55 protein-coding genes and 3 pseudogenes (2 of these 58 cut by a window edge) are annotated in these 57,671 nt (G+C 42.8%); 21 read left to right on the top strand and 37 right to left on the bottom strand.

Going from position 1 to position 57,671, the window contains the following annotated elements; genetic code table 11:
* The 8 genes from alr to AC4HAN_RS08010 all read right to left on the bottom strand — a co-directional run.
* Positions 1-1,014 carry the 5' portion of an alanine racemase gene (gene alr / locus AC4HAN_RS08045; protein WP_491092055.1) on the bottom strand. The gene continues 102 nt to the left of window position 1, outside the view, so 1,014 of the gene's 1,116 nt are visible here — the first part of the coding sequence; the start codon lies at positions 1,012-1,014; its stop codon lies off the left edge, out of view.
* Positions 1,011-1,367, bottom strand: coding sequence for a holo-ACP synthase (acpS, locus tag AC4HAN_RS08040; RefSeq protein ID WP_491092054.1), 357 nt, complete (start codon positions 1,365-1,367; stop codon positions 1,011-1,013). Before acpS ends, alr begins: the two co-directional genes overlap by 4 nt.
* Before the next feature lie 137 nt (positions 1,368-1,504).
* Positions 1,505-2,539, bottom strand: a complete 1,035-nt coding sequence (locus tag AC4HAN_RS08035; protein WP_491092053.1) for a 3-deoxy-7-phosphoheptulonate synthase — start codon at positions 2,537-2,539, stop codon at positions 1,505-1,507.
* Position 2,540: 1 nt separating this feature from the next.
* Positions 2,541-3,572: a 3-deoxy-7-phosphoheptulonate synthase gene (locus tag AC4HAN_RS08030; protein WP_491092052.1), complete on the bottom strand. Its 1,032-nt coding sequence runs from the start codon at positions 3,570-3,572 to the stop codon at positions 2,541-2,543.
* A 20-nt stretch (positions 3,573-3,592) separates the two neighbouring features.
* Complete coding sequence (secA, locus tag AC4HAN_RS08025) at positions 3,593-6,124, bottom strand: preprotein translocase subunit SecA (protein WP_491092051.1); 2,532 nt, start codon at positions 6,122-6,124, stop codon at positions 3,593-3,595.
* A 284-nt stretch (positions 6,125-6,408) separates the two neighbouring features.
* Positions 6,409-7,359 (bottom strand): mannose-6-phosphate isomerase, class I, encoded by a 951-nt coding sequence (gene manA, locus AC4HAN_RS08020; protein ID WP_491092050.1) that lies wholly within the window; start codon positions 7,357-7,359, stop codon positions 6,409-6,411.
* A 162-nt stretch (positions 7,360-7,521) separates the two neighbouring features.
* Positions 7,522-8,403: a fructokinase ScrK gene (scrK, locus tag AC4HAN_RS08015; protein WP_491092049.1), complete on the bottom strand. Its 882-nt coding sequence runs from the start codon at positions 8,401-8,403 to the stop codon at positions 7,522-7,524.
* Between the two features lie 192 nt (positions 8,404-8,595).
* Positions 8,596-10,503: a sucrose-specific PTS transporter subunit IIBC gene (locus AC4HAN_RS08010; RefSeq protein WP_491092048.1), complete on the bottom strand. Its 1,908-nt coding sequence runs from the start codon at positions 10,501-10,503 to the stop codon at positions 8,596-8,598.
* A gap of 190 nt (positions 10,504-10,693) precedes the next feature.
* Here AC4HAN_RS08010 and AC4HAN_RS08005 point away from each other — a divergent pair, with 190 nt between their 5' ends.
* The gene (locus AC4HAN_RS08005) at positions 10,694-12,133 is read left to right on the top strand and encodes a sucrose-6-phosphate hydrolase (protein ID WP_491092047.1); all 1,440 of its coding nucleotides are present in this window, start codon (positions 10,694-10,696) and stop codon (positions 12,131-12,133) included.
* 4 nt (positions 12,134-12,137) lie between these two features.
* Positions 12,138-13,103: a LacI family DNA-binding transcriptional regulator gene (locus tag AC4HAN_RS08000; RefSeq protein ID WP_491092046.1), complete on the top strand. Its 966-nt coding sequence runs from the start codon at positions 12,138-12,140 to the stop codon at positions 13,101-13,103.
* Positions 13,104-13,135: 32 nt separating this feature from the next.
* Here AC4HAN_RS08000 and AC4HAN_RS07995 read toward each other — a convergent pair whose 3' ends face one another.
* The 7 genes from AC4HAN_RS07995 to uvrA form a co-directional block, all read right to left on the bottom strand.
* A complete protein-coding gene (locus AC4HAN_RS07995) occupies positions 13,136-14,596 on the bottom strand; it encodes a glycoside hydrolase family 32 protein (protein WP_491092045.1) in 1,461 nt (486 codons plus the stop codon).
* Positions 14,597-14,732: 136 nt separating this feature from the next.
* Positions 14,733-15,161 (bottom strand): transcription antitermination factor NusB, encoded by a 429-nt coding sequence (gene nusB, locus AC4HAN_RS07990; protein ID WP_491092044.1) that lies wholly within the window; start codon positions 15,159-15,161, stop codon positions 14,733-14,735.
* Entirely contained in the window at positions 15,154-15,543 is a 390-nt protein-coding gene (locus AC4HAN_RS07985; protein WP_003090909.1) for an Asp23/Gls24 family envelope stress response protein, read from the bottom strand. Before AC4HAN_RS07985 ends, nusB begins: the two co-directional genes overlap by 8 nt.
* Before the next feature lie 41 nt (positions 15,544-15,584).
* Complete coding sequence (efp, locus tag AC4HAN_RS07980) at positions 15,585-16,145, bottom strand: elongation factor P (RefSeq protein ID WP_027975356.1); 561 nt, start codon at positions 16,143-16,145, stop codon at positions 15,585-15,587.
* Between the two features lie 60 nt (positions 16,146-16,205).
* The gene (locus AC4HAN_RS07975; RefSeq protein ID WP_491092043.1) at positions 16,206-16,688 is read right to left on the bottom strand and encodes a deoxycytidylate deaminase; all 483 of its coding nucleotides are present in this window, start codon (positions 16,686-16,688) and stop codon (positions 16,206-16,208) included.
* A 12-nt stretch (positions 16,689-16,700) separates the two neighbouring features.
* Positions 16,701-17,762, bottom strand: a complete 1,062-nt coding sequence (locus tag AC4HAN_RS07970; RefSeq protein ID WP_491092042.1) for a M24 family metallopeptidase — start codon at positions 17,760-17,762, stop codon at positions 16,701-16,703.
* On the bottom strand, positions 17,755-20,583 hold the full coding sequence (gene uvrA, locus AC4HAN_RS07965; RefSeq protein WP_491092041.1) for an excinuclease ABC subunit UvrA: 2,829 nt from the start codon (positions 20,581-20,583) through the stop codon (positions 17,755-17,757). The genes AC4HAN_RS07970 and uvrA overlap by 8 nt, the downstream gene beginning before the upstream one ends.
* Before the next feature lie 130 nt (positions 20,584-20,713).
* On the opposite strand from uvrA, the gene AC4HAN_RS07960 reads away from it, so the two are divergent.
* The 4 genes and pseudogenes from AC4HAN_RS07960 to AC4HAN_RS07945 all read left to right on the top strand — a co-directional run bounded on the left by AC4HAN_RS07960 (position 20,714) and on the right by AC4HAN_RS07945 (position 23,667).
* Complete coding sequence (locus AC4HAN_RS07960) at positions 20,714-21,658, top strand: magnesium transporter CorA family protein (protein WP_491092040.1); 945 nt, start codon at positions 20,714-20,716, stop codon at positions 21,656-21,658.
* 224 nt (positions 21,659-21,882) lie between these two features.
* Complete coding sequence (locus AC4HAN_RS07955) at positions 21,883-22,548, top strand: DUF1129 domain-containing protein (protein ID WP_491092039.1); 666 nt, start codon at positions 21,883-21,885, stop codon at positions 22,546-22,548.
* A 93-nt stretch (positions 22,549-22,641) separates the two neighbouring features.
* Positions 22,642-22,968 (top strand): annotated as a pseudogene (locus AC4HAN_RS07950) (LytTR family transcriptional regulator DNA-binding domain-containing protein); the annotation flags it as partial.
* On the top strand, positions 22,966-23,667 hold the full coding sequence (locus tag AC4HAN_RS07945) for a hypothetical protein (protein ID WP_491092090.1): 702 nt from the start codon (positions 22,966-22,968) through the stop codon (positions 23,665-23,667). The pseudogene AC4HAN_RS07950 and the gene AC4HAN_RS07945, both read left to right, overlap by 3 nt.
* 31 nt (positions 23,668-23,698) lie before the next feature.
* Here the strand turns inward: AC4HAN_RS07945 and rpsR are convergent, their stop codons facing one another.
* Genes rpsR through rpsF form a run of 3 tightly spaced genes read right to left on the bottom strand, consistent with a single transcriptional unit; the run spans position 23,699 to position 24,774 of the window.
* Complete coding sequence (rpsR, locus tag AC4HAN_RS07940) at positions 23,699-23,938, bottom strand: 30S ribosomal protein S18 (protein WP_000068664.1); 240 nt, start codon at positions 23,936-23,938, stop codon at positions 23,699-23,701.
* 36 nt (positions 23,939-23,974) lie between these two features.
* Positions 23,975-24,466, bottom strand: a complete 492-nt coding sequence (locus AC4HAN_RS07935) for a single-stranded DNA-binding protein (protein ID WP_027975348.1) — start codon at positions 24,464-24,466, stop codon at positions 23,975-23,977.
* A 17-nt stretch (positions 24,467-24,483) separates the two neighbouring features.
* Positions 24,484-24,774: a 30S ribosomal protein S6 gene (gene rpsF, locus AC4HAN_RS07930; protein WP_491092038.1), complete on the bottom strand. Its 291-nt coding sequence runs from the start codon at positions 24,772-24,774 to the stop codon at positions 24,484-24,486.
* A 1,338-nt stretch (positions 24,775-26,112) separates the two neighbouring features.
* Between rpsF and mutY the strand changes: the two genes are divergently transcribed.
* On the top strand, positions 26,113-27,276 hold the full coding sequence (gene mutY, locus AC4HAN_RS07925; RefSeq protein ID WP_491092037.1) for an A/G-specific adenine glycosylase: 1,164 nt from the start codon (positions 26,113-26,115) through the stop codon (positions 27,274-27,276).
* A 566-nt stretch (positions 27,277-27,842) separates the two neighbouring features.
* Here the strand turns inward: mutY and trxA are convergent.
* From trxA to AC4HAN_RS07905, 4 genes and pseudogenes are all read right to left on the bottom strand, one after another.
* Positions 27,843-28,160: pseudogene (gene trxA / locus AC4HAN_RS07920) on the bottom strand (thioredoxin); the annotation flags it as partial.
* A 70-nt stretch (positions 28,161-28,230) separates the two neighbouring features.
* Positions 28,231-30,561 (bottom strand): endonuclease MutS2, encoded by a 2,331-nt coding sequence (locus AC4HAN_RS07915; RefSeq protein WP_491092036.1) that lies wholly within the window; start codon positions 30,559-30,561, stop codon positions 28,231-28,233.
* A gap of 70 nt (positions 30,562-30,631) precedes the next feature.
* Entirely contained in the window at positions 30,632-31,177 is a 546-nt protein-coding gene (locus AC4HAN_RS07910) for a CvpA family protein (protein ID WP_491092035.1), read from the bottom strand.
* A complete protein-coding gene (locus tag AC4HAN_RS07905; RefSeq protein WP_491092034.1) occupies positions 31,174-31,479 on the bottom strand; it encodes a hypothetical protein in 306 nt (101 codons plus the stop codon). The genes AC4HAN_RS07910 and AC4HAN_RS07905 overlap by 4 nt, the downstream gene beginning before the upstream one ends.
* A gap of 208 nt (positions 31,480-31,687) precedes the next feature.
* On the opposite strand from AC4HAN_RS07905, the gene rnhC reads away from it, so the two are divergent.
* From rnhC to AC4HAN_RS07885, 4 genes and pseudogenes are all read left to right on the top strand, one after another.
* Entirely contained in the window at positions 31,688-32,584 is an 897-nt protein-coding gene (gene rnhC / locus AC4HAN_RS07900; RefSeq protein ID WP_491092033.1) for a ribonuclease HIII, read from the top strand.
* A 13-nt stretch (positions 32,585-32,597) separates the two neighbouring features.
* Positions 32,598-33,185 carry a signal peptidase I gene (gene lepB / locus AC4HAN_RS07895; RefSeq protein ID WP_491092032.1) on the top strand — a complete coding sequence of 196 codons (588 nt, stop codon included), beginning with the start codon at positions 32,598-32,600 and terminating at the stop codon, positions 33,183-33,185.
* A gap of 83 nt (positions 33,186-33,268) precedes the next feature.
* A pseudogene (recD2, locus tag AC4HAN_RS07890) lies at positions 33,269-35,474 on the top strand (SF1B family DNA helicase RecD2); the annotation flags it as partial.
* 322 nt (positions 35,475-35,796) lie between these two features.
* A complete protein-coding gene (locus AC4HAN_RS07885; protein WP_491092031.1) occupies positions 35,797-36,267 on the top strand; it encodes a hypothetical protein in 471 nt (156 codons plus the stop codon).
* A gap of 62 nt (positions 36,268-36,329) precedes the next feature.
* On the opposite strand, the gene AC4HAN_RS07880 is transcribed toward AC4HAN_RS07885, so the two are convergent.
* Positions 36,330-36,617: a hypothetical protein gene (locus AC4HAN_RS07880; protein ID WP_491092030.1), complete on the bottom strand. Its 288-nt coding sequence runs from the start codon at positions 36,615-36,617 to the stop codon at positions 36,330-36,332.
* Here AC4HAN_RS07880 and AC4HAN_RS07875 point away from each other — a divergent pair.
* The 4 genes from AC4HAN_RS07875 (at position 36,601) to AC4HAN_RS07860 (ending at position 40,039) form a co-directional block, all read left to right on the top strand.
* Positions 36,601-37,593, top strand: coding sequence for a PTS sugar transporter subunit IIB (locus AC4HAN_RS07875; RefSeq protein WP_491092029.1), 993 nt, complete (start codon positions 36,601-36,603; stop codon positions 37,591-37,593). The genes AC4HAN_RS07880 and AC4HAN_RS07875 overlap by 17 nt on opposite strands.
* A gap of 95 nt (positions 37,594-37,688) precedes the next feature.
* A complete protein-coding gene (locus tag AC4HAN_RS07870) occupies positions 37,689-38,504 on the top strand; it encodes a PTS mannose/fructose/sorbose transporter subunit IIC (RefSeq protein WP_491092028.1) in 816 nt (271 codons plus the stop codon).
* A gap of 15 nt (positions 38,505-38,519) precedes the next feature.
* Complete coding sequence (locus AC4HAN_RS07865; RefSeq protein WP_491092027.1) at positions 38,520-39,431, top strand: PTS system mannose/fructose/sorbose family transporter subunit IID; 912 nt, start codon at positions 38,520-38,522, stop codon at positions 39,429-39,431.
* 230 nt (positions 39,432-39,661) lie between these two features.
* Positions 39,662-40,039 (top strand): DUF956 family protein, encoded by a 378-nt coding sequence (locus tag AC4HAN_RS07860; protein WP_491092026.1) that lies wholly within the window; start codon positions 39,662-39,664, stop codon positions 40,037-40,039.
* Between the two features lie 208 nt (positions 40,040-40,247).
* Here AC4HAN_RS07860 and AC4HAN_RS07855 read toward each other — a convergent pair whose 3' ends face one another.
* Complete coding sequence (locus AC4HAN_RS07855) at positions 40,248-41,330, bottom strand: acyltransferase (RefSeq protein WP_491092025.1); 1,083 nt, start codon at positions 41,328-41,330, stop codon at positions 40,248-40,250.
* A 479-nt stretch (positions 41,331-41,809) separates the two neighbouring features.
* Here AC4HAN_RS07855 and serS point away from each other — a divergent pair, with 479 nt between their 5' ends.
* From serS to AC4HAN_RS07840, 3 genes are all read left to right on the top strand, one after another.
* Positions 41,810-43,093: a serine--tRNA ligase gene (gene serS, locus AC4HAN_RS07850; RefSeq protein WP_491092024.1), complete on the top strand. Its 1,284-nt coding sequence runs from the start codon at positions 41,810-41,812 to the stop codon at positions 43,091-43,093.
* A 365-nt stretch (positions 43,094-43,458) separates the two neighbouring features.
* Positions 43,459-43,653: a hypothetical protein gene (locus tag AC4HAN_RS07845; RefSeq protein ID WP_491092023.1), complete on the top strand. Its 195-nt coding sequence runs from the start codon at positions 43,459-43,461 to the stop codon at positions 43,651-43,653.
* Positions 43,654-43,696: 43 nt separating this feature from the next.
* Complete coding sequence (locus AC4HAN_RS07840; protein WP_491092022.1) at positions 43,697-44,056, top strand: hypothetical protein; 360 nt, start codon at positions 43,697-43,699, stop codon at positions 44,054-44,056.
* 185 nt (positions 44,057-44,241) lie between these two features.
* Here AC4HAN_RS07840 and glpK read toward each other — a convergent pair whose 3' ends face one another.
* Both glpK and AC4HAN_RS07830 read right to left on the bottom strand, forming a co-directional pair.
* Positions 44,242-45,750, bottom strand: a complete 1,509-nt coding sequence (glpK, locus tag AC4HAN_RS07835) for a glycerol kinase GlpK (protein ID WP_491092021.1) — start codon at positions 45,748-45,750, stop codon at positions 44,242-44,244.
* Between the two features lie 142 nt (positions 45,751-45,892).
* Positions 45,893-46,057, bottom strand: coding sequence for a hypothetical protein (locus AC4HAN_RS07830; protein WP_491092020.1), 165 nt, complete (start codon positions 46,055-46,057; stop codon positions 45,893-45,895).
* A gap of 436 nt (positions 46,058-46,493) precedes the next feature.
* On the opposite strand from AC4HAN_RS07830, the gene AC4HAN_RS07825 reads away from it, so the two are divergent.
* Both AC4HAN_RS07825 and AC4HAN_RS07820 read left to right on the top strand, forming a co-directional pair.
* The gene (locus AC4HAN_RS07825) at positions 46,494-46,775 is read left to right on the top strand and encodes a bacteriocin (protein WP_491092019.1); all 282 of its coding nucleotides are present in this window, start codon (positions 46,494-46,496) and stop codon (positions 46,773-46,775) included.
* Between the two features lie 26 nt (positions 46,776-46,801).
* On the top strand, positions 46,802-46,969 hold the full coding sequence (locus tag AC4HAN_RS07820; protein WP_491092018.1) for a hypothetical protein: 168 nt from the start codon (positions 46,802-46,804) through the stop codon (positions 46,967-46,969).
* Between the two features lie 139 nt (positions 46,970-47,108).
* Here AC4HAN_RS07820 and AC4HAN_RS07815 read toward each other — a convergent pair whose 3' ends face one another.
* From AC4HAN_RS07815 to AC4HAN_RS07775, 9 genes are all read right to left on the bottom strand, one after another.
* Positions 47,109-47,732 carry an HI_0552 family protein gene (locus AC4HAN_RS07815; RefSeq protein ID WP_491092089.1) on the bottom strand — a complete coding sequence of 208 codons (624 nt, stop codon included), beginning with the start codon at positions 47,730-47,732 and terminating at the stop codon, positions 47,109-47,111.
* 53 nt (positions 47,733-47,785) lie between these two features.
* Entirely contained in the window at positions 47,786-49,096 is a 1,311-nt protein-coding gene (gene der / locus AC4HAN_RS07810; RefSeq protein ID WP_491092017.1) for a ribosome biogenesis GTPase Der, read from the bottom strand.
* A gap of 12 nt (positions 49,097-49,108) precedes the next feature.
* Positions 49,109-50,011, bottom strand: coding sequence for a primosomal protein DnaI (gene dnaI / locus AC4HAN_RS07805; RefSeq protein WP_491092016.1), 903 nt, complete (start codon positions 50,009-50,011; stop codon positions 49,109-49,111).
* The gene (locus AC4HAN_RS07800; protein ID WP_491092015.1) at positions 50,012-51,181 is read right to left on the bottom strand and encodes a DnaD domain protein; all 1,170 of its coding nucleotides are present in this window, start codon (positions 51,179-51,181) and stop codon (positions 50,012-50,014) included.
* The gene (nrdR, locus tag AC4HAN_RS07795; RefSeq protein WP_027975324.1) at positions 51,168-51,659 is read right to left on the bottom strand and encodes a transcriptional regulator NrdR; all 492 of its coding nucleotides are present in this window, start codon (positions 51,657-51,659) and stop codon (positions 51,168-51,170) included. Before nrdR ends, AC4HAN_RS07800 begins: the two co-directional genes overlap by 14 nt.
* Positions 51,660-51,836: 177 nt before the next feature.
* On the bottom strand, positions 51,837-52,526 hold the full coding sequence (locus AC4HAN_RS07790; RefSeq protein WP_491092014.1) for a response regulator transcription factor: 690 nt from the start codon (positions 52,524-52,526) through the stop codon (positions 51,837-51,839).
* A gap of 359 nt (positions 52,527-52,885) precedes the next feature.
* The gene (locus AC4HAN_RS07785; RefSeq protein WP_491092013.1) at positions 52,886-53,422 is read right to left on the bottom strand and encodes a YceD family protein; all 537 of its coding nucleotides are present in this window, start codon (positions 53,420-53,422) and stop codon (positions 52,886-52,888) included.
* Positions 53,423-53,662: 240 nt separating this feature from the next.
* The gene (htpX, locus tag AC4HAN_RS07780) at positions 53,663-54,562 is read right to left on the bottom strand and encodes a zinc metalloprotease HtpX (RefSeq protein WP_491092012.1); all 900 of its coding nucleotides are present in this window, start codon (positions 54,560-54,562) and stop codon (positions 53,663-53,665) included.
* Positions 54,563-54,571: 9 nt separating this feature from the next.
* Positions 54,572-55,132, bottom strand: a complete 561-nt coding sequence (locus tag AC4HAN_RS07775) for a LemA family protein (RefSeq protein WP_491092011.1) — start codon at positions 55,130-55,132, stop codon at positions 54,572-54,574.
* Positions 55,133-55,217: 85 nt separating this feature from the next.
* Here AC4HAN_RS07775 and rsmG point away from each other — a divergent pair, with 85 nt between their 5' ends.
* Entirely contained in the window at positions 55,218-55,931 is a 714-nt protein-coding gene (gene rsmG, locus AC4HAN_RS07770) for a 16S rRNA (guanine(527)-N(7))-methyltransferase RsmG (RefSeq protein WP_491092010.1), read from the top strand.
* An 88-nt stretch (positions 55,932-56,019) separates the two neighbouring features.
* On the opposite strand, the gene AC4HAN_RS07765 is transcribed toward rsmG, so the two are convergent.
* Together AC4HAN_RS07765 and AC4HAN_RS07760 are read right to left on the bottom strand one after the other, a co-directional pair.
* Positions 56,020-56,850 (bottom strand): energy-coupling factor transporter transmembrane component T family protein, encoded by an 831-nt coding sequence (locus AC4HAN_RS07765; protein ID WP_491092009.1) that lies wholly within the window; start codon positions 56,848-56,850, stop codon positions 56,020-56,022.
* Positions 56,843-57,671, bottom strand: the 3' end of a protein-coding gene (locus tag AC4HAN_RS07760) for an ABC transporter ATP-binding protein (RefSeq protein ID WP_491092008.1). 848 nt of this gene lie beyond the right edge of the window; 829 of the gene's 1,677 nt are visible here — the last part of the coding sequence; its start codon lies beyond the right edge, outside the window; it ends in the stop codon at positions 56,843-56,845. The genes AC4HAN_RS07765 and AC4HAN_RS07760 overlap by 8 nt, the downstream gene beginning before the upstream one ends.

Raw genomic sequence — 57,671 nt, 5'->3', positions numbered from 1 at the left:
AATTGCCTGACTGCCATCTTGACCAATCAGCGTTACCTGTGTTCCTAAAGGATAGGCCTTGGGCAGACGTACCGTAATTTGGTCCATAGACACACGTCCGACAATTTCACAATACTCGCCATCTATCAGAACGTTAAAACCTTGAAGGTCTCTCGTCCAGCCATCGGCATAGCCGATAGGCACTGTACCAATCACTTCATTTTGATGAGCCGTGTAGGTGGCGCCATAACCAATAGTGTCTCCGGCATTGACCTCTTTCACTTGAACCAAAAGCGATGTCAATTCCAGCGCAGGTTTGAGCGGATAGGGCAGCTCAAGTGCTTGACCGCTTGGATTTAAACCGTACATCACAATGCCTAAGCGAACAGCGTTCATAACTGTATCGCTGTGCCAAATGCTGGCAGCCGAATTGGAGGCATGGACAAGGGGCGGCCTGCTGTCCAGCCCTGCAACAATTTCCTCAAAGGTTTGCAGCTGCTGATCAAATTTGACAGCGGAAGCTTCGTCAGCTGTCGCAAAATGGGTAAAAATGCCTCCAACCAAAGCGCCCGCTTCCTGCAAACCAGCAATAAGCTGATTCGCTTCTGCCAAACTTCTGACACCGATTCTGCCCATGCCGGAGTCGACCTTAATGTGCACCGACAGGCCCTTTAAATCAATTTTTTTCGCTCTTGCTTCATGCAGCCACTCCAGATCAGCCACCGTAACAGTAATGCCTTCTTGTTTGGCTAAAGCCGCTTCATCAGGCAAAATAACGCCTAAAATCAGAATAAAGTCCTTCAAACCGGCCTGACGCAGCTCCAAAGCTTCATCTAAATTGGATACGCAAAAGCCATCCACCTGATTTTGAACAGCTTTAGCCACCTGCACAGCACCATGGCCGTAAGCATTGGCCTTGACAACAGCAAAGGTTTTAATATCTTTCTTGATGTGGCTTTGTACCTGTTTAATATTAAAAGCAATGTTGTCTAAGTTAATATGAGCAGTCGTTGGACGATGATAGCTGGCAATCATGATTCTTCCTCCAAAATGACACTGGCCTCAACGAAGTTCCCGGAATGAGAGATGCTGATCAAAATATTTCCCGAAAAAGGCGCCTTGGTAAAGACCGGCGCTCCCTTTTCATTAGCCAGAATTTCCAAATCCTGAAAGCGCAAGGTCCCAATGCCGCTGCCATAAGCTTTTGAAAAAGCTTCTTTAGCAGCCCAGCGCCCGGCCAAGTATTCCATTCGGCGTTTCCCGGCAAGGTTTGAAAATATTTCCAACTCCTTAGCCGTCAGCACCTTGTCAGCAAAGCGGCTGTTTTTGTTATAGGCCTGCTTGACAGCACCTATATCTTGCAAATCAATCCCGTGTCCTATTATCATAATATCTTTCTAAAAGAGACCAAGACACGGTCTCAATCTCTTGTCTTTATCCAGTTTAACATGCGTCAGGATAAGCTTTAGCAGCTTTCCAATCCTTGGATATGCCTTAGCACAAGCTTTGCCTGACGCTCTGCTCCTTATTTACCTTTTAGCGTATCATAAATTTCATGAACCAGCTGTTCAGTATTGTCCCAGCCCAGACACGGATCGGTGATAGATTTCCCGAAAACCTCCGGTTCGTCCTGGCGGCCGTCTTCCAAATAAGACTCGATCATAAAGCCGCGAACGTATTTATTGATTTTATCATTCCAATCACGGTTGACCAAACTGTGCCGAACGATTCTGACCTGTTCCAAATAATTTTTTCCTGAATTATCGTGATTGGTATCAATAACGATGAAAGGATTAGCCAGCCCCATGTCCTCATATTTTTGGATAAGCTTTAAAAGAATATCGTAGTAATAATTCGGCTCATATTCACCATGTTCATTGCTGCCTCCGCGCAAGATGACATGAGCCAAGGGATTACCGTCAGTTTCCACTTCAGCACTATTGTAAATAAAGTTTTGTGAATGCTGAGCTGCATGGATGGCATTCAGCATCACCTGAAGATTGCCTGAGGTTGGATTTTTCATACCGACAGGAGCGTCAATTCCCGAAGCTACAAAACGGTGTTCCTGATCTTCAACCGAACGGGCACCGATAGCATGGTAGGAAACCAAATCATCAACCAAGATAAGGTTGGAAGGGTAGAGCATCTCATCTGCTGTCGTCAGCCCTGTCTCAGTAATGACACGGTAGTGCAGATTGCGGACTGCATGAATCCCGTTGATAAGATCGGGCAGCTTAGAACTATTCGGCTGATGGATAAGTCCCTTGTAGCCGTCACCGTTAGTCCGGGGTTTCGCTGTGTAAACACGCATGACAATAAAGATACGGTCTTTAACCGCTTCCTGCAGCTTAGCCAAACGATGGGCATACTCCAGCACTGCTTCTTCATTGTCTGACGAACATGGACCGATAACCAAAAGAATACGGTCATCTTCTCCCTTGATAATCTTAGCCAGTTCAGCATCACGCGCCTGCTTTCTGGCTAAATCCTGATCTTTCAGCTGTGTATCTGCTTTAATTTTAGAAATATCTATGGTTGTACTTTTTTGATGAATGCCCATTTTATTTTCCTAAGGTATCGTAAATTTCGTGAACCAACTGTTCGGTATTGTCCCAGCCCAAACATGGGTCAGTAATGGATTTTCCGAAAACTTCCGGCTCGTTTTGACGGCCGTCTTCCAAGTAAGACTCGATCATAAAGCCGCGAACATATTTATTGATCTTTTCATTCCAATCACGGTTGATCAGGGTCTGGCGAACAATTCTGACTTGTTCCAAATACTGTTTTCCTGAATTGTCATGATTGGTATCAATAACGATGAAGGGATTTTCAAGACCCATTTTTTCATATTGGTCAATGGTGTCTAAAAGGTTGTCGTAGTAGTAGTTTGGAATGTTTTTGCCGTACTCATTGACACCGCCGCGCAAAATAGCATGAGCTAAAGGATTGCCGCTGGTTTCAACTTCTTCGCCATTGAAAAGGAAAGACTGCTTGTTTTGAGCCGCATAAATACCATTAAACATGATAGTCAGATTGCCGGAAGTCGGATTTTTCATTCCTGTCGGAACACTAATCCCCGAAGCAACAAAACGATGCTGCTGATCCTCAACTGAACGGGCACCGACAGCTATGTAAGATACCAAATCTTCGATCAATGGCAGATTTTCCGGATAGAGCATCTCGTCTGCTGTTGTCATTCCCGTTTCGGTGATGACACGGTAGTGCAGATTACGGACTGCATGAATCCCGTTAATCAAGCTTGGCGCTTCTCCTGTATCAGGCTGATGGACCATACCTTTGTAGCCGTCGCCATTAGTCCTAGGTTTTGCCGTATAGACACGCATGACCATAAAGACACGGTCTTTGACTTCTTCCTGCAGTTTGGCCAAACGCTTAGCATATTCAAGAACAGCTTCTTCGTTATCTGATGAACAAGGACCGATAACTAAAAGCAGGCGGTCATCTTCCCCCTTAATGATTGCTTCCAGCTCACGGTCGCGAGCTTCCTTTTGAGCCAAAGACGCACCCGTCAGTTTCGACAGGCTGCGGACTTCTTCAACATTAATTTTATCACTGGTAGCTTTAAAAGACATCTTCTTATCCTCACTAATGTTTACAATTGTTTGCGGCCGTGACAATTTTTAAACTTCTTGCCTGAACCGCACGGACATTTATCGTTACGGCCAACTCCCTTAAAAATAGGATCTTGCTGAGCCTCTGGTTTAGCTGTTCCGGACTGAGCGGAAATATTTTGCTGGGCTGTTGTCCTGCTTTTAGCTTCTTTTTCACGCTCTTGCTCATGAATTTGCGCTTTCATCATTGTACGCGTCACGTCAAATTCAATGGCACCAATCATATCCTGAAACATTCTAAAGCCTTCTGACTGGTATTCAACGATAGGGTTATTTTGTGCATAGCCGCGCAGGCCAACCGAGCTCCTAAGCTGATCCAAAGCATCAATATGGTCTGTCCATTTATTGTCAACAACCATAAGGATGAGCACCTTTTGGAATTCCCGGACAGACTCTTCATCACGTAATTTTGCAATCTGACGGTCGTAATTTTTAAGAGCTGCATCATAGAGCAAATCCTTAATATCATCGTACTTCAGATCTTCTATATCGTGTAAGCTGATTGAGTCTTCAGGCAACAGATTTGTTTTGGCAAAGTTAAGAATAGCATCAAGGCTTTCCTTACGATCCAAGCGGCTGTGAGATTCTACCGTACGCTCAATTGTCCGTTTAATCATGGCCTTAATTTCCGGAGCGAGATCCCGCTCAGCGGTAATGACATCATAGCGTTCAGCATAGATAATCTCACGCTGCTCGCGCATGACATCATCGTATTGAAGGACTTGTTTACGCGTGTCATAGTTGTTTCCTTCAACCCGCTTTTGAGCAGATTCAACCTGATTAGTCAGCATACGTGATTTAATGACAACATCGTTGTCTTCCTTGATAAAGCGATCGAGAATAGCTTTAACACGTTCAGAACCAAAACGGCGCATCAATTCATCTTCAAGTGAAAGGTAAAATTGTGACTCACCCGGATCCCCCTGACGCCCTGAACGTCCGCGCAGCTGATTGTCAATCCGACGGCTTTCGTGGCGTTCTGTACCGATAACACAAAGACCTCCGAGCTCGCGCACACCTTCACCAAGCTTAATATCTGTCCCGCGCCCGGCCATATTAGTTGCAATGGTAACCGCGCCGCGCTGACCGGCATTCATGATAATCTGAGCTTCTTTAAAGTGATTTTTAGCATTAAGAACTTCGTGAGGTATACCTGCCTGAACCAGCATTTTTGAGATGAGGTCTGAGGTTTCAACTGCAACAGTACCGACCAAGACCGGCTGTCCCTTCTCATGGCGGGCTTTTACATCATCAATAACTGCCTTAAATTTAGACTCAAGTGTCGGATAGAGCAAGTCGTGATGATCGATACGAGCTACCGGACGGTTCGTCGGAATCGGAATGACACGCATGTTGTAGATTTCGCGGAATTCTTCTTCTTCTGTCTTGGCAGTACCTGTCATACCTGCCAGCTTTTTGTACATCCGAAACATGTTTTGGTAAGTGATGGAAGCACTGGTCTTTGATTCATCCTGAATAGACACACCTTCTTTAGCCTCAATCGCCTGATGAAGTCCGTCAGAAAAACGGCGCCCTTCCATGGTACGTCCGGTAAATTGGTCAACAATCAGAATTTCCTGATCCTCACTGACCACATAATCAATATCAAGCAGCATGATATAGTTAGCACGCAGAGCATTGTCAATGTAGTGAGTCAGGGCGACATTTTCGATATCGTAGAGATTGTCTAAATGGAAATAAGCTTCTGCTTTATCAATGCCGGAATCCTTAAGGCCAATTGTTTTCGTCGGTGCATCAATCGCATAGTCATCTTCTGTCAGTGTCTTTACAAAACTGTCTGCACGGTAATAGAGCTGGTTAGTCTCTGTACTGACAGGCCCTGAAACAATAAGCGGTGTTCTCGCTTCGTCAATCAAAACGGAGTCAACCTCATCCACCAGAGCAAAATTGAGCGGCCGCTGTACCATATTTTCCTTGCGGACAACCATATTATCACGCAGATAATCAAAACCGATCTCAGCATTGGTTGAGTATGTAATGTCACAGCTGTAAGCTTCACGTTTTTCAGACGATGATTTAGCTGCCAGATTAATTCCGACAGACAGACCCAGCCATGAATAAAGCTCACCCATTTCAGTAGCATCACGCGTTGCCAAGTATTCATTGACCGTGACAACATGGACACCTTCACCGGCAATGGCGTTGAGGTAAACCGGCATGGTTGCTGTCAGGGTTTTCCCTTCACCGGTCTTCATTTCAGGAACATCCCCATGGTGAAGAACCACTCCGCCCATAATTTGAACGCGGTAAGGATAGAGGCCTAAAACACGTTTTGAAGCCTCGCGAACAACAGCAAAAGCCTCAGGAAGCAGGTCATCTAAGGATTCACCGTTTTGATAGCGCTGTTTAAATTCTTCTGTTTTAGCTTGGAGCTCTTCATCTGCAAGAGCCTCCATTTCATCAGCATAACTTTCAACTTTTTTTGCTATTTTTGCTAATTTTCTTACTTCGCCTTTATCATTCTCAATGATAGTGCGTAGAATATTTGCCATCTTGATTCCTTTCGATAGTGTTATCGCTCTATTTTATCATAAATACAGCTCATGTTCAAGAATTCCTGTGCCCTCTCAAAACCTCACAAGAAGCTGAAAGGCAGGTCGCTGCTGTTCCCAAAACCAGCTGTTTAATATAGCAAAAAATCTCAGTGTCATTAAAATTTTGCAATTACAGAAGGAAGTGCATTTTCAAAACATGAAAATGCACTTCTTTCGTATTTTTAAATTTCTGAACCTGACTGCACAGCCAAATACTCACTTTCGATCCAACAGTCTTATCTTTAGTGTTCATTGGGATGGCTGGCAATAATGGTCAGATTTCCTGCTAATTCCCAGGCTTTGACATCGCTTGGCAGTATGAAATGATCTCCCTTTTTAAGAGGATAGTTTTCACCGTCAACTGTGATACTGCCTTCTCCGTCCAATACACTGAGCAAAAGGTAGGGAGCTGTCTGTCTCATCTTAACAGAACTTTTTATCACCCATTTATACACAGCAAAAAAGGAACTCGAAACCAAGAGAGTGGATTCTATGTTTTCCAGAGCCAGACTGACGGGAGTTGAGTTAGCTGGGGCACCGATTGTTAAAACATCAATAGATGCCTCAATATGAAGCTCCCGTTTTTGTCCTTTGTCGTCCTTTCGGTCAAAATCATAAACACGATAAGTAGTATCACTGGACTGCTGGGTTTCCAAGATCATAATTCCCTTGCCAATCGCATGCATGGTACCGCTCGGAACATAAAAGAAGTCCCCAGCTTTAACCGGAATGCGCCTTAAAAGCTGATCCCAGTTTTCTGACGCTATCCAATCCCGCAGTTCTGCTTTGGACTGAGCATTGTGACCATAAATGATTTCAGCACCTTCATCAGCAGAGATAACATACCAGCACTCAGTTTTCCCCAGCTCTCCTTCGTGCTCCAAAGCATATTTGTCATCCGGATGAACCTGAACACTCAGCCAATCATCAGCATCCAAAATCTTAGTCAAAAGCGGAAACACAGGGCTCTTGCTGTGGCCAAACAGCTCTCTGTGCTCTGCATAAAGTTTATCCAGTGCAACTCCCTTATACAGGCCGTTTTTGACAAGAGAAACCCCGTTGGGATGGGCCGAAATCGCCCAATATTCACCGGTTGTCCTACTAGGAATATCATAACCAAATTCCGTCTTCAAACGGCTGCCGCCCCAGATTTTCTCATGCATCTGCGATTGTAAAAATAAAGGTTCTGCCATTGTATTTTCTCCTGTCATTTTTTCTCATTATATCACCATTTAACCAAAAGAAAAAGACGCAGAATGAACTTGCTGATTTAAATACCTAAGTTCTCACTGCGTCATAAAAGTTATTGAATTAGCAAAACTGTCTGTATAGCTGCTTTGCCTTTTGTAAATATTTTAGCGCTCTGTAATTCTTTTCGCCAGAGCAAAGTTGCCCAATGTCGCAGAACCATTTTCAGCGACTGCCGGTGTGATGATGTAGTCTTTGACATCAGGCACAGGCAGGTAGTCATTAAGCAAGGATGTGAATTTTTCACGGACCCGGCGCAGCATATGTTCCTGAGCCATGACACCGCCGCCAAAAACGATAACCTGCGGCCGGTAAAGCATGGTCGCCTGAATAGCAGCCTGAGCAATATAGTAAGCTTGAATATCCCAAACATCTGAATTTTGCTCAATCAGCTCGCCGCGAATACCGGTTCTGGCTTCAAGGCTGGGACCTGCAGCCAGACCTTCCAGACAGCCCTTATGAAAAGGACAGACACCGTAAAAATCGTTGGCTGCATCATTCGGATGAAGAGCCATGTAAGTATGTCCTGCTTCTGTGTGTCCGACACCGCCGATGAATTCACCGTTTTGGATAGCTCCCGCTCCGATGCCGGTACCGATTGTGTAGTAGACCAAGCTTTTCACTTTAGGGCGGGCAATGGTTTCCCCATAGGCAGAAGAATTAACATCCGTTGTAAAGTAAAAGGGAATCTTAAAACCTTTGGACATCAAGCCGACTAAATCAACATTGGCCCAATTAGGTTTAGGGGTTGACGTAATATAACCGTAAGTTTCTGAATTTGGATCAATGTCAATAGGTCCAAAAGAACCAATTGCTACACTGGCCAAATCCGCTTCGAATCTTTTGAAAAAGTCAACCGTCTTTTCAATCGTTTCATAAGGAGTTGTTGTTGGAAACTGAACCTTTTCAACAATCTGAAAATTTTCATCGCCAACTGCACAGACAAATTTTGTTCCGCCAGCTTCCACGCTGCCATATAATTTAGACATAGTAAACCTCGAATCTTTTTTGCTTCAATATCCGGTAGTTACCCTTGCTTGCAAGAGCATGATTTTATAGGAAACTACTTTTCATTATACCATAAATAAAGCGTCTGTTAAGAAAGAATCCTGCTTTTAATGCTGCATAATAAAACTAAAAAGCTGAGGCCAGTATACATCTACCAACCTCAGCAAAATCTCTTATTTTTTAACTTCCAGCAAGTCGCTGCCTGCTTCTACAGTTCCTGAAGCAACAGGTGAAACTGAAGCATAATCTGCCGTATTAGTAATGATAACCATTGTGGTATCATCAAGACCGGCCTGTGCAATCTTAGCACTGTCAAATGTTCCCAGAACATCGCCTTTTTTAACTTTTTGATCAGCTTTTACTTTTTGTTCAAAGCCGTCGCCGTTCATAGAAACTGTATCAATACCGATATGAATCAGAATTTCTGCTCCTTTATCAGTCTTAATACCATAGGCATGGCCAGTGTCAAATGCGATTTGAATTGTACCGTCAGCCGGTGCATAAACAGTATTTCCGCTAGGTTTGACCGCAACGCCTTTACCCATTGCTTCACTGGAGAAGACCGGATCATTTACAGATTTAAGATCCACAACTTCACCTGCAAGAGGAGCGCCCAGAACATCATCAGTCACTTCAACAGGAGCTGCTGGAGTTTCTTCTGCTTCCTTTGTGGTTTCATTGGCTGATTCTTCTTGTGTTTCTTCATCTTCATAACCAAAGAAGTAAGTCAAGGCAAAACCAACTGCTGTCGTTACCAATACCATGATAACATACTTAAGAACCTGTCCATTGAGGTAAAGGAGTGTTCCCGGAATGATTGTAATACCAAAACCTGTTCCTGCAAGGTTAAATAATGAAGCCAGCCAGCCGCCGAAGGCACCTGCGACAAGTCCCAAGATAAATGGTTTTCCGAAACGTAAGTTAACACCAAAGATTGCCGGTTCAGTAATACCCAGACCTGCAGATAAAGCTGCCGGGAAAGCAAGTGCTTTTAATTTAGCTGATTTGGTTTTTACACCGACGGCAAGTGTTGCACCTGCCTGTGCAGTCATAGCTGCAGTGATAATCGCGTTGAACGGATCTTTGCCGTCTGCTGCAATTAATTGTGATTCAAGTAAGTTGAAGATGTGGTGAACACCAGTCACAACGACCAATTGGTGCAGTCCTCCAAGTACCAAACCTGACAAACCAAGCGGTAAATTCAAAAGGAACTTCGTAGCAGCAAGAACGTAATCTTCAACTGAGTGGAAGATAGGGCCGATGACAAAGAGGGCAAGAGCAGACATGACTGTAAATGTCACAAACGGCACTACCAATAAGTCAAGGACATCCGGAACCTTTTTGTGCAGCCATTTTTCAAATTTAGCACCCAGCAGACCAACGAAGAAAGCCGGCAATACTGAGTTTTGATAGCCAACTACCGGAATAAAGCCGAAGTACATGATTGGTTTTGCAGCATTAGAGGCAACATCCCAGGCATTTGGCAAAGCTGAGTTGACCATCATTAAACCGAGTACCAAACCAATAACCGGGTTCCCGCCAAACACACGAAAGGCAGACCATGAAATCAGAGCAGGGAAGAAGGCAAAGGCCGTATCAGTCAAGACTACCGTATAGGTGTAGAAATTCGATGCTGAAAATGCTTTTGAGGTGGTGCCGAACAACCCTAAGATGGTATCGTTATTGATGGCACCGCGGACACCCATGAAAAGACCTGTGGCAACAATAGCCGGCAAAAGCGGTACGAAGACATCACCAAAGGTCCGAATAGCACGCTGGAAGGCGTTTCCTTCCTTAGCGGCCTCAGCTTTTTGTTCTCCTGTTGAAGAAGTAGGCAAGCCAAGCGCTACCACTTCATCGTAAATCTTGTTAACAGTGCCTGTTCCGAAGATGATTTGGTATTGACCTGAGTTAAAGAAAGCACCTTGAACTTTTTCAATGCTCTCAGCCTTTTTTTTGTCAATTTTATCCTCATCAACAACCATTACACGAAGCCTGGTAGCACAGTGAGCAACGCTGCGTACATTGTCACGCCCTCCCAGAGCTTCAATGACTTCTTTTGCAATTTGTGTATTATCCATTTGCAAAAAACTCCTTTGATAATTTGTTATGTTTTTGAAAGCGTTTTTTTACTTTCCACGCTTTATATTTTATCATTTTTTCACAATATGTCAATCGTTTTACATAAAAAAGTCACTTTTTGCGTTAAAATATTGATTTTTAAGAAGAAAACGTCTAGTATATAATATAGAATTATACGATGGAGGCACTATGTCATTAACAACCGAACAAAAGTACAAACCCTATGATAAATGGACAAAAGAAGAGGTTCAAAAAATCAAAGAAAATGCTGCACGTTCTCCTTGGCATACAGTATTTCATGTTGAACCGGCCTACGGCCTTCTCAATGACCCCAACGGCTTCTCCTATTTCAAGGGAAAATGGCAGCTGTTTTACCAGTATTTCCCTTTTGGTGCTGCTCACGGTCTTAAGTCCTGGGTACAGACAGAGTCAACCGATCTAATCCACTTCAAAGAAACAGGAACGATTTTATATCCTGACACTTCTCTGGACAGCCACGGCATGTATTCGGGTTCTGCCATGCAGTTCGGCGACAAACTGTTCATCTTTTATACAGGCAATGTCCGCGATGAAAACTGGGTACGCCATACCTACCAAAACGGCGGTTTGCTGGACAGCAGCGGTCATTTAGAAAAAGTCCCTCAAACACTGATTGCTAAGCCGGACGATGTTACCGAACATTTCCGCGATCCGCAGATTTTCTTCTACAAAGGTGACTACTACGCCATCATCGGTGCTCAAAGCCTTGATAAAAAAGGGTTTATCAAACTTTATAAGGCTCAAAACAACAGCTATAAAGAATGGCATTTTGTAGGAGATTTGGACTTTGACAATGATGCCACTTCTTACATGATTGAATGCCCCAATCTGGTTTTTGTAGATGACCAGCCGGTTCTTCTTTACTGTCCTCAGGGGCTTGATAAAAAGGTCATTCATTACGACAATATTTATCCCAATATGTATAAAATAGGTCAAACGTTTGACACAGAAAAAGCAGCTCTGGTCAATCCTTCTGAGATTCATAATTTAGATTATGGCTTCGAAGTCTATGCGACTCAGGCTTTTAACGATCCTAACGGCAGAGCCTTGTCTATCAGCTGGATCGGGCTTCCCGATGTAGAATATCCGACCGATAAATATGATTATCAAGGGGCTATGAGCCTGGTCAAAGAACTGACAGTCAAAGACGGCAAACTCTACCAGTATCCTGTCGATGCTGTTACTTCCCTTCGTCAGGAAGAAAAAACCTTTGCCAATATGAGCTCAACCAACAATACCTATGAGCTGGAGCTGACTTTTGATAAGGACAGCCGCAGTGAAATTATCTTATTTGCTGATCAAGACAGCAAAGGTTTATCAGTAGTTGTCGATACCCAAAAGGGAGAAATTCTGATTGACCGTTCTCAAGCAGGAGAACAGTATGCTCTTGAATACGGTACCACCCGTTCTTGTGCGATTGACAATGAAATTACAACTGCAACTATTTTCATCGACAAATCAATTTTTGAAATTTTCATCAATAAGGGAGAAAAAGTATTTACAGGCCGTGTTTTTCCGCGTGAAGACCAGACAGGCATTGCTATCAAACAAGGGCATCCAGCTGGTAAATACTTTGAATTAAACTATTAAGCTTATGGTTACAAAATTAACAGATGTTGCAGAATTAGCGGGTGTCAGTCCTACTACTGTTTCCCGCGTGATTAATAAAAAGGGCTATCTTTCAAAGAAAACCATTCAAAAAGTCAACGAGGCCATGCGTGAACTTGGCTATAAACCCAACAATCTCGCCAGAAGCCTGCAGGGCAAATCCTCTAAGCTGGTCGGTCTGATTTTCCCCAATATCAGCCATATCTTTTATGCCGAATTGATTGAACATTTGGAACGTGAGCTGTTTGATAAGGGCTACAAAACCATTATCTGCAACAGCGAACACGATTCTGACAAGGAGCGTGAATATCTGGAAATGCTGGAAGCCAATCAGGTGGATGGCATTATCTCCGGCAGCCATAATTTAGGAATTCCTGATTATGACCGCGTCACTGCTCCTATTATTTCCTTTGACCGCAACCTATCCCCTAAGATTCCCGTTGTTTCATCCGATAATTTTCAAGGCGGCGTTCTGGCTGCCCAAAGCTTGAAGGAAGCCGGCTGCAAGCGAATTGTCATGATTACCGGTAATGATGACAGCTGCTCACCGACGGCACTGCGCCGCACAGGCTTTAGTTCTGTCTTACCTAAATCTTATTTCATCAACGTTTCCAGCGATTATTCTCCTGTCCGCAAGGAAATGGAAATTAAAAATATTCTTGATCGTTACCAGCCCGATGGTATTTTTACCTCTGATGATCTGACAGCTATGCTGGTGATGAAAACAGCCAATGAGCTGCAAATCAAGATTCCTGAGGATTTAAAATTAATCGGCTACGACGGCACTGCCTTTATTGAAAATTACCTGCCCCAGCTGACGACCATTAAACAGCCCATTCGTGATATTGCCCAGCTGACTGTTGAGCTGCTGTTAAAAAAAATCGCCGGACAAACGCTAAGTGATAAAGAGCATAAACTCCCCATCACCTTAATATCTGGCAGAAGTATTTAAAAACTCGCAAAGTTCTTGCTTTGCGAGTTTTTTTAAACAATAAAATCATCTAACACTGCCTGTTTTAGCAGCCAGCCTTTAAGCTCAAGATGAGAATCCGCAGCGTAGTACTTTTCTGCCGCTGTCGGATAAAGGTGGGAGGTAAAGGTTGCCTGTCCGTCATTGATAAACAGTTCAACAGAGCTCTTGTCAATATAGACAGCAAGTTTCGTCAGCTCATCCTCCATGGGAATCGTCAAGCATTCTCCAAGCTCTGTATTGAAATGCTGATCCATCTGACTGCGGTCAACTGTACAAAGCTTTGTTTTGCTGTCATAAGAAATACGAAAACCGCCGCTGCCGTCTTTCTTACTGAACAGCCTCAAATCAAAATCCTGCCCCCGAGCATTCAGCACCTCTAATTCACAAACTCTGGCCAGCTCCTTATCCAAAGTCAGCGACCGCTTACGAAGTGAAGCGATGTCCTCTATAGGACGCTGAATCAAACGGTTATTAACCAAACGCAGTTCACGCGGCAGGGTCAGACTGCCTTCCCAATCTTCTGCTTCTGTCGGGTAGTGATTATCCGGCAGTCCCATCCAAGCCGTTAAAATAGCCCTATCAGGATCCTTCACCCCAGCTGCAAACTGAGCCGCATAAAAATCAAAACCATAGTCCAGATGGCGGTAATCTCCTTCTGCTGTGAAGGTTAAGTTCTGATAATCCATTTTCCCGAGTAAGTAGACATTATGATTGGTATTTTGATTACGATGCGGCAAGGTTGTGTACTGAGGTGAAAAAACTAAGATATCTTTGCCGGAAATGCGTTCAATGGACGGGCACTCCCACATGCCGCCCAGATTTTCAAATCCCGGAACCTGCAGTTCACCGGCAAAGGTCCAGCCTTCCAGCAAAGAATCCGAACTGTAAATTAAAACCTTCCCTTTAAGATCCTTGGATTGGGCGCCCAGAAGGATGTAGTATTTTTGCGTTTCTTCATCATAAACGACCTTAGGGTCACGCTGGTGCTCTGTATAATTTTCATGAGGACCAAAAAGAGGCTGAGGGGCTTTTATCAACTCACCGGAATCCTCCAGCTTGGCAACACAAGTATAAGGTGTCCGTACCCAATTGTCATCACGATGGTTGCCTGTATAAAAAAGATAGAGATCTTCCCCCGTTGAAAAACCTGAGCCTGAATGCACTCCTTTATTATCGTAAAACGAATCCGGATAGATGCCGACACCGCGGTTTTCCCAATGAACCAAGTCCTTTGATGCCGCATGATACCAGTATTTTAAACCATGCACAGCACCCCACGGGCACCACTGGTAAAAAAGATGCCAGATACCCTTATGATAGACGAAACCATTGGGATCGCTTGATAAACCTGTAATTGGCTGTAGGTGATAGGTTTGTCTGTAATCCGATTTTTTGATGGCCTCATAAAGCCCGCGAATGTCATCTGCACTCTGCAGTACACGGTAGCGCTCTTCCCGCGTCCATTCTTTCATTGTCTTCTCCTTTGATTCAAACAGATACTCTCATTATAGCGTATGCGCTTTCATTTTTCAAACTCTTCTTTTCATGCAAAAAAGCCCGGCTGATTTTTTGCGCTTTAGCAGCAGCAAAAAATTTCAGCCCGGGCTTCTATTTTTTCTCAGCAATAAACTGACTTAAGACACCATTAATAAACTTGCTGGATTTGTCATCGGAATATTTCTTTGAAATTTCAATGATTTCATTGAGAGCAACACGTTCGGGTGTTTCTTCATAATATTTAATTTCATATAAACCCAGCCGCAGCAAGTTTCTATCCACCAGCGTCAGGCGGGAAAGCGTCCAGCCTGATTTAAGATGCTGGGAAATACTTTTATCCAGCTCTTCTTTGCAGTCAGATACCCCCTGAACCAAGGCCAGCAGGAACAAAGGCACATCAGCTTCTTCCTCCTCAGCCTTGTCATAGGTATAGGCAAATTCAGCAGCTTTCAGGCTGTCGCCGCCGAATTCCAAAGAAAAGAGTGCCTGAAAGGCACGTTCACGCAGATCACGTCTCGAATCACTAAACACACTAGCCATCAAGGAAATCCTCATCAAACAGGGTTTTCATATCAGGTTTTGGTGTTTTTTCAGGAACAATGCCAACAACATGGACATTGACTGCTGAAAGACTGACTTCTGCCATATCATAAACAGCCGCCTTGACCGCCTGCTGAATCTCGATAGAAACTGCCGGTACATTGACGCCGTACTGCAGATAAACATAAATATCAGCGTTAACGGTGCCGTCTTCTTCTGTCTGAAGATAGACGCCCCGTCCATGAGCAACCTTGCTGAGACTGTCAGCTACTTTTTTATTATGAAGCGAGTGGACACCTTCAACCTTGGTTGTGGCGATGCCTGTAATCACTTCAAGCACACGTGGAGAAATAACAATTTCTCCGATCATTTCATTTGCCATCATGCGATCCTTTCTAATAAAGTCTACAAATCCGGCTTTGTTTAAGCACGAGAAACGTAAGTACCTTCTGCTGTATTAATGATCAGCTTTTGACCGACTTCAATGAAGTCCGGCACATTAACAACAAGACCTGTCTCAAGCGTTGCAGGTTTCCCTGAACCTGTTACAGTTGCGCCCTTAATAGATGGCTGTGTATCAGTAACTGTCAGCTCAACAGTTGTCGGGATGGTAACCCCGATAACTTCTGTACCGTAGAATTGAATTTTCACTTCTGAATTTTCTAAAATGAACTTCAATTCTTCTGCTACATTGGCAACCGGAATTTCATACTGCTCATAGTTTTCTGTATCCATGAAATAAGCCGTATCATCCATTTGATAAAGGTATTGAGCAGGACGTGTTTCGATGATGGCCTGTTCAAACTTTTCTTCCGGACGGTAAGTTGTATCAAATGTTGAACCCGTACGGACATCACGCAGTTTCATGCGCATAACGGTGTTTCCTTTACCTGGTTTATGATGGCTGGCTTCAAGTACTTTAATCAATTTACCATCATTGGTCTCAAAAGTCATGCCAGCCTTGAGCTTACTTGCTTCAATCATGTTTTCTATACCTCTTTATAAAATATTATCATCTCATTTTACCATAATGTCCCAGCATTCTCAAATGTTTTCTGAGCCGGTCTCTTCTTGCTGTCCCAGATGAATTTCCGGTACATCGTGCTGAAAATAAGGAACATTTTTGGCCTCTAGAAGTTCAATCGCAAAAGGATGAGGACGGTAGGCAGTCTTATAGGTAATCTTGCTGATCCCCGCCTGCAGGAGTGCCTTAGTGCAGTTAATACAGGGAAAATGTGTTACGTAAATTTCGGTATTATTTGTCGAAATCCCTTCTTTAGCACACTGGATGAGTGCGTTCATCTCAGCATGAACCGTTCGGATACAGTGCCCGTCTTCCATTTGGTGGCCGACTTCATCACAGTTGTCCGTATCAGATACACCGCCGTTGTAGCCTGTGGCAATGATCCGCTTATTTTTAACCAGCACAGCCCCGACATAAGCACGGTTGCAGGTTGAACGCTTGGAAATCAGCTCTGCGTTAGCCATAAAATAATCCTGCCAGGATAGGCGTTTTTTATCAGTCATATCTCTTTTCTCCTATAAAACAATTAATTCTTTCGGAGCCTGAGTCAGAACCTCGCAGCCATTTTCTGTAATCAGAAGATCATCTTCAATTCTGACACCGTATTTGTTTTCCAGATAGATGCCGGGCTCATCGGTCAGAACCATTCCTGCCTGAATAGCTTCATCAGATTTCCCGAAATAAGGAATCTCGTGAATATCCAGACCAATTCCATGGCCGATGCCATGCGTAAAATACGCTCCGTATCCGGCAGAATCAATCACTTCACGCGCAATGCGATCATATGCACGGTAAGTCACTCCGGCCTTAGCAGCTGCAATAAGAGCCTGATTGCTTGTCAGCACGATATCATAGATTTCCCGCTCTTCATCTGTCACCTGACCAATATGAACGGTTCTGGTCATGTCAGACACATAGTGATGGTAATAGCAGCCAAAATCAAGAGTCAGCGTCTCACCCTTTTGAATAACCTTCTCTGAAGCTGCTCCGTGGGGCATGGCAGAGCGATGGCCGGAAGCCGCAATCGTTTCAAAGGACACACCGCTTGCACCGTATTTTCTCATGCGAAAATCTAAGAAATCAGCCACGTCCAGCTCAGTTGTTTGTCCCGGTTTGATAAAATCAAGCACGTCCAAGAATGCTTTATCAGAAATGGCACAGGCAGACCGAACAGTTTCAATTTCATCAGCATCTTTAATCATACGCAGCTCTTCAACAAAATTAGTCATGGAATGCAGGTGATAACCGGCAAAAATTTCTTCCAGCTGCTGATAAAAACTGTAAGTCACCTGACTGTCAAAGCCGATTGTACTTAAACCGTCTGCCTTGATGATTTCAGCAATTTTACTCAGAGCCGAGCGCGTCTCAACAACATCAAAATCTGAAACGGATTGCCTGGCAATCAGCGTATAGCGCGAATCGGTCAGTAAAATCCTGCGTTTAGGGCTGATAAAGACTGTAGCTGCAGTCCCCCAAAAACCAGTTAAATAGTAAATATTATTCTGCCCGGTCACCAAGACAGCATCTGCCGGCGACTGGGACAGTTTTTCTTCAAATCTCAGCAGCCTCTTATTCATTTAATTTACCTTTCAAATATTGACCTGTAAAGCTTTCCGGCACTTGAGTCACTTCTTCCGGTGTGCCGGTCGCAATAACCTGACCGCCGCCGACTCCTCCTTCAGGGCCTAAATCAATAATGTGATCTGCTGTTTTTATCACATCCAAATTATGCTCAATGACAAGCACCGTATTGCCATCATCAACAAAACGTTCCAGAACCTTCAGAAGTCTGGCAATATCATCGGTATGAAGACCGGTTGTCGGCTCGTCTAAAATGTAAAAGCTCTTGCCGGTTGAGCGTTTATGGAGTTCGCTGGCCAGTTTCATCCGCTGAGCTTCACCGCCTGACAGTGTTGTTGCCGGCTGCCCGAGAGTTACATAGCCAAGGCCAACATCCTTAATCGTCTGAATCTTACGGGCAATCTTAGGAATCGGTGCAAAAAATTCTGCGGCATCATTAACCGTCATATCCAGCACCTGTGCAATATTTTTTTCTTTATAATGAACTTCCAAAGTCTCACTGTTATAACGCGTTCCATGGCAGACCTCACAAGGCACATAGACATCCGGCAAAAAGTGCATTTCAATCTTGATGATGCCGTCACCCGAGCAGGCTTCACAGCGTCCGCCTTTGACGTTGAAAGAGAAGCGCCCCTTTTTATAACCTCGTATTTTAGCCTCATTGGTTTGAGCAAACAAATCCCTGATATCATCAAACACACCGGTATAAGTTGCCGGATTTGACCGCGGTGTGCGTCCGATAGGACTTTGGTCAATATCAATCAAGCGATCAATATGCTCAATGCCAGAAATGGACTTGTATTTCCCAGGCTTTTCAGAATTGCGGTTAAGCTTTTGCGCAATAGCCTTCTTTAAAATACTGTTGACAAGGGTTGACTTTCCGGATCCTGAAACACCTGTTACAGCAATGAATTTCCCCAGAGGAAACTTAACAGTGATATTTTGCAGATTATTTTCTGCAGCTCCCTTCACTTCAATAAATCGCCCGTTTCCTCTGCGGCGCTCAAGCGGCACAGGAATCTTCTTTTTGCCGGACAGGTATTGTCCGGTAATAGACTTTTTATTTTTTGCAACCTGTTTAGGGGTACCGGAAGCTACAATTTCTCCGCCTGCAGCGCCGGCCCCCGGTCCTACATCAACCAGCCAGTCAGCTGACATCATGGTATCTTCATCATGTTCCACCACAATTAAGGTATTGCCCAGATCGCGCATTTTCTTAAGGCTTGAAATCAGGCGGTCATTGTCTCTTTGGTGGAGACCAATCGAAGGCTCATCCAAGATATAAAGAACACCGCTCAAATTAGAACCAATTTGGGTTGCCAAACGGATTCGCTGGCTTTCACCGCCGGAAAGTGTTCCGGCCGACCGCGAAAGCGTCAGGTAACTGAGCCCGACATTGTTGAGAAAAGTCAGGCGATCTTTAATCTCCTTGACAATCGGCGTGGCAATGGTTTTCTCGTTATCTGACAGCTCTAAGTGCGTCAGTAAATTCAGATGATCGGCAATGGATAAATCAGACACCTGACCGATATTCAGTCCGTCTTCACCGCCTACACGCACGCAGAGCGCCTGATCATTGAGGCGGTAGCCGTGACAGGTTGCGCAGGGCAGCTCATTCATATAGCCGCGCATGACATTGCGGGTAAAGTCGCTGTTGGTTTCGTGATAGCGGCGGCTGATATTGCTGACAATGCCTTCAAAAGGAATATCAATATCTCTGACACCGCCGAATTCATTTTCATAGTGAAAATGGAATTCTCGGCCGTCAGAGCCATATAAAATCAGATTTTTAGCTTCATCCGACAGCTCTTTGAAAGGAACATCCATATCAATGCCAAAAGCTGTCATGGCCTGCTCAAGCATCTCTGGGTAATAATTGGACGAGATAGGATTCCAAGGGGCAAGCGCTCCTTCTCTCAAGGTCTTTGACTCATCCGGAATCACTAAATCCAAGTCCACTTCCAATTTGATCCCCAGACCATCACAGGTCGGGCAGGAACCAAAGGGAGCATTGAAAGAAAAGAGGCGCGGTTCCAGCTCAGGTACCGTAAAGCCGCAGACAGGGCAGGAATAATGTTCCGAAAAGATTAATTCATTGCCATCCATCGTATCAATCATCACATAGCCGTCACCCAAGCGCAGAGCTGCTTCGATCGAATCAAACAGCCGGCCGCGAATGCCCTCTTTTTGTACTAAGCGGTCAACAACCACTTCAATATTGTGCATCTTGCTTTTGGAGAGTTCAGGTACTTCTGCCACATCAACAATATCACCGTCAACCCGCACGCGGACATAGCCATCTTTTTGAATACGCTCAAAAATAGACTTGTGCTGTCCCTTTTTTCGGCGGACAATAGGAGCTAAAATCTGCATGCGCGTCCGCTCAGGCAGAGTCAAAACCTGGTCCACAATCTGCTCCACAGATGAAGCTGTAATCGCACCGTGGCCGTTTTTACAGTAAGGCACACCGACCCGTGCATATAACAGCCGCAGGTAGTCATTGATTTCTGTGACTGTTCCCACAGTTGAGCGCGGGTTTTTGCTGGTTGTTTTTTGGTCTATGGAAATGGCAGGGCTGAGACCGTCAATAGAATCCACATCAGGCTTATCCATATTTCCCAGGAACTGTCTGGCATAGGCTGACAGACTCTCAACATAGCGACGCTGTCCTTCCGCATAAATGGTATCAAATGCAAGGCTTGATTTCCCGGATCCCGACAGGCCTGTCATAACGATCAGCTTATCGCGCGGAATCTCCACGTCGATATTTTTCAAGTTATGAGCACGCGCTCCGTGAATAATTAATTTATCCTGCATAATAATTGAGCCTTCTCTCTAGTATTATCTTCTTATTATATCAAATATTTAAGAATCAGTTGCCCCAAAATGTTTCAAATGTAGTATAATAAAACAGTATGCATTAATCAAATGAAGAGGAGGGCTTGTCATGAAGCAAATGTTTCTTTCAACAGCAACAGAATTCAAAGAAATTGAAACATTCGAGCCGGGTGCTTGGATTAATTTGGTCAACCCCTCCCAGGAAGAGTCATTGCAGGTTGCCGAAAATTTCAACATTGATATCACCGACTTGCGGGCACCGCTCGATGTCGAGGAAACATCCCGGATTTCCATAGAAGATAATTATACACTGATCATCGTTGACGTTCCTACATCCGAAGAGCGCAACAGCCGCAGTTACTATATTACGATTCCTTTGGGAATTATTGTCACTCAAACAGCGGTTATCACGACTTGTTTAGAGCCTTTGACACTCTTTGACAATTTCTTGAATCATCGGATACGCAATTTTTACACTTTTATGAAGACACGCTTTGTCTTTCAGCTTCTGTACCGAAACGCAGGACTCTATCTGACGGCCCTTCGTTCGATCGATCGCCAAAGCGATAAAATTGAGGCACAGCTGGAAAAAGCGACACGCAATGAGCAGCTGATTGACATGATGGAGCTGGAAAAGTCTATTGTCTATCTGCGAGCTTCTCTTAAGCTCAATGAACGTATTGTCAAAAAGCTCTCCGGCAGCACATCCAGTCTCAAAAAGTATGTTGAAGACGAAGATTTGCTGGAAGACACCCTGATTGAGACCCAGCAGGCGATTGAGATGGCGGGTATTTATGAAAATGTCCTTAATGTTATGACAGAAACTTCTGCCTCCATCATTTCCAACAACCAAAACACCATTATGAAGACTTTGGCGCTGATGACCATGGCCCTTGATATACCAACCGTTATCTTTTCTGCCTACGGCATGAACTTCCAGAACAACTGGCTGCCTCTAAACGGTATGGAGCACGCTTTCTGGTATATCGTTTTAATCGCGGCAGCCATGAGTTCAATCGTTGTCATTTACTTTATTAGGAAGAAATGGTTCTAAATGGGTAAGACTGCCAGACACTAAAAGTGTCTCGCCAGTCTGCGGCATCCGCTATCTGCGCTATGCCTTACCCATTTACTGGTGCAGAGGGTCAAATAATATCGATTTGCCCTTCTGGGCGGTATAAGCTATTCTTTCATGCCGAATCGGCTGCTGAAAGTGGCAGCCTGCCTTTCCCCATTATATTTTTACTTAGATTTTTATAAACAGGAGAATTCTAACCCATGGATTTACAAAACCTCACCAAAAAGAATCAAGAATTTATCAGCATCGTCACTCACCAATTAATCCAAGCAGGTAGATCCGATGAAGACATCAAAGCCATTCTCGAAGAACACCTGCCGGATATCTTGGAAAAGCAAAAACAGGGTATTCCTGCCCGTTCTTTCCTTGGTGCACCTAGTGTCTGGGCAGCTCAGTTTATTGAAAATGATGAAGACAGAGCAAGCAAAGCCGCTCCTAAAAACACCAATCCCTGGCTGATGTGGCTGGATACGTCTCTCTTTTTCCTTGCCATCGTCGCTTTAATAACAGGGCTGTTAAATTTCTTCAACAAACAAACACCAACCTATGGCATCGTCTCAATCCTCTTTATCGGTTTTGGCGGCGGAGCAGTCATGTTTGCAAGCTATTACTTTGTTTATCGGCATTCCGGAAAACCTAAAGAAGAGCGTCCGAGTTTTTTGAAATCATTTGGCATTTTAATTCTCTTTATGCTCTTTTGGATGATACTCTATACAGCATCAAGCCTGCTACCGGCAGCAATCAACCCTAAGCTCTCAGGACTGACACTACTTATTTTGGGAGCTATTGCTTTTGGTATTCGCTACCTTCTTAAGAAAAAATATAACATCGAAAATGCTTTGGCTCCGCAGCAAAGTGCAAAATAGTTTTTACCGCTGAATATGACAGCTGAGACATAAAAAATGACCACTTAGAAAGAAAGTGGCCTTTTTTAGAGATTTTTATGCTATAGTTAATACATGGAGACAAGATATATTTTTGATGACAGGGTGGCTGCTTGGTGTGATGGAAATTCTCTTAAATTCCAATCATCAGTCAGTTGAGGTATTTTCAGGAAAAGACATTTTCTTTTTACACATACAGATATTGGTTTCATCACAACATGAAATTGCTGCCTGATTATTTCCAGCAAATCGGCAAGAGTCAGATTGCCAACAGTCTTGAGATTTCTGCCATCAACAAATCTTTTTCATCCACCCCAACATCAGCTTCAGAAATTCAGCCAAAACAACCTGGATTTTCCGAAAATATTACAAAGATTAATTATGAAAAAGGAGTTTATCATGAAAAAAGGATATTCTTGGTATTTGCTGCTATTGCTGCTTGCTGTTTATTTTATCGTTATCGCTTTCTTTCCCGCTCTGCATCTGATCCTTGATGGCATGCTGGTTTTAGCCCTGCTTTTTGCTTTCTTTGGAATCAGCAGCCATAATTTCGTTTTATTCTTTATCGGATTGGGATTCTTAAGCATTTACCTTAAAGATCTCTTCCACTTCACCTACTCCACCGGTCCGCTCTTTGCAGGTCTTGTTCTTATCGGTGTCGTGCTGCATAATCTGATTGTTCCCCGCAGTTCCTATACCTATAAAAGCAAAAGCACATCGCACCGCCATTTTGACGATGAAAAAAGCGCCAACTATATTGACAACGAAACCGACCTCTATCTTAGGACATTCTTTTCAGAAAACACTACTTATGTAACCTCAAAGCAACTAACCAATGTTTACATCAACACGAAATTTGGCGAGCAGTCAATTGATTTCACGCAGGCACAGTTTATGACAGACTCTCCTGAAATCCGGCTTGATATCGCCTTTGGTCAGACCAATATCCGCATCCCCGGCAACTGGCGTATCGTCAATAAAACAAGCACACCTTTTGCCTCCATTTCTTATTCAGGCAGCCACAACGCCGGCAGCAACGATCTCGTATCCGTTGCACTGACAGGTACCGTCGCTTTTGGAGAAGCTGTTATTCAGTATTAAAAAAAGAGTGATAAAAATCACTCTCTTTTTCTTAGTCTTCATTTACGAAAGGCATAAGTGCCATAACGCGAGCACGTTTGATTGCTGTTGTTACTTTACGTTGGTTCTTAGCTGAAGTCCCTGTTACGCGGCGTGGAAGAATTTTTCCGCGCTCTGAAACAAAACGGCTAAGCAATTCAGTATCTTTATAATCAACATATTCAATCTTGTTAGCTGCGATATAGTCGACTTTTTTACGGCGTTTAAATCCGCCACGACGTTGTTGAGCCATGTATTTTCTCCTCTTTATATTTTTGTATTCGTTCCATTAGAATGGAAGATCGTCATCCGAAATATCCATTGGATTGGAATTTCCAAATGGACTTTCATCTCTGCCGAAGTTTGGTGTTTGCGATTGTGAAGCATCCTGCTGAGCAGAAAAGTTACTTCCGCCAAAATTGCCGCCGGCATTATAGCTGCCAGACTGAGCTTCACGTGTAGCACGGCTTTCCAAAATTTGGAAATTATCGGCAACAACCTCTGTGACATAAACACGCTGACCCTGCTGATTTTCATAATTACGGGTTTGAATACGGCCTGTAATTCCAAGCAGGGTGCCTTTTTTAGCCCAATTAGCTAAATTTTCAGCCTGCTGGCGCCAAATCACGATGTTAATGAAGTCAGCTTCACGTTCACCATTTTGATTTTTAAAATTACGGTTAACCGCAAGCGTGAAAGTTGCAACAGCTTGATTACTTGGGGTGTAACGAAGCTCAGCATCACGAGTCATGCGACCAACGAGTACTACATTATTAATCATAAACGACCACTACTTTCTTAAGCGTCAAGTTTAACGATCATGTGACGAAGAATATCGCCGTTGATTTTTGAAAGACGGTCAAACTCGTCAAGAGCGACAGCATCTTCAGCCTCAACATTGACAATATGGTAGAGTCCTTCACGGAAATCTTGGATTTCGTATGCAAGACGGCGTTTTTCCCAATCTTTTGATTCAACAACAGTTGCACCGTTGTCGGTCAAGATAGCGTCAAAGCGTTCTACCAAAGCGTTTTTCGCTTCTTCTTCAATGTTCGGACGAATAATATAAAGAATTTCGTACTTTGCCATTGATTTTTCCTCCTTTTGGACTAATGACCCACGGTCTTTGCCATGAGTAAGTGAGGGATACTCACGAAATACTATTATACAAAAATTATAGAACAAATGCAAGGAAAAATAATATTTCCATTCTGCAATACGTAAATCCCACTATATCTTTCATACCGCAAGAAAAAGGTATTATAAATCCAATAGTTTTTAATTTGTTAAATTTTTCAAACATTTAATTAACAAAAATCACGCTCTTTTCCCAACTTATATCAATTAAGTTACTTTTTCTATTTAAAGTTGATTAGGAAAAGTTTAAGTGCTAAAATATCACCATTATAATAAGAAGTTTTAAAGGAACTTTAGAAGATTGGGAATAAGGGCATACAATGTAATGAAAAAACTTTACCTTTCAATAATAGTGATGCTTATTGTATCAGTTAGCTTTTCAACTTTAGCAAGAATTGGTTCAACAACTCCCAGCAAAACTGTGCGCTATATTTGCGCCGGCCTTGGTCTCTTAGAATGCCTCCTAATAGGGATTTATGCCATCATTTACTTTAAGATCAAGTAGTTAGACGAGAATTAGACACTTTTTTCTCACTCTCATAATTCTTAATCATAAGAGTCACGCTTCAGTCCATACAATAAACCCCGACGATTTACACGCTCATCGCCGGGGTTCCTTCTGCTTTTACAATCAAAGTGTCATTGGACTTCTCCTTTGCACTTTTTGATTTCCAAGGAGTTATTCACTATTTTCATAGTCTTTCTGATTTATCTCTAAAATGGTAGACCTCCTTTAATATTCTATTTAAGAATTACTAGGTCTTTGAGCTCTCCAACCTAAATATCTACCTAGATTGTCGACCATAACTTTATTCTTATTTATTAAAGCAGAGGACTCTGCTCGCGAGCATTTACTTGTAAGGATTTTAAATAATGACCACCCAAAACTTCTTTTTTTCGTACAATCGTCTCTGGTCGTTTATTCTTCATATCCCGATTATAATCTTCAACTGTCCTCTTGCTTGTTTATCACATCTACAATAAAACATTATTTGTAAAGTTACTGCCTACCGTCTATTCTTTGTCACCGTTCTTATAGCGACCTACATCAAGGATTAACATAAGCGCCACCTCCTATTTAACAAAAAACTAATGGTTTATAGAAATATTTAATCTCCGTTTTTGTACCGTGCGATATTCAATCTTACCATAAGAATTCCTCCTTATTGTTAATGATTTCTTATCTTTTTTCTAAATTCATTTTATCGTAACCGCTTACATTTGTCAAGATAAAACTATTAAAAATATGACTTTTTTGGAAAATAAATCAGCATCTGCTACAATAGTTTTATGCTAGATTTAAATGATTACGGTATCAAAATGTGGAAAGCAGACAAAATTGCTTCCTTTAGAAAAACATTATTAGCTTGGTATGATCAGGAAAAGCGTGATCTGCCCTGGCGCCGGACAAAAAATCCCTACTGCATCTGGGTCTCTGAAATTATGCTCCAGCAAACTCAGGTGACAACAGTCATCCCTTACTATGAACGTTTTTTGGACTGGTTTCCAAGCATTCAGGATTTGGCTCAGGCACCCGAAGAACAATTACTTAAAGCTTGGGAAGGTTTGGGGTATTACTCCCGTGTGCGCAATATGCAGACCGCTGCCCGGCAAATTATGGAAAAGCATGGCGGTTACTTTCCCAATACTTATGATGCTATTGCTAAACTAAAAGGAATCGGTCCTTACACAGCTGGAGCTATTGCCAGTATCGCTTTTGACCTGCCAGAACCAGCAGTTGACGGCAATGTCATGCGGGTGATGGCCAGGCTCTTTGAAGTTGACTATGATATTGGCAATCCTAAAAATCGTAAGATTTTTCAAACTATCACCCAAATACTTATTGATCCGGAACGCCCCGGAGATTTTAATCAGGCTCTGATGGACTTGGGAACAGATATTGAAGCCGCTAAAAATCCACGGCCGGAAGAAAGTCCTGTCCGCTCTTTCAGCGCTGCCTATCTCCACGGGACAATGGACAAGTACCCGATTAAACTGCCTAAGAAAAAGCCGCGTCCCGTGCAGATCCAGGCCTTTGTCATCCGCAACCAAAGGGGTGATTTTCTGCTCGAAAAAAATAACAAGGGGCGTTTGTTGGAAGGCTTTTGGACATTTCCGCTTCTGGAAACGGACTTTATCAGCCGGCAGCTGAATCTCTTTGAAAATGATGAAGCCACTGTTTTAGAAACGCAGTCGCAAAAACAGATTTTTACAGAGGATTATCAGCTGACAGTTGATTGGTCTGATAAGGTTTTTAAAACTGTTAAACACACTTTCAGCCATCAAAAATGGCAAATTGAGCTAGCAGAAGGATTCACGGCAAGCGACAGTCTGCCAGCCAAACATGAGCTTCGCTGGGTTTCTGCTAAAGAGTTTGACCGTTTTCCCATGGCGACACCTCAGAAAAAAATGATAGAAGCCTATTTGAAAACTATAGACTCCAAAAAATATTAAAATCACCTGCCTGTCCCTGCAAAATCATCTCAGAAATGTTCTTTGACTGACTAAAAAATGTTATTTAAGCTTTCTGAAAGAATTCTTTAAGCCTGTCTTAAGGAAGCACCTCTATACTAGAGTCATCCTAGCAATAGGATTCCCAAAACTTTTCTTTTTCATAAATCTCCTAAAAACGGCCCAACTTTTGTTGGGCTGTTTTGCTGTTAAAATAGTAACAACTAATGTAAAATTTTCACCAAACATGGCTCGGTACCCATCACTGTAAGGAGCTAAAGCTCAAACAGTGAGCGTATCTTTTTCATAGCAGCGGCTGCTAGTCATCTTCTCACGGCTTTGCCGTTTAAGCTGACAGTAGCTGTTGCATACGTATTCGTACGGCCTGAAGGTCTACGACTGCGGTAAAATCTCCTAAAAAAGAGCTCTGAGAAATGACCTGCACCCCAAAAGTTGGACACAAAATCTAACGATTGGGGTGTTATTTTTATGAAATTAAGTTACAAAGATAAACTAAAAAGATCGAGACTTTCGTCTCAATCTTTCTTTACTGATAGCAATACAGCTCATTAACCAAGCTCGGCTACAATTGCCTTAAGCTGATCCTTAGTATGAACACCGGCTACTTGTTTAACAACTTCGCCGTTTTTCTTAAAGAGAAGCGTTGGAATGCTCATGATGCCAAACTGCTGTGCTGTATTAGGATTTTCATCAACATCAATTTTGACAATTTTGAGTTCGTCTTCGTCCAGTTCTTCTGAAAGCTGTTCAAGGATGGGAGCCTGCATGAGACAAGGACCGCACCAAGTTGCCCAGAAATCAACAAGAACAAGACCGTCTTTTGTTTCTGCTTCAAAGGTTGTATCTGTGACTGCTTTTGTCATAGTGTTTTTCCTCCATTGTTTTTTATAAGCCTATTCTACACTAAAAGATATCATTTGCCTAATATTTGCTACGCTATTTGAAGGTAACGATTGTTGCTCCTGAACCGCCTGCATTTTGCGGGGCATAGCCAAATTCTTTAATATTCTTATTGCGGCGTAAATACTTGGTGACACCTTCTCGGATAACACCTGTTCCAATTCCGTGGATAATATCTACCTGAGCCATATTATTGAGCAGTGCCTGATCAATAAACTCATCCAGCTCCTGCATAGCCTCTTCATAACGTTTACCGCGCAGATCAAGCCGAGCACGAGGAGCCTTTTGAGAACTTCTTTTGACCACCTGAACGTGTTTTTTCTGAGGATTCTTGGCACTGTCTCGTTTAACTAAATCAAATTCACTTTCCTGCAAAGTCATTTTGATTAGTCCGACCTGTGCTTCCCAGCGGCCGTCCTTAAGCTGCTTGACAAGAGTTCCTCTTTGTCCGTAGCTGCTGACGATGATATCATCTCCTACCCGGGCTGCTCGTTTTTTCTTAGCCTTTTTTAAGACCTTGTTTTTAGATAAATCAATATCAGGCGCCAAGGTTTTAAGCTGCCTTTTGGCTTCGATGACTTCATGGGGTTTAAGCTGTGATTTAGCATGGAGGTTTTTGAGAATGCTGTCGCTTTCTGCCAAAGCCTTATCAACTATATCCTGAGCTTGAGCTTTTGCTTTGTCCAATTCTTTATCTCTGGCATGTGAAAATTCATTATAAAGTTTTTTGACAGCACGATTAAACTTGAGATTTTCCTGTTCAACCGCACGAATATTGTCCAGACGCCTGCGGCTTTCAATGGTCTGATTTTCCAAACGTTCAATAATCCGGTTGACATCAGAGTTTGTATCTGTCATATTTTCGGCATCTGAAACAATAATTTCTGACAGACCCAGACGGCGGGCTATTTCAAAGGCGTTGGAACGCCCCGGCACTCCCTGCATGAAATGATAGGTAGGACTCAGCGTTACCATATCAAATTCCATGCTGGCATTTTCCACATAATCCGACTCAATACCGTAGGCTTTAAGTTCGGGATAGTGTGTGGTCACCATTGTCTTGATATCCGACAGACGCAGGTGTTCTAAGATACTCATAGCCAGGGCTGCACCTTCCTGCGGGTCTGTCCCTGCGCCCAGTTCATCAAAAAGCACCAAGCTGTCCTTATCAGCGGTCTGCAGAATATCAACGATATGCGTCATGTGGCTTGAAAAAGTCGACAGACTTTGTTCAATGGACTGTTCATCACCGATATCAGCAAATATTTCTTTAAAGACAGCGGTCTTGCTCCCTTGATCAGCCGGAATCGGAAGGCCTGACTGAGCCATAAGTTGAGTTACTCCCAGTGTCTTCAGCATAATCGTCTTACCGCCTGTATTGGGGCCGGTAATTAAGATAGCAGTTGTATCCGTGCCAAAATGCAAATCATTAGCGACCGGATGCGTTAAGAGAGGATGGCGGACGCCCAGCAGCTGAATGGTTTTGTCAGCGGTCAAGCTGGGAATAGACGCTTGATACTCTCTCATATAAAGATACTTGGCACGCACAAAATCAAGATGCCCCAGCAGCCAAGCATTATTTCTGATGGCAGCTGTCTCAGGGCGCAGCCTGTCCGATAAGGCCTGTAAAATCCGCATCATTTCGTGGCGTTCATCAGCACGCGCCTGTGTCATGTCCTCATTGAGGTTGACAACAGCTCTGGGTTCAATATAAACCGTGCTGCCGGAAGCCGAAATATCATGAACGACACCTGCAATCCGGTGGCGATAAGTGTTTTTGACAGGCAAAACACTGCGGCCGCTGCGGCTGGCAATAAGGTTTTCAGCCAGCAAGTCACCTTGTTTTTTTAACATTTCCTGAAGAATCTGACGGATCTGCTGCTCATTTTGCTGAATTTTGTGACGAATCTGCGTTAATTCCGGGCTGGCAAAATCCTCGATAAAGCCACTGTCATTAATCGCCTGCAGGCTTCCTTGCAGATCAGGAAAACGCTCAATTTTTTCAAACACACGATTCAAAGCGGTTAATGAAACATTCTCTAAGTTATGGTAAAAGTCATTCATTTCAGCCGACAGCTGTAAAATCCGCTTAAAGGCAAGGAGTTCTTGAATATTGAGATCAGCTCCCAATTCTAAGCGGCGCAAACTCTCAGAAATATCCTGACTGTGTCCCAGCCCAAAAGAGCCGTATTCCTGATAAATCTGCTCAACATCTGCCACCTCTTCAAAAGAACGCTCTATCTTAGCCCTATCAGCCATCGGCAGTAAGCTGTCTAGTTCTGTTTGTCCCTGCTCGGTTTGCAGAAAACCGGCAAACTGTTTTTTTACCTTATCAAATTCCAAGGCCGTTAAAATCTTTGTATTCATGGCCTTATTATACCACAATGCAGCAAAATGCCGGACACTAAAAACCGCAGTAAAAAAGTGAGGCCGAACCTCACTTTAATACAGCAGCTATCCAAAAATGATTGACCATCCATGAAAGCAAAGGAAAATTAATCAACAGACGAATCACCCAGCTTCCTGCCAGAAAATTCTGGACCGCATCGACAGGTATAGTTGCCAAAATGCTGAAAAAGAGATTGAATGACAGCATGGTCACCAAAACGGCTAAACCGCCGCTGACACAGGCAAAAACGGGTCTCTCAAAACGATCCAGCCTGACAAAGTGCACAAAAATACCAAGCAGGCGAAAAATCAGATAAGCCAAAACATAAAGGCTAAAAAAGGACAAGCCCGCATAAAATACCTGATCCAATTCAAACAAACCTACTGAACTGAAAAAAGTGACAGATGCCCCTTCACTGGCATTAGTATAGGGCACCCAAAGTGTCAGCACTTGAGCCAGAGGTTTGTAATATGCTGCAGCGATTCCCAGCGAAATCAGACTGGCTGTAAAGTAATAAGTCTGTAAGATAATACCGCGGTGATAGCCAATATAAAAATTCCAAGCTAAAAGCAAGAGAATCAAAAGCGATATCATTTTTTATCTCCGCTTCGCTGTGCCCGGCCTTTCAAAATAGACAGTTCCTTCGTTCTGAATTTTTCCAGCTCTTCTTCTTTTTTATCAAAATCAATTTCTCGGCTGAGCTGGGTCGATAAGGCATTGATAGCCATCAAGATGGCAATCGTTTCATCATCGGCCTGAGGCAATTTTTCTTTAATGGCATCATATTTTTCTTTCGCAACCCGTTCAATCTCTTCCATAAAGAGATTGTCTTTGTCGGTTGTCAGGGTTAATGTTTTTTCACCAAACGTGAATTTGTAACGATTTTTACTTGTCATAAGTCCACCTCGAATTTTATTATAGCGTAAAATCTTTTTTTCGTAAATTAGAGAATTTTTAATTTCTCTCCCAAAATCCCTTTCAGGCAGGAAAAACAGAAGATTTTTTCCTTTAAAAATTTTTTACAAAAATTTTAATCGCGCTTTTATCAGCCATATCACATTAGAATATTCCAAAGATTTGCTTTTTTATGCTAAAATATATTTTATGAATACTTTTGTTCTGAAGCTCGATGAAAAGGCTGTCCAAGACCTGATCAAAAAACTCAGTAGCTTTCGCATTCAAAACAGCAATTCTTACGTTCGTTTTGCTGCCAAGTTTAAAGAGACTACAATCCTGATTTACACCTCAGGCAAGGTTGTTTTCCAAGGAAAAAACATTTCAGAAACTGCTCACACTTTAGGTTTTCAGGCCGAGCCTGCCCATCAAGATGAGCAAAGCAGCAAAAATCTTTCTTTCATTGGTTCTGACGAAGTGGGAAACGGGTCTTACTTTGGCGGCTTGGCAGTGGTTGCTAGTTTTGTCCGGTCCTCTGACGGTCCCTTTCTAAAAAAGTTAGGCGTAGATGATTCTAAGAATCTGACAGATGCTAAAATTCGCCAGATTGCGCCCTTATTAGAGGAAAAAATACCGCATAAGGCTCTGCTTCTGACGCCTCAAAAATACAATCAGGCAGTAGGTCCCAAGCACAGGCACAATGCAGTTTCTGTTAAGGTAGCCATGCACAATCAGGCCATCTTTCTGCTTTTGAAAGAAGGAGCCGCACCTGATAAAATTGTTATTGACGCCTTCACCAGCTTCAATAATTATCAAAAATATGTGAAGCATGAGGCCAATCGTTTTCCCAACCCTATCAGTCTGGAAGAAAAGGCAGAAGGAAAATATCTGGCAGTCGCTGTCAGTTCTATCATTGCCCGCAAGCTCTTTTTAGACAATCTTGCTGCTTTAAGTCAGGAAATCGGCTTTAATCTGCCCAGCGGTGCAGGTTCCCAATCTGATAGGACAGCCAGTCAGATTTTAAAAGTTTATGGAGAAGACGGGCTCAGGCATGCAGCCAAGCTCCATTTCAAAAATACAGAAAAAGCCTATCAATTACTAAAATAATAAGGATGGTATCATGAAAAGTTTTTTAAAAGAATGGGGACTCCTTTTGTCCTTCTTGATCGTTTTCGGACTCTTGCGTCTCTTTGTCTGGTTCCCTGTTCAGGTGGACGGCCACTCGATGGACCCTACTTTGGCTGACGGAGAACATCTTATCGTTGTGAAAACAGCATCTATTGAACACTTTGATATTGTCGTTGCCACTGAAGGTAATAAACATATCGTAAAACGTGTTATCGGTATGCCCGGCGACACTATCACCTATGAAAATGACATGCTTTCTATCAACGGTAAAAAAGCGGATGAAACCTATCTGAAACAGTATAAGAAAAAATTCGCTGCGGACAGACTGTACAATACTTATTCTTACAATCCCTATTTCCAAGAATTGGCTTCAAAATCCACCGCATTTACAACGGACAGCCAAGGAAATGCCAGCTTTACCATTAAAGTGCCCAAAAACCGCTATCTTCTTTTGGGCGATGACCGCATTGTCTCCAAAGACAGCCGCCAAGTCGGAACTTTTTCCAAGGATAAGCTGGTGGGAGAAGTGAAATTCCGCTTCTGGCCGCTCAACGCTGTCCGTTTTATTTCAAATAAATAAGAAGACTTTCAACTAAACGGGAGCAGGAAAACTCAGACAGCTTTGAGGTTATTTCCGCTCTCGATTTTTTATAAGGAACTGCTATGACCTATTATTTTTCAGGCACTATCGAACGTGTCATTTTCGAAAATGCCAGTAATTTTTTTAAGATTATTCTTCTGGAAATTGATGATACTGACAGTGATTTTGATGACTTTGAAATTATTGTCACCGGAACCATTGCCGATGTGATCGAAGGAGAAAATTACACCTTTTGGGGAGAGTTGACCCAGCACCCCAAATACGGCGAACAGCTGAAGGTCGAGCGCTACGAGCGCGCTAAACCTTCTTCTGCCGGCTTGATTAAATACTTTTCCAGCGAACATTTCAAGGGCATCGGAAAAAAAACTGCTGAAAAAATTATCCAGCTGTACGGTGACGAACCCATTGATAAAATTTTAAAAGATCCCAGCAAACTAAGCAGTATCGCCGGTCTCTCTAAAGTCAACCGGGAAAAATTCGTCAGCAAGCTGCGAATCAATTACGGTACCGAACAAATTCTGGCCAAGCTGGCGGAATATGGTTTAAGCACTAAACTTGCCGTCCAGATTTTTGATCATTACCGAGAAGACAGTCTGGATATCATCAATGAAAATCCCTATCAGCTGGTTGAGGACATTCAGGGAATCGGCTTTAAACTGGCGGACCAGTTAGCTGAGCAGCTGGGAATTGAAAGTGATGCTCCCCAGCGTTTTCGTGCAGCTTTAGTCCATACTCTTTTGGAAACCTCCATCAATCAGGGAGACACTTACATTGAAGCTAAAGAATTGCTGGAAAAGGCCATTTTTATTCTTGAAGAAGCTAGACAAATCGAACTTGATCCCAGTCAGGTGGCTGAGGAGCTGAGCCGGCTGATTGCCGAGGATAAGGTGCAGAATATTGACACTAAAATCTTTGATAATACGCTTTTCTATGCGGAAGTTGGTATTCAAAAGCACCTCTCCCGTATTCTTGAACAGCCGCTGCAAAAACCTGTCAACGATACAGATATTGAAGCTGAAATCAAACATGTTCAGGAAGACTTCACTATTCACTATGACGCCACTCAAAAAGAAGCTATCCAAAAAGCGCTGCAAAACAAAGTCTTTCTGTTAACCGGCGGACCAGGAACAGGAAAAACAACGGTCATTAACGGCATCATTAAAGCCTATGCCAGTCTTCATAATATTGATCTTGACAGCAGCGATATTCCTATTATTCTGGCTGCGCCAACCGGCCGGGCAGCCAGACGCATGAACGAATTAACAGGTCTTCCCAGTGCGACGATTCACCGCCATCTGGGTTTAAACAGCGACAGCGACTACCAAGCACTCGAAGATTTCTTGGACTGTGATTTGATTATTATTGACGAGTTTTCCATGGTAGATACCTGGCTGGCCAATCAGCTGTTCAGCGCTATCGCATCAGACACACAGGTCATTATTGTCGGTGACAGCGATCAGCTGCCTTCTGTCGGTCCTGGGCAGGTCCTGGCTGACTTACTGAAAATTCATTCACTGCCGCAGGTAGCACTGACTAAAATTTTCAGACAGTCCGAAGATTCGACCATTGTTACTTTGGCCAGCCATATTCGGCAGGGCATTCTTCCTCCTGATTTTACAGAAAAAAAAGCGGATCGTTCTTATTTTGAAGCACAGAGCAGCCACATTCCTCCAATGATAACTAAGATTGTCAAAGCTGCTCTTAAAAGCGGCATTGCTGCCCAGGGCGTTCAAATTCTGGCTCCTATGTACCGCGGACAGGCAGGCATTAACAACCTTAACACATTGATGCAGGAGCTCCTCAATCCCTTAGCCGGACGGCAGGAATTTCAGTTCAATGACCTGCATTTTCGCAAGGGTGACAAAGTTCTTCATTTGGTCAATGATGCCGAAATCAATGTTTTTAACGGCGATATCGGCTACATCACTGATTTGATGCCTGCAAAATACACTGAATCCAAGCAGGACGAAATTGTCATTGACTTTGAAGGCACAGAAGTCTCCTATCCTCGCAGTGACTGGATCAAGATCACACTGGCCTATGCCATGAGCATCCATAAATCTCAGGGCAGCGAGTTTAAAGTCGTCATTCTGCCTATCACGCGTCAGGGAGGACGCCTCCTGCAGCGCAACCTCGTTTATACTGCCATTACACGCGCCAAAAGCAAACTGATAATGCTGGGTGAAATAGCAGCCTTTGATTATGCCGTTAAGAATCAGGGAACCGTGCGCCGGACCTATCTTGTCCAACGATTTAAAGTCCCGGAAACTAAGCAAATTTCGGCAGTCTTGGAGAAGACGGAACAAGGCGGTGAAAACCTGCAGGTTCCCAAAAAAGATGCCTTCATCCTGACCGAAAACAATCTGCTGACTATCGACCCTATGATCGGTCTGTCACAAGCTGATTTTGAGATTTTCTTTAAAAAGTAGCTTACTTATTTTTAGGACAAAATGATCATGGCAATGTATTTTTGCAAACACAGTCTGAAAGACTGCAAAATACCCTTTTCATCTATTTTCAACAGCTTTAGTTTATGTTAAAATAGGCTTGTGTCATAAGACACAGGCTTTTTTATTTTTAGGAGGTTTATATGGTATCATACGAAAAAGTGAGGCAGTCGCTGAAGACCAGCACAATTGTCGTTGCTGTTCTCAATACCTTGAGCATTATTTTAGGACTTTGGGGCATACTTGGCGCTTTTTCCCTGCGCCAAGCTATTCAAAGCGGAAAAATTGATCAATACAAGTTAACCGCAGAGCAGTTAGCTGCCCTCAAACAATCCATCACATCAACAGCCATTATGATTACTGTTGTCACGCTTATTATCAATATCGCTATCGCTGTTTTTTGCTTCATCAACTTATCAAAATTAAAGCAAGGACAGTCTGTCAGCTCAATTCCTTATTATTTAGGGATTGCACTGTCAACCTTTAACATCGTTTATTTCGTGATTTTCAACCAATTGTCAGTCATTGCGCTCTTGATTCAAGTTGCCTATATTGTTCTGTATTTTTACGCTATCCAAAAAGCAAGAACACTGGCCGGAAAAGAAAAAGAGTAATCTTTTTAAGCAATACAAAAAGCTGGGGCTATGTCCTCGGTTTTTTTTGACGGTCTGGAGTTTTAAAATCTGTCATTATCTGCCACTATTTCTGGCAAAATTAAAATTAACACTGTCTTTTTCTGAAAATTTTTCCCGTGTAAAATGGGCAGTTTTGCTGTTTTTTGCCGTTTTTTGCCTTTTTTTATAAAAAAGCTATTGCTTTTTTCATGAAAACGTTTTACAATAATAATGTTCTTAAATTTCTTTAACAAAGGAGAATTTTGTGACTTTATCCAAGGAACATTATTCTTTTTAATTGAGAAAAAATTTTTATAAGGAGGAAGAACAAGAATGGCTATCGGAATCATTATCGCCAGTCATGGTGAGTTTGCCGCTGGTATTCATCAATCTGGTTCTATGATCTTTGGCGATCAAGAGAAAGTTCAAGTTGTGACTTTCATGCCAAGTGAAGGACCTGATGACCTTTATGCCAAATTCAACGATGCAATTGCTGCATTCGATGCGGATGATGAGATTTTAGTTCTGGCTGACTTGTGGAGCGGTTCTCCATTTAATCAGGCCAGCCGTGTCATGGAAGAAAATCCTGACCGTAAATTTGCAATCATCACCGGACTCAATTTGCCTATGCTGATTCAAGCCTATACAGAACGCATGATGGATGCTTCTGCAGGGGTTGAAAAGGTAGCTGCAAATATTATTAAAGAGGCTAAGGACGGTGTCAAAGCCCTCCCTGAAGAGCTGCAGCCCAAAGACGCAGCTCCTGCTGCCGCTGCTGCAAGCGTGGCGCCTCAAGGTGCCATCCCCGAAGGAACGGTTATCGGTGATGGTAAACTCAAGATCAATCTTGCCCGTGTTGACACTCGTCTTTTGCATGGACAGGTAGCTACCAACTGGACGCCGGCTTCCAAAGCTGATCGTATCATTGTAGCATCTGACACTGTAGCCAAGGACGAGCTGCGCAAAGGATTAATCAAACAAGCCGCACCAGGCGGTGTTAAAGCTAATGTTGTTCCAATCAAAAAACTGATTGAAGCAGCCAAAGATCCACGTTTTGGCAATACACATGCCCTGATTCTCTTTGAAACACCTCAAGAAGCTCTTGAAGCGATCGAAGGCGGTGTGCCGATCAAAGAATTAAACATCGGTTCAATGGCTCACTCAACCGGAAAAACAATGGTCAACAATGTTATTTCCATGGATAAAGATGACGTCGCAACCTTCGAAAAACTCCGCGATTTAGGCGTGAAGTTTGATGTTCGCAAGGTGCCAAACGACTCTCAAAAAGACTTGTTTGAACTCATTGAAAAAGCCCACGTACAGTAAAGATAAGGTGACTGTTCCTTGAAACAGACCCGTTATCTTCTCGTCGTCCTTATCAATTCACTTATAACTTAATCAAAAAGGAAGGATGTAGAAACATGTCAGATATTTCTATTATTTCTATGATTTTAGTCGTTATCGTCGCCTTCTTCGCAGGGCTGGACGGTATTCTCGACCAATTTCAATTCCACCAACCGCTGGTCTCATGTACATTAATCGGTTTGGTGACAGGCCATCTTGAAGCAGGTATTATCCTAGGTGGCTCACTTCAAATGATTGCTCTCGGCTGGGCAAATATTGGTGCCGCAGTTGCACCGGATATTGCTTTAGCTGCAACTGCTGCCGCTATCATCATGATAAAAGGCGGTAACTTTAGCCAACGCGGTATCGGTGTCGCAACTGCTGTTGCCGTACCATTGGCTGTTGCCGGACTTGCCCTTACCATGATCGTCCGGACTCTTTCCGTCGCAATCGTTCATGGTGCTGATGCGGCCGCTAAAAATGGTAACATCGCTGGGGTAGAACGTGCCCATTTCACTGCCCTTCTCCTGCAAGGTCTTCGTATCGCTGTTCCCGCAGCCCTTCTGCTCGCTCTTCCTACATCAACTGTACAATCAATGCTCAATGCGATTCCTGACTGGCTGGCAGATGGTATGACAATCGGCGGTGGCATGGTTGTTGCCGTTGGTTATGCTATGGTTATCAACATGATGGCAACTCGTGAAGTTTGGCCGTTCTTCGTTCTCGGTTTTGTCTTCGCTGCCCTTAGCGATCTAACTTTAATCGCTCTTGGTGCAATTGGTGTTGCTATGGCTCTTATTTACCTCAACCTTTCAAAACAAGGCGGTTCCGGTAACGGTGGTTCAGCCGGCAGTTCCGGAGATCCAATCGGCGACATCTTAGAAGACTACTAGAAAGGAGCGATTAACATGGCAGAAAAAATTCAATTAACACAATCTGATCGTCGTAAAGTTTGGTGGCGCTCCACTTTCCTGCAAGGTTCTTGGAACTATGAACGGATGCAAAACTTGGGCTGGGCTTACGCACTTATCCCCGCCATCAAAAAACTTTATACATCAAAAGAAGAGCGTTCTGCTGCTTTGGAACGCCATCTGGAATTCTTTAATACCCACCCTTACGTAGCTGCTCCTATTATGGGGGTTACCCTCGCTCTGGAAGAAGAACGTGCTAACGGTGTTGAAATCGATGATGCCGCTATCCAAGGGGTTAAAATCGGTATGATGGGACCTTTAGCCGGTATCGGTGATCCGGTCTTCTGGTTTACCATCCGTCCTATTCTCGGTGCCCTCGGTGCATCTATTGCATCTTCAGGCAACATCCTTGGTCCAATCATTTTCTTCTTTGGCTGGAATATTATCCGTATGGCCTTCTTGTGGTACACACAAGAATTCGGTTACAGAGCAGGTTCTGAAATTACAAAAGACCTCTCCGGCGGTATTCTTAAAGATATTACCAAAGGGGCTTCTATCTTAGGTATGTTCATCCTAGCAGCCTTAGTAGAACGTTGGGTATCTATTAAATTTACTGTAGGTCTTCCGTCAACACCACTTGCCAAAGGAGCTTATATTGAATTTCCTAACGGCAGTGTCTCAGGCTCTCAACTGCAAAAGATCCTCGGTCAGGTAGCAGACGGCCTCAGCTTAACACAGGACAAAGTAAACACCCTGCAAGGTCAGCTGGACTCTTTGATCCCAGGTCTGATGGGCTTGCTTCTTACCTTCTTGTGTATGTGGCTACTTAAGAAAAAAGTTTCTCCAATCACAATCATCATCGGACTCTTTATCGTTGGTATCGTAGCCCATGTCATTGGATTGATGTAAGATTAAGCTGTTTTACTACTGAAAATTCTTTAGAGTTTTGCAGACCTACTCCCCTAATGGCGGCAGTGAAAAGTTTCATTGAGCTCACAGGGGAGTTTTTTGCTGCTCAAAAGCTGAGCTGCTCAGTCAGAAGGCTTCAGCTCTATAACGGATTATCGCTATTTTGCTATCTGAAATAGCTTAAGCCTCTTTTTTTTGATATAATAAAACATATTATTCAGGAGTATATTATGGCACAATCAATCAATACCAAAGTTGAATATACAGGCAAAGGGGTTTCTTATCTAGGCATCGGCGGTAAAGTCGGTAAATTTCTCTTAGGCGATCGCGCCTTTGAATTTTACAACGATGCCAATGTCGAGCACTTCATTCAGATCCCTTGGACAAGCATCATTGAAATGGGCGCCAATGTCAGTCGGAAAAAAGTCAGCCGTCATTTTGAAATCGTTACTGACCAGGGAAAATTTCTCTTTGCATCGTCTGATTCAGGTAAAATCTTAAAAATATCCCGCCAGCATATCGGCAACGACAAGGTTGTGAGGTATCCCAGCCTCATTCAAAAAATCGCTTCGCGTTTCAGCAGAAAAAACAAAGCGGCTAAGAATTAAACAATTAAGCCTATTTCTTATGAATAAGGCAATGAAAAGAGAGTGGGACAAAAACCAGCAGTGGTTCAGTGGTGCTAAAGCATCTAATAACTGTGCAGGGGTAAGACTAAGTCGGCTAAGCCGACAAGTTTTACTCCCAACCACTGCGTCAATCTGGTAAATCTGGAATAATGCTAAAGAGTCTGGACTTTTTTGTCCAAGACTCTTTTTAGTTATCATAGTCTCCAAAAGGCAGCCAACTGTCTATTTTCATGATAAAGCGTTGCAGATTCAGCATATCAAACAGCTTTATCCTCAAAATCTCAACCACGGTAGAGACCACATAGATAAGAAAAGCCGTTCCTAAAATCAGAAAAGGAAAGAGCCAAATAGGAGCTGCAACGAATGATTCAAAACCATCTTCCAAGAAAAAGCGAACCATCAAAGGATTGAGGTGAAACAGATAAACTCCCAGTGTTGTCGGAGCCAGCACCTTGATCAGCTTGAAAAAACGGCTGTCCTTTTTTATATCTAAAGTCGCAAAGAAGATGAAAATAGCTAAGGCTTCACAAAGAAGTGTCGGTGAGGTGTACCAGTACCAAATATCACCAATGAGCAGTTTAGCAGCGAGCGTTGCGGCCATGGCCGTCAGGGCAATCAGAAGTATCAGTCTGCGGCTGAATAAATGTTTTAAATCAAGCCGCTGCAAATAGGCCCCGATAATGTAAAGAACAATCAGCCAGTTCATACTAAAGCCCTTGGCAAAGGAAAACTCATCCACCTTCGTATTAAACAAAACCGGAAGCACAGAAAAAAAGACAATTGCCAAAATGACCGTATGCTTTAAATCTTTTGTTCTCAGTCGTTTTAAAGCCAGATTCAAGATGGGCATAAAAATTAAGAGCCCAAAATAAGCTGTCACATACCAATACTGCCCTGTGATTATAGGAAAGAAAGCCTCAATCCAGTCATGATAGGTTACCGGTTTTTGCAAGAATGTAAAAATTGCAGTAAAAGCAACTGTATAAAAGAAGACTTGCAGCCATAAAGAAAGGCACTTCGAATAGCGATAGCGTGAATGAACACCAACATAACCGCTGATTAAGGCATAGCAGTTAACCGCGCTGTAAGCCAGCACTTGAATGCTCCATGTCACAAAATAATAAGGATCAAAATCCTCTTCTACAGTTGAGCGAATGCCGCCTTTCCCCAGAACATGGGTAACAACAATCATAAACATTGCAAAAATACGAAGAAAATCGATGCCAGAATTATAGTGTGACTGTCTGTTTTCTCTAATCTTTTCTTTCATCGTTTTACTATTTTAACACAGGAAACAGGCAAAGGGAAAAATGTTTTAAATTTGAGATATTTTGTTAAAGTAATTTCATAAAATTAATGATTCTGAACAAGAGAATTCTAAACTTCCATATTTACATTCTATTTTAAATCTTGTATAATGAAAACAACGGATAAGTAGCATCGAATCTTTTTCAGAAAGCCTGCGGCTGCTGCGAGCAGGTAAAGAGACCATGTGAAATTCTACCGTGATATTTTTTATTACCGTAATTAAGAGCACAGAATGTGAAGCTGGATGGAACCGCGCTTAAGGCGCTCCAGCAAGTCATTATCTGTGTTTTTTTATTAAAATAGAAAGGAAAGTTTGGTTAAGCAGCTATGCTTAACTGAACCCGGGCTGAATCCCAAAAAAAGATAAGCCGTCCAGTGTACCAGTACACTTTGCTGCTTGCCTCTTTTCTATCGGATCTTACGCCCTTGGTATCTTAACTTATGTTAGACATTAAACGTATTCGCAATAATTTTGACAGTATCGCTGAAAAATTAGTCACTCGCGGTGTTGAAGCGGACACCTTGCAAGAACTAAAAGACCTTGACAGCAAACGCCGGTCTCTTCTCATCCGTTCTGAGGAAGCTAAGGCCGAGCGCAACACAGCTTCTGCTGCTATCGCACAGGCGAAACGCAATAAAGAAGACGTTTCTGAGCAGATTGCTGCCATGCAAAAGCTATCAGCTCAAATTAAAACAATCGATGCTGAATTAGCTGAAATCGATGAAAAACTAAATGCCATCATTACCATTTTGCCAAACACACCTCACGAGAGCGTTCCTCTAGGAGCTGATGAAGACGAAAACGTCGAGGTTCGCCGCTGGGGAACTCCGCCTGCTTTTGATTTTGACATTAAAGCGCACTGGGATATTGGTGAAAATCTTGATATTTTAGATTGGGAACGCGGTGCCAAAGTCACAGGTTCACGGTTTTTGTTTTACAAAGGACTGGGAGCTCGTTTAGAGCGGGCTATCTATAACTTCATGCTGGATGAACACGCTAAAGAAGGCTACACAGAGGTTATTCCGCCATATATGGTCAATCATGGGTCTATGTTTGGGACAGGTCAATACCCAAAATTCAAAGAAGACACCTTTGAACTGGCAGATACTGACTATGTTCTTATCCCGACCGCTGAAGTTCCCTTAACCAATTACTACCGCGATGAAATTATCGACGGCAAAAACTTGCCAATCTACTTTACGGCCATGAGCCCCTCATTTCGTTCAGAAGCCGGCTCTGCCGGCCGTGATACCCGCGGGCTCATCCGGCTGCACCAATTTCACAAGGTTGAAATGGTCAAGTTTGCTAAGCCGGAAGAATCATACGATGAACTGGAAAAAATGGTGGCCAACGCCGAAAATATCCTGCAAAAACTGGAACTGCCTTATCGTGTTATTACTCTATGTACCGGCGACATGGGCTTTTCAGCAGCCAAAACCTACGATTTAGAAGTTTGGATTCCTGCACAAAACACTTATCGTGAAATCTCTTCTTGCTCAAATACCGAAGATTTCCAAGCCCGCCGCGCTCAAATCCGCTACCGCGACGAAGCTGACGGCAAAGTAAAACTGCTTCATACTCTCAACGGATCAGGTCTTGCCGTGGGCCGTACAGTCGCTGCCATTCTTGAAAATTACCAAAACAAAGATGGTTCAGTTACTATTCCTGAAGCGCTCCGGCCTTATATGGGCGGAGCTGAGGTTATCGGTCCCAAAAATAAATAAACACAGCTTCAGCTAATAAATTGCTTTTACTCCATTACAACTAGAGTGCACTTGCAGGTGCGCCCTAGTTTTTTCTTAGTAAGAGCAATTTTAATCTTGATGAGTAATCAGAAATCCTACTAAGACTGTCAAAATAAGAGAATAGATTGTTTTATTTTACGTTGCTTTTAAAAGATTATCCAAATATATCAAAATAATTAAGTATACATGGCAAATCCTTGCTCCCCTTGATTTTTTCTTAAAACGAGCCTAGAATGAAAATGTATCCGATAAGTTAAAATCCCGTTACTTAATTGAGCAGGAATAAATAAAAATTTAAAGGAGAGTTTGTCATGAATTCTTTAGCTTTTGATTAGTTCGAACTTATGGACGATGACATGCTTGCCAGTGTGGAAGGCGGAGTCAATTGGGATCGTGTTTTTGGTGGTACTACAGTTTATCTTGGTGCGACTATGGCGCTCTGCACAACTACTGGTCCAATCGGTTGGGGAGTGGGCGCAGCATACCTTGCTACTTGTGCAGCTTCAGGTGCATACATTGGCTATGGTTTGGCAACCTAATCTAGGTATTTGTTAAATCAAGCTAATATTTGAGGTGGTTATCGTGAGAAGAAAAAGTTCTTTTGTAATTTGTACAGCAATTATCATCATATCAAACATTCTTATGATGACAGTTATTAACAATGGTGAGGAGAAATTGTCAAATCTATTTGTAATAGCGATTGCATTAGTTTGCTTCCCAGGCTTTTTATGGGCAATTGATAATGAAATGACCTCACTTATCAGGATTGAATCTTCTGCCTTACTTCTTCTCGCTGTCCTTTCTGCCATGCGCTTAATCAATAGAATTGATACCTTACCCACTGTAGTCAACTCCACGGTAATTATTGTCGCTTTAGGTTTAACAACAGTGCTCTTAGTTGCCGGGATTGTCAGGTGGATAGCCAGAAAGAAGAAAGATTGATCAATAACAGCCAAACCTGTTTGAAACCAGGTCGTAAACTAAAGAAGACGTCCTCAGAAAACTTTTCTGAGGACTTTTTTGATTAATTCAGCAATTTTCTAACTAAAAGGAAAAGACAAAAATGTCCCATAGCAACTTGACAGCTGACGATAAGCCCAAAATAAAGGCGCTATTAGGAATTTTCCTCATTTTTTATCCTTAACAGCAAAATAACGAGTGGCGGCAACAGCTTTTTGCCAGCCGCGGTAGAGCTCTTGTGCTTCTTTGACAGGCATTGATGGTTCAAATCGCTGACCGCCAGCAAAAAGCCCCTTTAATTCTTCTGTATCTTGCCAATAACCAACAGCCAAACCTGCTAGGAAAGCTGCTCCCAGAGCTGTTGTTTCCAGATTAGCTACCCGTTTAATCGGTATCTGCAGAATATCTGCTTGAAACTGCATAAGATAAGTATTCATAGCCGCACCGCCATCCACCCGCAGCTGGGGAATAGCGATACCCGTATCAGCCCGCATGGTATCTATGACATCGCGCGTCTGATACGCTAATGACTGCAAGGTTGCTTTAATAAGGTCATCGTCGCTCGTTCCGCGGGTCAGACCAAAAACCGCACCGCGCGCTTCGCTGTCCCAGTAAGGAGCTCCAAGTCCTGTGAAAGCAGGAACCAGATAAACTTCGTTATGGCTTTTAGAACGGTAGGCCGCCGCTTGAGAATCAGGTGCTGAAGCTAAGAGATGCAATTTATCGCGCAGCCATTGCAGGGCAGAGCCTGCTACAAAGACAGAACCTTCCAAAGCATAGGTCACTTCTCCATCTAAAGCATAAGCAATCGTCGTTAAAAGATGATTGGCTGACTTAATGGGCTGTGCTCCTGTATTCATAACAATAAAAGCACCTGTCCCATAAGTATTTTTGACCATTCCTTCTTCCAAGGCCAACTGTCCAAAGAGAGCCGCCTGCTGGTCTCCTGCCATGCCGCAAATAGGAACGGAACTGCCAAAAAAGTGAAAAGGAACGGTATGTCCGTATATTTCTGAATTAGCCTTTACTTCCGGCAAGAGCTTGGACGGAATTTGCAGCAAATCCAGAATCTCTTGATCCCAAGTCAACTCATGTATATTAAACAGCATGGTTCGGCTGGCATTAGAATAATCTGTCATATGCGCCTGCCCGCCTGTTAAACGCCAGAGCAGCCAAGTGTCAATCGTCCCAAAGAGCAGCTCCCCATTTTCTGCCCGCTTTTGGGCACCTGGTACTTGGTCTAAGATCCAGCGAATCTTAGTGGCCGAAAAATAAGCATCAACAATTAAGCCTGTTCTGGCATGGATCATCTCCTGATAACCGTCAGCTACCAGCTGATCAGCAATACTGCTGGTCTGTCTGGACTGCCAGACAATCGCATGGTAGATGGGCAAGCCTGTTGCCTTATCCCAGATAACCGTAGTTTCACGCTGATTGGTAATGCCGATGCCTGCAATCTGCTGAGGTTTAATACCGGACTCAATAAAAAGAGTTGCTAAAGTCGCCTGCACAGCATTCCAAATCTCGTTAGCATCGTGTTCGACCCAGCCGGGCTGCGGAAAATATTGGGGAAATTCTTTTTGAGCTTCATGTACTTTCTTTCCCGCTTTGTCGAAAAGAATGGTCCGCGTTGACGTTGTTCCCTCATCAATTGCTAAAATATAAGATTCTGTCACCTGTCGTCTCCTTTTGATAACGTTTACAGACATTATACCTTACTCGCTTTCTTTTCACAAGGCGAGAAAAAAGAGCCTTTTAGAAGACCCTGTTATCTCTGATAAAATATTAGCGAAAAGACATCAAAAAGTCTACTTGACCTTACTTTTTGTCAGCCTTACCGTATTCTCTAAAAACGCCGAATAAAACCAGCAGCATGCCAATAAGGGCAAATGTTATCTGCAGCATATTACTTGATGTTAAGAGAACCCTAATCCCTAAAAATAAGACTATCAATACACAAGGAATAACTAAATATTTTTTCATATTATGAACCCCTGCTAGTATAATCAACTGACAATATTAACAAAAGCTATTTTGCTGTCTGCAAAGCCAACAACGTTATTTCTAATATTACCTTACCATTTTAAGTTCGCAGTTTTCAAAAATTCGCAAATACGAAAATTTATTTTTACTTATTTGCATATGTGCAAATAAGCTGTTTTACAATTATCAACTCAATAAATATACAGCAATCAGGTCGATTATAAAAAGAGGATGGTTCTTACCTACTATCCGTTTATGTATTGATGGTATTTTAATAATTATGTTACCATAATATTATTTTTAAAGAAAATATTCAGAAAGTAAAAGGGATATTTTCAAGAAGGTAACGTTTTCACAACAATTAATTTCATTCCTTGATTTTTACAAAAAAAGTATTTTTATGAATATAAATTATAAAAAAAGGAGATCTTGTTGAATGAACACTTTAGCTTTTGAACAATTTGAAACGTTGGATACCGAATCTCTGTCATCCGTTGAGGCCGGCGGTGTTCTTTTAGGTGCCGTTGGTGCCGTAGCCGGAGGAGTGGGCGGCTTCTTAACGGGAGGGGTTGCCGGAGCAGCCGTTGGAACAGTAACTCTTCCAGTTGTCGGAACCGTTGCAGGAACTACAGTCGGGGCTATCGGCGGAGCTGTAACCGGCGCTGCTACTTTAGGTCTGGCTGGAGCCAGTGTTGATAATTGGGGCCCTTGGATTTAATTTGCTGCTAGAAAGAAGGTGGCTCTATGTTATCACCTAAATTTGCTTGGCTTGTTCTTGCAAGCTATCCTATCTTACTGATGATTTCACTGTTATTTCCAATTAAAAATATTAAGCCTATTGTATTTACAATATTGCTGGTCGAAAATCTTTTGGTGATTGCACTTTACTTAAAAGGAAAGTATTTTGCATAATATCACGTGAAAACAGCTTCAAGTCAAATAACAACAGCCTGATTCCTAGGTTTCAAAGGAATCAGGCTGTTTTTTTATCCTATTGGCTATTGACAAAACAAATCCCATAAAAGTTTAAGTCAAAGCGGCCCAACATCTTTCATCTGGTTGCCTGGTAATAAGGCATAAGCTTGTCAAATCCCTGAGCCAATTGATTTGTCAATTCAGATAAAACCATGTGTTCTGTCACAGGAACATCATACTTGACCAAAACTTTTCGAACCTGACCGCTTGCAACTTTTTCACCTAACTCCCGACGATTTGCTTCAGTTCCTGCAAGACGGTGGCTGAGACCGTTTTCCTGAGCAAAATAGTAAAGCGGCTCAGCAATCGGTATTTCCAAAACCTGATGCTGCTTAAGGAGCGTCGTTTCTGATTTTTTGCGTTCGACAAAACTGACTTCCACACTAATGCCAAAGTCCTCAGACTGGCCATAGAGCCTTATGGCAAGACCAACATCAGACTGGCTGTCCTCCGGTCTTTTAAAATAACACCAAAAATGAGGTCTGGCTATCTGAGCCTGACTGGCCCAATTACTGACACGAGTCATCTGAAACGGCGCAACTTTAGGTTCCAGAGTTTTGGCGATTTCTGTAAATTCCTGACGGGCAGCCTGACCCAGAGACTTTAAAGCCAGCATTTCTCCCGCTAGAGGCCCTGACTTTTCGGGCTTGGTATATTTGAACCCTTGCTGACTCAAATATTTTTGAATAGCTTGATACATCATAATCTCTTTTCTCTATCCATGAGACTAGACACTTGCCAAAGAGATAGCCCTTACTTACGTTTTCGGGCAATCAAACGGATAGGAGTGCCTTCAAACACAAAGGCTTCGCGGATTTGATTTTCTAAGAAACGCAGATATGAAAAATGCATCAGCTCTTCTTCATTGACAAAAATAATAAAGGTCGGCGGTTTGACAGAGACCTGTGTCGCATAGAATATTTTAAGCCGGCGGCCTTTATCAGTCGGTGTTGGATTAACGGCAACGGCATCCATGATAACATCATTGAGCACTGCTGACGGAATACGCATATTTTGGCTCTGGCTGATTTGTTTAATCATCTCCGGCAGCTTATTAAGACGCTGTTTGGTTAGAGCAGAGACAAAGACAATCGGTGCATAAGTGATATATTGGAAACTGTCTCTCAGATCAAGCTCCCACTGGGCAACTGTATGGTTGTCTTTTTTTATGGTATCCCACTTATTGACAACAAGAATGATGCCCTTGCCGGCTTCATGAGCAAAACCTGCAATGCGTTTGTCATACTCCCGAATTCCTTCTTCTGCATTGATAACCATAAGGACAATATCAGAACGGTCAATGGCACGCATGGCACGCATGACGGAGTACTTTTCAGTGTTTTCGTAAACCTTGCCGGATTTTCGCATACCGGCAGTATCGATCATGATAAATTCCTGACCCTCACTGTCTGTAAAATGCGTATCAACAGCATCACGCGTTGTTCCTGCAACGGGACTTGCAATCACGCGCTCTTCCCCCAAAATAGCGTTAATTAGGCTGGACTTGCCAACATTGGGACGGCCGATTAAACTGAATTTTATCACATCAGGATTGTCTTCTTCGAGTTTTGTCGGAAGATTTTGCACAATCGCATCGAGCACATCTCCAGTACCCAGTCCGTGCACAGATGAAACAGGATAGGGATCTCCCAGACCAAGTGAATAAAAATCATAAATGTCATTGCGCATTTCAGGATTGTCAACCTTATTGACAGCAAGAATAACCGGCTTTTGGGTACGGTAGAGAATTCTTGCGACATATTCATCAGCATCTGTAATGCCTTCTCTGCCGGATACCACAAAGACAATGACATCAGCCTCTGTCATAGCGATATCAGCCTGGTGCTTGATTTGTTCCATAAAGGGGGCATCAACATCATCAATACCGCCTGTATCAATCAAAGAAAACTTGCGGTTGAGCCACTCGGCACTGGCATAGATGCGGTCCCTTGTCACGCCTTCAACATCTTCAACGATGGAAATGCGTTCCCCGGCTATACGGTTAAAAAGCGTTGATTTGCCGACATTGGGACGGCCGACAATCGCTACGGTTGGTAAAGCCATTACTGCTCCTTCTTATCTTCTGTTTTCACCTTCTAGGTGAATTTCTTTTGCTAAATAGCGGATCCGCTCCATGACACGCTTAGCCTGCCAGGTTTCGTCACTGCCGCGGATATTGGCTAATTTAGCCTCTAAATCTTTAAAACTGTAGTTAGAGGTAAAAAAGGTAGGCAGCTCCTCTAACATGCGGTACTGCAAAATAACCTGCAAAACTTCATCCCGAATCCAGGAAGTGCTTTGTTCGGCACCGATATCATCCAAGATTAAGACTTCAGCTTTCTTGACAGCATCAATCTCGTCTTTAACAGTTCCTGTATTGATGGCATTTTTCACGTCAATAGTAAAACTTGGAAAATGCAGCAGGGTAGTCGCTGCGCCCTTTTGCTCAGAGAGTTCATGAGCCATGGCCGCCATCAGATAAGACTTACCAATCCCCATGTCTCCATAAAGATAGAGTCCTTTTTGGTCGGGACTGGGATAATTTTCAACAAAATCAGCAACCATCTTAAAAACATCTAACCGTTTGACATCATCGAGACTGATATCATCAAAAGAGATGTTTTTATAAGATCTTGGAAGGCTGACCACATTGATTCGTTCTGAAACCGCCTGCTTCTTCTGAGACTCTTTGAGCTCCTTGGTTTCCAAATAAGAAACATCAGCATAGCCTTCATTCATGGTCAGAATCGGCTGATAGCCCTTGGCCACGTAGTTCTCATCGTGATTTTTAAAGCGCTCGCGCTCCAAAAGGTACTGATTGAACTTAGGAAGACTAAGCTTAATCTGCTCCTGACTCAGATGGTGAGCACTGATAAAATCAGCAATATCTTGGTCTGACAAAATAGTCTGCATCATTTTTTCAGTATCATAGTGCTTTTTAGTATTCTTTTTAGCCAGTGTTTGCCCAATCTTTTCCATCTACTCACCATCCTTTCTCAATCTGGCAAGCGTCTGACGCTTAATTTCGTCCAGGCGCGCCTGCTCATCTGCTGTTGTTTCATTTTTATAATCCTGATTGCTCCACTCGGGGACATTACTCTTTGGTTTAGTTTTTCCCTGGTTTTGCTTCGTCCTGCGTTCAGAAAAAGCACGCATCTTCTCAACAGCCTGCTCTGCAGAAGCAACTTTTTGATAGGCAAAATCGTTGGCAATTTTCATCAGATAACGCTTGTTGAGGTTGGCTGAGTTGGTCTTAGATACAGTATATAAAACCATAACATTGATGACCTCATCTAAAAAACTCATTTCAGCCAAATCAGCCAGCAGTTTTCTCTCATCTGCAGTAATCGCTGCGTGCCGCGCCTTCTTGATCTTAGCCAGAAAAACCTCAGGCCGGTCAGACTTAGCTTCATGAATAACAACCTGCTCTTCCTTGGAAAATTGGCTGAGCGTGTCGTCGTGCTTAGCCTGTTCTTTTTTCAGCCGCATGCGCCTGGTCGAAATCTTATGCTGACTGGCTGTCTCTTTTGCCAAAAGATAGGTTTCATACCACGTTAATTTGTACTTTTCAGAAATCACATATAAGGCAACCGCATCTGTCCGTTCATCAGCAAACTGCAGGCCGTCTCTAGCCATCAAATGCTTAAAACTCTCTAAGTCAAAGTCTGTTTTGCTTTTAACTGCTTCCTGCGGCCGAGGCTGCTCTTCTGTATAGCCGAAAACATCAGAAAACCGTTTGGACAGATTGCTGGCTTCCTTAGGAACTTCCAGTTCCAAATGCTCCAAAGCAACCTGACCGATTTTTTGTTCCAAGAGGTTGCGATAAACGGCATTCCTGCAAAAAGCTTCAGCTGTCAAAGGCGCCTGCAATTTTACATAATAAAAGCCGTCTTTCTCATAAAAAGCCAAAAGATCCATGGCCGTCAAAAGAGACAGGGATTCTTCAAAACGAGTCATACCAAATTGTGTATGGTTAAGAATTTCACTGAATTTGTGCCTTTTCTCACCATTATCAAAAAAACTGGCGAAATACTGATAAAGAGCGGCAGCGTCACTGCCGATAATGGGCAAATAAAAGCGCATGAGGCTGACCGTATCAGGCAGGAGATAGTTCTGCCTGACATAGAGAAATTCATCAATCGGTTTCATCTAACTTACTCTTTTTCTTACTTCTGACACGGTTGGTAATTTGCTGCAGGAGTGCTTCGATTTCATCGACATCCTTAAAGCTGCGGTAGACACTGGCAAAGCGAACGTAAGTAATCTCATCAAGCTCAGCCAGCTCATCCATGACCAGATTTCCGATGACAACGCTGGAAACTTCGCTGTCATAATCGCTGCGGATTTTTTGCTCAATATCATTGACAACTTTTTCAATAGCACTGCTGGAGACAGGACGTTTCTGAGCACTGCGGATAATACCATTGAAAATTTTATCACGGGAAAATTGCTCTCTGGTTCCATCCTTTTTGACCACTAAAAGCGGCAGTTCTTCAATTCTTTCAAAGGTTGTAAAACGTGTATGGCAATTTTCACATTCTCGGCGGCGTCTGATTGTGTTGCCTTCCTCAGCTTGACGGCTGTCAACAACACTGGATTTTAAATAATTACATTTAGGACAGCGCATGAAAACACCTCACTTCTTGATTCAGGTTAGTACTTTATTTTACCATATTTTGGTCTGGAACAAAAGTAAGCAGCAGCCAAATGAATCCTGTATGCCTGCCAGCGGCAATGTTTTTTGTTCAGCACACCTCCGCACAAAAACAAAGGGCAGAAATTTCTTTCTCCCCTTTGCTTTAATCTATTTTTCGCGGATGACATAGCCCATGCCGCGGACAGTCTGAATATAGCTTTCTTTTCCGGAAACATCGATTTTACCGCGCAGGTAACGAATATAGACATCAACGACATTTGTTTCAGCCTCTTGATCATATTTCCAGACCCGATCCAAAAGTTCTTCTCGGGTCATAACCTGATTGAGGTTTTCCATAAGAGCACTGAGCAGATCAAATTCTCGCTTGGTTAAAGGTATGGTTTCACCATTTCGAATGGCAGCCCGATTGTGTACATCCAGCTGCAGATCACGGTAGGCACTGTCTTTCTTTACGGAATGCTTGGCTCTTTCAATATCCTGGCGGCGGAAAATCGCACGAACCCGAGCCAGTAATTCTTCAATAGCAAAAGGTTTTACAACATAGCCATCTGCGCCGCGGTCCAAGCCGGTGACAATATCCATAGTAGAATCACGGGCAGTAATCATTATAATATAAGTTGTTTTTTCCAGCTGCAGCCGGCGCGTTACTTCATAGCCGTCCATCTTCGGCAGCATCAAATCAAGAAGGATCAAGTCAAAGTCTCTTTCAAGAGCCCTGTCTAAGCCGGAACGTCCGTCATGTTCCACGTCAACTTCATACCCCTCATGCTGCAGTTCCAGAGAAACAAATTTTGCCAGATTTTTTTCGTCTTCAATAATTAAAATACTTTTAGCCATATACCCCTCTGCTTATTATTCTAATATAGTTTTCTAATATTATTCCAATAAAATAAAGTTTTTATAATTAAACTATAAAGTCTGGGCAACAAACTTATTACAGTTCTATAAGGTCATTATTTTTTTATTATGATGACGGATAATCCCTTTATTATCAAGGAAAAAAGAACTTCATCAAATCCCTTTTTAAAATTTTATTTTTTAAAATAATCCACCAGTTTTTTCATTATACTATTTCTATTTTCTTTTTTCAATGGCTGTTCTTAATTTTTCTCAGTCAATTTCTAAGAAAAAAATTTGAGTTATTCAACAACTTGAAACCTTGAACCTGTTTCCTGACATCCGGCAGCAGAAAAAAATTATTCTTCGTCAAATAATCCATCCAAAGCCGCAAAAGGACTCTCTTTTTCCTTTTTTTCTTTCTGCAGATTTTGGTAATCTTCCTCACTGAGGAGAGTCCAATCCTGTCCTGAAGGCAGATTCTGATTTTGCTTTTCTTCTTCAGTAAGAATTTTCAAAGGAATATTGAGTAAGATATTATCAATAGCACTTTCTTCCAAATCAATGGTTCCATCTTCCAAAATTAAGACAAGATCCTCATCTACCAGATCTTTCTTATCTTCTAAGCGGCTGTTTTCTACAAAGACTTCATTGATAAAGAGTGTTTTTGCTTGTTTCACTGTTTCTAAAGAACGGCTGGAAGGCAGGCTGATTGTGTAGCTCAGCTCATAATTTAACAGATACAGCCCATCATCATAGCTGACTCTTCCCTTGGCAAAAACGTCTTCAAGCGCTAAAACATCGGGGTTTCTTTCCTTTACAGCTCCTTCAACAGACAGCTCCTCTTCAAACGCCAGGCCTTCCGGCTGCTTTTTTATATCACTAATCGTAAACATTGTTGATTTCCTCCTGTGATGTTTAAATTGTTAACATTATATCAATAATCTACTGACTTGTCCCTCAATTCCTGTTTAAACTGCAGCATTTAAAAAGAGCAGAAACCAATCACCCGCATTAAAGGAATCGATTGCTTTTTTCTGCTCTTGTGTTTTAAAATGAACTGATTCTTAAAAACTTTCAGGAATGATTCTTTTGTTTAAGTCCTTAATTTCTGATTTTTAAAGTATCTTTCTTTGCTACATTTGTTCCAAACGTTTAATACGGTCCGCAAGGGGCGGATGGGTATAAAACAGATGCTGCATACTGGATTTTTTCTGCGGATCGTTGATATAGAGCGCAGCGCTGGCATCATCAACAGGATGGGCCATGGGCTGAGACTGCTCTAACTTGTGCAGAGCCTTAATCATTCCTTGCGGATTGCGGGTTAATTCAACTGAACTGGCATCAGCCAAATACTCACGCTGGCGGGAAATAGCCAGCTGAACTAAACTAGCTGCCAAAGGCGCCAAGACAATCGCTAAAATGGAAAAGACCAGCAAAATAATCTGCACATAACCGCCGCCTTCATTATTATTTGATCTGCGGTTTCTGCCGCCGCCAAACCACATCATACGCCCGCCGATGCTGGAAATAAGGGTTACGGCACTGGCAAGAGCAACGGCAATCGTTGAAATTCTGATATCGTAATTGCGAATATGGCTGACCTCATGCCCGATAACACCTTCTAATTCCTCCCGGTTCATAACAGCTAAAAGACCTGTCGTTGCAGCAACAGCAGCATTCTTAGGACTGGATCCGGTCGCAAAGGCATTAAGCGAAGGGTCATCAACCACATAGACACGCGGCATGGGAATCTGAGCTACCATAGCCATATCTTCTACAATATGATAGTAATCCGGCATTTCATCTGCTGTCACTTCTCTGGCATTATTCATAGCCATTACGACATTAGTTGATTGAAAAATCATACTGAAAGCATAGATGAAGCCGATGATTAAAGCAATGATGACACCGCCTGTCAAACTATCCAGCCAAAGATAGCCGACCGCAGCACCGATAACCGCTAAAAGCAGAAAGAAGACAACCAGCAAAATGATTGTCTTTCTTTTATTACTGGCTATTTGATCAAACAGCATAGCAATCTCCTAAGTCATATTGCCAAAATCAACTTTTGGCACAGACTTTTCTTCCTCAGGTGTTTCCAAAAACTCGCTGGCTTTAAAGCCAAACAGTCCTGCAATCAGGTTGCTCGGGAAAGTTTCCAATTTGACATTGTAGTTAGCAGTTGTTGAATTAAAGAGCTGACGCGAATAAGAGATCTTGTTTTCCGTATTGGTCAGTTCATCTTGAAGCTTCATAAAGTTTTGATTAGCCTTAAGATCCGGATAATTTTCAGCAACCGCTAAAATGCTGGCCATTTGTTTCCCAAGAGCGTCACTGGCCTGCATAGCTTCATTAGGCGTGTTGGCATCTGCCACTTGACGGCGGAGCTCTGTAACCTTTTCAAGGGTGCTTTGTTCATAATTGGCATAGCCCTTGACCGTTTCCAGCAAATTAGGAATAAGGTCATTTCTGCGCTTCAGCTGCACATCAATCTGACTCCAAGCCTCCTGTGTCTGCATACGGCTTCTGATCAAAGCATTATAGCTTACAATTACCCAAACAATAAGCAAGGCAATAATAATTAAAACAATCCAAATAAGCATGTTAGTTCTCCTTAAAAATTCCTGTTTCCATTATATCAGAAAAAGAAGAATTATGTTAGAATAAATGGAGATAAAAGGAGAAAGCATGACCCCCGAAGAATTTTACCAAGCATTGGCTGAGCACCGCATTAATCTGTCTGATCATCAAAAAAAGCAGTTTGCTTCTTATTTCAAACTGCTGGTCGAATGGAACACAAAGATCAATCTCACAGCCATCACTCAGGAAAATGATGTCTACCTCAAGCACTTTTACGATTCTATTGCACCTATTTTAGAAGGCTGCATCAAAAATGAGCCGCTGAAACTTTTAGACATAGGAGCCGGAGCCGGCTTTCCAAGTCTTCCTATGAAGATTATTTATCCCGAACTTGACGTTACAATCATTGATTCCTTGAATAAGCGTATCAACTTTCTGCAGGCTTTAGCTGAGGAGCTGGAGCTGACTGATGTTCATTTTTATCATGGCAGAGCTGAGGACTTGGGTCAAGACAAGGCCTTTCGGGCTCAGTTTGACCTGGTTACGGCCCGCGCTGTCGCCCGAATGCAGGTATTAGCCGAGCTGACGGTTCCTTTTTTAAAGGTTGGCGGTCAGCTTGTGGCACTGAAAGCCAGCGCTGCTGATGAGGAGATTGCCGCCGCTCAGAAGTCGCTGAAAGTGCTGTTTAGTCAGGTTTCAGGGAGTTATCACTATCAGCTTCCTAACGGAGACGAGCGCAATATTACCTTAGTAACAAAGAAAAAAGAAACGCCCAATAAATACCCGCGCAAAGCCGGTATTCCCAACAAAAAACCTCTATAAAAAACGAAAAACTGTCATCCGACACCGCAGCAAGAAGCCGCATCGGACAGCAGTTTTTTTGTTTTAATTAACTCTCTTTAGCTTTATTTCATCTCCAAGGATTGTAAAAGCGGCCTTCGTTCAAACGGAACAGCCAAAAACTAATCAATAAGATGAAACAAGCTAAGCCGATTGCTAAGATATCATTTTTTCTAAAAGGCTGATAGGTATACCAGGTTCTTTTTTTATTTTTGCCAAACCGCCGTAGCTCCATTGCCGTTGAAACGGTATCAATCCGATCTAAAGAACTGAAAATTAAAGGAACGATAATTTGCAGATTACCCTTGATCCGGCTGAGCAGGTTTGCCTTTTGAGACAGCTCCAAACCGCGGGCTTCCTGTGATGTCCGAATCATGTAGAATTCTTCCTGAACATCCGGAATATACCGTAAGGTCAGGCTGACAGCATAGGCCACCTTATAAGGAACGCCGATTTGATTAAGGCTGGCAGCAAACTGACTGGGATGGGTAGTCATCAAAAAAAGTATTGCCAAAGGGACCGTGCAGAAATACTTGAGAACCAGATTTAAGAGGTAAAACATTTCCTGCCAGCTCAGGTAAAACCGCCCCCTTCCTGCCCATAACAGTGTTTTGGCACCGTAGATTTTCTCACCGTAGTCAGGCGCAAAAAGATAAACCATGACCACGTTCAAAACGGCAAAAACCGTCACAAACTTCATGACAAAGGAAATATCCCGCCAATGAATCCCTGCTGATTTGAACAAACAAACCGACATTAAACCGACGGCTAAAATCAAGCGGGTATCATAGGTCGTCATGCAGGCAATAGAAACAAGGAGAAAAAAGAGGAGTTTGCTGGCGCCTGACAAATCATAGAGAAGTCCTTCACCATCATGATAACCAATCAAATGCTTATTCATCCGATCCTCCTTGATGCTCAATATAATAACGAGTCAGTGAAATAGGGTCACAGCCTAACTTTTCAGCCAAATCAAAGAGGCTGGTTTGCTTCAAATTGGCAGCCGCCAGTAATTCTGGCCGGCTGAAGAGATCGACAGGACTTTGATCTGCCAAAATCTGCCCTCGGCTAATGACAAGTACCCGGTCTGAGTATTCCAGCACCAGCTGCATGTCGTGCGTAATCATAATAATGGTATGCCCCAGAGCATTCAGCTCATCCAAAAAGGCCATCATTTCGGTGTAGTGTCTCTTATCCTGCCCTGCTGTAGGTTCATCCAATAAGATAATTTCCGGATTTAAAACTAAAATTGATGCAATCGTGACACGCTTTTTCTGCCCAAATGACAAAGCAGAGATGGGCCAATTGCGAAATGCATACAGACCGCAGGTTTTTAGAACGGTAAAAACCTTTTCTTTGATTTGCGCTTCATCAAAACCGCGAAGACGCAGACCCAGAGCCACCTCGTCAAAAATCATGGTCTGGCTGATCATCTGATTGGGATTCTGCAAAACATAGCCGATCCGCTCAGACCGCTCTTTAATGGAATCAAAAGAGATGTCTTTCCCTTGATAGTAAATCTGGCCGCTGGCAGTTATAAATTGACAGAGTGCCTTAGCCAGAGTAGATTTGCCCGCACCGTTTTTGCCGACAATGGCAATGCGCTCCCCTTTATTAATCTGAACAGACAAATTCTGCAAAATCGGTCTGTCCGGCGTGTAAGAAAAATTAAACTCATCAATGGTAAGCAAAGGCAGAGAAGGCTTAGAAGCAGGCAGGCCG

The organism is Streptococcus sp. ELY_86, assembly GCF_058314495.1.
This window is presented reverse-complemented; position numbering and strand designations above follow the sequence as displayed.

Bases quoted from the DNA above. Each gene is read 5' to 3' on its own strand.
- AC4HAN_RS07825 (WP_491092019.1), top strand. From the start codon at position 46,494: ATGAACACTTTAGCTTTTGAACAATTTGAAACGTTGGATACCGAATCT.
- AC4HAN_RS07960 (WP_491092040.1), top strand. From the start codon at position 20,714: ATGAAGCAAATGTTTCTTTCAACAGCAACAGAATTCAAAGAAATTGAA.
- AC4HAN_RS07855 (WP_491092025.1), bottom strand. From the start codon at position 41,330: ATGAAAGAAAAGATTAGAGAAAACAGACAGTCACACTATAATTCTGGC.
- lepB (WP_491092032.1), top strand. From the start codon at position 32,598: ATGAAAAGTTTTTTAAAAGAATGGGGACTCCTTTTGTCCTTCTTGATC.
- scrK (WP_491092049.1), bottom strand. From the start codon at position 8,403: ATGTCTAAATTATATGGCAGCGTGGAAGCTGGCGGAACAAAATTTGTC.
- nrdR (WP_027975324.1), bottom strand. From the start codon at position 51,659: ATGCGCTGTCCTAAATGTAATTATTTAAAATCCAGTGTTGTTGACAGC.
- AC4HAN_RS07880 (WP_491092030.1), bottom strand. From the start codon at position 36,617: ATGATTCCGATAGCCATTCTTGTTCTTCCTCCTTATAAAAATTTTTTC.
- dnaI (WP_491092016.1), bottom strand. From the start codon at position 50,011: ATGGAAAAGATTGGGCAAACACTGGCTAAAAAGAATACTAAAAAGCAC.
- AC4HAN_RS07875 (WP_491092029.1), top strand. From the start codon at position 36,601: ATGGCTATCGGAATCATTATCGCCAGTCATGGTGAGTTTGCCGCTGGT.
- AC4HAN_RS07845 (WP_491092023.1), top strand. From the start codon at position 43,459: ATGGACGATGACATGCTTGCCAGTGTGGAAGGCGGAGTCAATTGGGAT.
- AC4HAN_RS07830 (WP_491092020.1), bottom strand. From the start codon at position 46,057: ATGAAAAAATATTTAGTTATTCCTTGTGTATTGATAGTCTTATTTTTA.
- AC4HAN_RS07945 (WP_491092090.1), top strand. From the start codon at position 22,966: ATGAAAAAAGGATATTCTTGGTATTTGCTGCTATTGCTGCTTGCTGTT.
- serS (WP_491092024.1), top strand. From the start codon at position 41,810: ATGTTAGACATTAAACGTATTCGCAATAATTTTGACAGTATCGCTGAA.
- AC4HAN_RS07865 (WP_491092027.1), top strand. From the start codon at position 38,520: ATGGCAGAAAAAATTCAATTAACACAATCTGATCGTCGTAAAGTTTGG.
- AC4HAN_RS07975 (WP_491092043.1), bottom strand. From the start codon at position 16,688: ATGACTGATAAAAAACGCCTATCCTGGCAGGATTATTTTATGGCTAAC.
- AC4HAN_RS08030 (WP_491092052.1), bottom strand. From the start codon at position 3,572: ATGTCTTTTAAAGCTACCAGTGATAAAATTAATGTTGAAGAAGTCCGC.
- AC4HAN_RS07885 (WP_491092031.1), top strand. From the start codon at position 35,797: ATGGTATCATACGAAAAAGTGAGGCAGTCGCTGAAGACCAGCACAATT.
- AC4HAN_RS07860 (WP_491092026.1), top strand. From the start codon at position 39,662: ATGGCACAATCAATCAATACCAAAGTTGAATATACAGGCAAAGGGGTT.
- uvrA (WP_491092041.1), bottom strand. From the start codon at position 20,583: ATGCAGGATAAATTAATTATTCACGGAGCGCGTGCTCATAACTTGAAA.
- AC4HAN_RS07765 (WP_491092009.1), bottom strand. From the start codon at position 56,850: ATGAATAAGCATTTGATTGGTTATCATGATGGTGAAGGACTTCTCTAT.
- AC4HAN_RS07995 (WP_491092045.1), bottom strand. From the start codon at position 14,596: ATGAAAGAATGGACGCGGGAAGAGCGCTACCGTGTACTGCAGAGTGCA.
- AC4HAN_RS07985 (WP_003090909.1), bottom strand. From the start codon at position 15,543: ATGGCAAATGAAATGATCGGAGAAATTGTTATTTCTCCACGTGTGCTT.
- AC4HAN_RS07820 (WP_491092018.1), top strand. From the start codon at position 46,802: ATGTTATCACCTAAATTTGCTTGGCTTGTTCTTGCAAGCTATCCTATC.
- acpS (WP_491092054.1), bottom strand. From the start codon at position 1,367: ATGATAATAGGACACGGGATTGATTTGCAAGATATAGGTGCTGTCAAG.
- mutY (WP_491092037.1), top strand. From the start codon at position 26,113: ATGCTAGATTTAAATGATTACGGTATCAAAATGTGGAAAGCAGACAAA.
- AC4HAN_RS07970 (WP_491092042.1), bottom strand. From the start codon at position 17,762: ATGAATAAGAGGCTGCTGAGATTTGAAGAAAAACTGTCCCAGTCGCCG.
- AC4HAN_RS07915 (WP_491092036.1), bottom strand. From the start codon at position 30,561: ATGAATACAAAGATTTTAACGGCCTTGGAATTTGATAAGGTAAAAAAA.
- AC4HAN_RS07785 (WP_491092013.1), bottom strand. From the start codon at position 53,422: ATGTTTACGATTAGTGATATAAAAAAGCAGCCGGAAGGCCTGGCGTTT.
- htpX (WP_491092012.1), bottom strand. From the start codon at position 54,562: ATGCTGTTTGATCAAATAGCCAGTAATAAAAGAAAGACAATCATTTTG.
- AC4HAN_RS07955 (WP_491092039.1), top strand. From the start codon at position 21,883: ATGGATTTACAAAACCTCACCAAAAAGAATCAAGAATTTATCAGCATC.
- secA (WP_491092051.1), bottom strand. From the start codon at position 6,124: ATGGCAAATATTCTACGCACTATCATTGAGAATGATAAAGGCGAAGTA.
- AC4HAN_RS07815 (WP_491092089.1), bottom strand. From the start codon at position 47,732: ATGTATCAAGCTATTCAAAAATATTTGAGTCAGCAAGGGTTCAAATAT.
- rpsR (WP_000068664.1), bottom strand. From the start codon at position 23,938: ATGGCTCAACAACGTCGTGGCGGATTTAAACGCCGTAAAAAAGTCGAC.
- AC4HAN_RS07935 (WP_027975348.1), bottom strand. From the start codon at position 24,466: ATGATTAATAATGTAGTACTCGTTGGTCGCATGACTCGTGATGCTGAG.
- AC4HAN_RS07790 (WP_491092014.1), bottom strand. From the start codon at position 52,526: ATGGCTAAAAGTATTTTAATTATTGAAGACGAAAAAAATCTGGCAAAA.
- der (WP_491092017.1), bottom strand. From the start codon at position 49,096: ATGGCTTTACCAACCGTAGCGATTGTCGGCCGTCCCAATGTCGGCAAA.
- AC4HAN_RS08005 (WP_491092047.1), top strand. From the start codon at position 10,694: ATGTCATTAACAACCGAACAAAAGTACAAACCCTATGATAAATGGACA.
- efp (WP_027975356.1), bottom strand. From the start codon at position 16,145: ATGATTGAAGCAAGTAAGCTCAAGGCTGGCATGACTTTTGAGACCAAT.
- AC4HAN_RS08010 (WP_491092048.1), bottom strand. From the start codon at position 10,503: ATGGATAATACACAAATTGCAAAAGAAGTCATTGAAGCTCTGGGAGGG.
- AC4HAN_RS07870 (WP_491092028.1), top strand. From the start codon at position 37,689: ATGTCAGATATTTCTATTATTTCTATGATTTTAGTCGTTATCGTCGCC.
- AC4HAN_RS07910 (WP_491092035.1), bottom strand. From the start codon at position 31,177: ATGATATCGCTTTTGATTCTCTTGCTTTTAGCTTGGAATTTTTATATT.
- AC4HAN_RS07800 (WP_491092015.1), bottom strand. From the start codon at position 51,181: ATGAAACCGATTGATGAATTTCTCTATGTCAGGCAGAACTATCTCCTG.
- rnhC (WP_491092033.1), top strand. From the start codon at position 31,688: ATGAATACTTTTGTTCTGAAGCTCGATGAAAAGGCTGTCCAAGACCTG.
- AC4HAN_RS07905 (WP_491092034.1), bottom strand. From the start codon at position 31,479: ATGACAAGTAAAAATCGTTACAAATTCACGTTTGGTGAAAAAACATTA.
- AC4HAN_RS08035 (WP_491092053.1), bottom strand. From the start codon at position 2,539: ATGGGCATTCATCAAAAAAGTACAACCATAGATATTTCTAAAATTAAA.
- AC4HAN_RS08000 (WP_491092046.1), top strand. From the start codon at position 12,138: ATGGTTACAAAATTAACAGATGTTGCAGAATTAGCGGGTGTCAGTCCT.
- manA (WP_491092050.1), bottom strand. From the start codon at position 7,359: ATGGCAGAACCTTTATTTTTACAATCGCAGATGCATGAGAAAATCTGG.
- nusB (WP_491092044.1), bottom strand. From the start codon at position 15,161: ATGGCTAGTGTGTTTAGTGATTCGAGACGTGATCTGCGTGAACGTGCC.
- AC4HAN_RS07775 (WP_491092011.1), bottom strand. From the start codon at position 55,132: ATGCTTATTTGGATTGTTTTAATTATTATTGCCTTGCTTATTGTTTGG.
- rpsF (WP_491092038.1), bottom strand. From the start codon at position 24,774: ATGGCAAAGTACGAAATTCTTTATATTATTCGTCCGAACATTGAAGAA.
- rsmG (WP_491092010.1), top strand. From the start codon at position 55,218: ATGACCCCCGAAGAATTTTACCAAGCATTGGCTGAGCACCGCATTAAT.